The organism is Catenuloplanes niger, assembly GCF_031458255.1.
GTDB classification, from domain to species: domain Bacteria; phylum Actinomycetota; class Actinomycetes; order Mycobacteriales; family Micromonosporaceae; genus Catenuloplanes; species Catenuloplanes niger.
This window is the reverse complement of sequence record NZ_JAVDYC010000001.1, coordinates 1,892,245-1,949,915: the sequence shown is the minus strand read 5'-3', so window position 1 is coordinate 1,949,915 and position 57,671 is coordinate 1,892,245. Positions and strand designations below refer to the sequence as shown.

51 protein-coding genes (1 of these 51 running past the window's edge) are annotated in these 57,671 nt (G+C 72.0%); 40 read left to right on the top strand and 11 right to left on the bottom strand.

What is annotated here, in order from left to right; all coding sequences use genetic code 11:
* Positions 1 to 184 precede the first annotated feature (184 nt).
* Both J2S44_RS08455 and J2S44_RS08450 read right to left on the bottom strand, forming a co-directional pair.
* Complete coding sequence (locus tag J2S44_RS08455; RefSeq protein ID WP_310429528.1) at positions 185 to 1,225, bottom strand: TetR/AcrR family transcriptional regulator; 1,041 nt, start codon at positions 1,223 to 1,225, stop codon at positions 185 to 187.
* 375 nt (positions 1,226 to 1,600) lie between these two features.
* Entirely contained in the window at positions 1,601 to 2,191 is a 591-nt protein-coding gene (locus tag J2S44_RS08450; RefSeq protein ID WP_310410471.1) for a TetR/AcrR family transcriptional regulator, read from the bottom strand.
* A 107-nt stretch (positions 2,192 to 2,298) separates the two neighbouring features.
* Here J2S44_RS08450 and J2S44_RS08445 point away from each other — a divergent pair, with 107 nt between their 5' ends.
* From J2S44_RS08445 to J2S44_RS08370, 16 genes are all read left to right on the top strand, one after another.
* On the top strand, positions 2,299 to 2,742 hold the full coding sequence (locus tag J2S44_RS08445) for a MarR family winged helix-turn-helix transcriptional regulator (RefSeq protein WP_310410469.1): 444 nt from the start codon (positions 2,299 to 2,301) through the stop codon (positions 2,740 to 2,742).
* Positions 2,743 to 2,762: 20 nt separating this feature from the next.
* Positions 2,763 to 4,361, top strand: coding sequence for an MDR family MFS transporter (locus tag J2S44_RS08440; RefSeq protein WP_374727964.1), 1,599 nt, complete (start codon positions 2,763 to 2,765; stop codon positions 4,359 to 4,361).
* 141 nt (positions 4,362 to 4,502) lie between these two features.
* On the top strand, positions 4,503 to 4,847 hold the full coding sequence (locus J2S44_RS08435) for a lycopene cyclase family protein (protein WP_374727814.1): 345 nt from the start codon (positions 4,503 to 4,505) through the stop codon (positions 4,845 to 4,847).
* Positions 4,829 to 5,974 carry an N-methyl-L-tryptophan oxidase gene (gene solA / locus J2S44_RS08430; RefSeq protein ID WP_310410467.1) on the top strand — a complete coding sequence of 382 codons (1,146 nt, stop codon included), beginning with the start codon at positions 4,829 to 4,831 and terminating at the stop codon, positions 5,972 to 5,974. The genes J2S44_RS08435 and solA overlap by 19 nt, the downstream gene beginning before the upstream one ends.
* Before the next feature lie 157 nt (positions 5,975 to 6,131).
* Positions 6,132 to 8,684 (top strand): sensor histidine kinase, encoded by a 2,553-nt coding sequence (locus J2S44_RS08425; RefSeq protein ID WP_310410465.1) that lies wholly within the window; start codon positions 6,132 to 6,134, stop codon positions 8,682 to 8,684.
* Positions 8,681 to 9,106, top strand: coding sequence for a roadblock/LC7 domain-containing protein (locus J2S44_RS08420; protein WP_310410463.1), 426 nt, complete (start codon positions 8,681 to 8,683; stop codon positions 9,104 to 9,106). Before J2S44_RS08425 ends, J2S44_RS08420 begins: the two co-directional genes overlap by 4 nt.
* Positions 9,103 to 9,570, top strand: a complete 468-nt coding sequence (locus J2S44_RS08415) for a DUF742 domain-containing protein (protein ID WP_374727813.1) — start codon at positions 9,103 to 9,105, stop codon at positions 9,568 to 9,570. Before J2S44_RS08420 ends, J2S44_RS08415 begins: the two co-directional genes overlap by 4 nt.
* A complete protein-coding gene (locus J2S44_RS08410) occupies positions 9,554 to 10,147 on the top strand; it encodes a GTP-binding protein (RefSeq protein WP_310410461.1) in 594 nt (197 codons plus the stop codon). The genes J2S44_RS08415 and J2S44_RS08410 overlap by 17 nt, the downstream gene beginning before the upstream one ends.
* Positions 10,148 to 10,295: 148 nt before the next feature.
* The gene (locus J2S44_RS08405) at positions 10,296 to 10,865 is read left to right on the top strand and encodes a redoxin family protein (RefSeq protein WP_310410460.1); all 570 of its coding nucleotides are present in this window, start codon (positions 10,296 to 10,298) and stop codon (positions 10,863 to 10,865) included.
* A gap of 3 nt (positions 10,866 to 10,868) precedes the next feature.
* Positions 10,869 to 11,699 carry a cytochrome c biogenesis CcdA family protein gene (locus J2S44_RS08400; RefSeq protein ID WP_310410459.1) on the top strand — a complete coding sequence of 277 codons (831 nt, stop codon included), beginning with the start codon at positions 10,869 to 10,871 and terminating at the stop codon, positions 11,697 to 11,699.
* Between the two features lie 60 nt (positions 11,700 to 11,759).
* On the top strand, positions 11,760 to 12,758 hold the full coding sequence (locus J2S44_RS08395; RefSeq protein ID WP_310410457.1) for a terpene synthase family protein: 999 nt from the start codon (positions 11,760 to 11,762) through the stop codon (positions 12,756 to 12,758).
* A 272-nt stretch (positions 12,759 to 13,030) separates the two neighbouring features.
* On the top strand, positions 13,031 to 14,245 hold the full coding sequence (locus J2S44_RS08390; RefSeq protein ID WP_310429523.1) for an EAL and HDOD domain-containing protein: 1,215 nt from the start codon (positions 13,031 to 13,033) through the stop codon (positions 14,243 to 14,245).
* Between the two features lie 687 nt (positions 14,246 to 14,932).
* Complete coding sequence (locus tag J2S44_RS08385) at positions 14,933 to 15,550, top strand: ABC transporter ATP-binding protein (RefSeq protein WP_310410455.1); 618 nt, start codon at positions 14,933 to 14,935, stop codon at positions 15,548 to 15,550.
* Positions 15,547 to 16,953: a DUF6297 family protein gene (locus tag J2S44_RS08380; protein WP_310410453.1), complete on the top strand. Its 1,407-nt coding sequence runs from the start codon at positions 15,547 to 15,549 to the stop codon at positions 16,951 to 16,953. The genes J2S44_RS08385 and J2S44_RS08380 overlap by 4 nt, the downstream gene beginning before the upstream one ends.
* Positions 16,954 to 17,071: 118 nt before the next feature.
* The gene (locus J2S44_RS08375) at positions 17,072 to 18,631 is read left to right on the top strand and encodes an ATP-binding cassette domain-containing protein (protein ID WP_310410451.1); all 1,560 of its coding nucleotides are present in this window, start codon (positions 17,072 to 17,074) and stop codon (positions 18,629 to 18,631) included.
* Positions 18,628 to 19,284, top strand: a complete 657-nt coding sequence (locus J2S44_RS08370) for a hypothetical protein (protein ID WP_310410449.1) — start codon at positions 18,628 to 18,630, stop codon at positions 19,282 to 19,284. The genes J2S44_RS08375 and J2S44_RS08370 overlap by 4 nt, the downstream gene beginning before the upstream one ends.
* A gap of 10 nt (positions 19,285 to 19,294) precedes the next feature.
* On the opposite strand, the gene J2S44_RS08365 is transcribed toward J2S44_RS08370, so the two are convergent.
* Positions 19,295 to 20,467, bottom strand: coding sequence for a homogentisate 1,2-dioxygenase (locus J2S44_RS08365; protein ID WP_310410447.1), 1,173 nt, complete (start codon positions 20,465 to 20,467; stop codon positions 19,295 to 19,297).
* Positions 20,468 to 20,579: 112 nt separating this feature from the next.
* Here J2S44_RS08365 and J2S44_RS08360 point away from each other — a divergent pair, with 112 nt between their 5' ends.
* The 3 genes from J2S44_RS08360 to J2S44_RS08350 are packed head-to-tail and all read left to right on the top strand — an operon-like array spanning position 20,580 to position 23,107.
* Positions 20,580 to 21,581: an ABC transporter substrate-binding protein gene (locus J2S44_RS08360; protein ID WP_310410445.1), complete on the top strand. Its 1,002-nt coding sequence runs from the start codon at positions 20,580 to 20,582 to the stop codon at positions 21,579 to 21,581.
* A gap of 3 nt (positions 21,582 to 21,584) precedes the next feature.
* A complete protein-coding gene (locus J2S44_RS08355) occupies positions 21,585 to 22,361 on the top strand; it encodes a class I SAM-dependent methyltransferase (protein WP_310410443.1) in 777 nt (258 codons plus the stop codon).
* On the top strand, positions 22,358 to 23,107 hold the full coding sequence (locus tag J2S44_RS08350; protein WP_310410440.1) for an ABC transporter permease: 750 nt from the start codon (positions 22,358 to 22,360) through the stop codon (positions 23,105 to 23,107). Before J2S44_RS08355 ends, J2S44_RS08350 begins: the two co-directional genes overlap by 4 nt.
* Before the next feature lie 37 nt (positions 23,108 to 23,144).
* Here J2S44_RS08350 and J2S44_RS08345 read toward each other — a convergent pair whose 3' ends face one another.
* Positions 23,145 to 25,856: an AAA domain-containing protein gene (locus J2S44_RS08345; protein ID WP_310410438.1), complete on the bottom strand. Its 2,712-nt coding sequence runs from the start codon at positions 25,854 to 25,856 to the stop codon at positions 23,145 to 23,147.
* Positions 25,857 to 26,169: 313 nt separating this feature from the next.
* Here J2S44_RS08345 and J2S44_RS08340 point away from each other — a divergent pair, with 313 nt between their 5' ends.
* From J2S44_RS08340 to J2S44_RS08325, 5 genes are all read left to right on the top strand, one after another.
* Positions 26,170 to 26,316, top strand: coding sequence for a hypothetical protein (locus J2S44_RS08340; RefSeq protein ID WP_310410437.1), 147 nt, complete (start codon positions 26,170 to 26,172; stop codon positions 26,314 to 26,316).
* Positions 26,317 to 26,426: 110 nt separating this feature from the next.
* Positions 26,427 to 28,058: a GMC oxidoreductase gene (locus J2S44_RS08335; protein WP_310410435.1), complete on the top strand. Its 1,632-nt coding sequence runs from the start codon at positions 26,427 to 26,429 to the stop codon at positions 28,056 to 28,058.
* Positions 28,059 to 28,088: 30 nt separating this feature from the next.
* Positions 28,089 to 28,346, top strand: coding sequence for a helix-turn-helix domain-containing protein (locus tag J2S44_RS42860; protein WP_374727812.1), 258 nt, complete (start codon positions 28,089 to 28,091; stop codon positions 28,344 to 28,346).
* Between the two features lie 74 nt (positions 28,347 to 28,420).
* The gene (locus J2S44_RS08330; protein WP_310410433.1) at positions 28,421 to 28,702 is read left to right on the top strand and encodes a type II toxin-antitoxin system Phd/YefM family antitoxin; all 282 of its coding nucleotides are present in this window, start codon (positions 28,421 to 28,423) and stop codon (positions 28,700 to 28,702) included.
* Entirely contained in the window at positions 28,695 to 29,099 is a 405-nt protein-coding gene (locus J2S44_RS08325; protein WP_310410431.1) for a PIN domain-containing protein, read from the top strand. Before J2S44_RS08330 ends, J2S44_RS08325 begins: the two co-directional genes overlap by 8 nt.
* Positions 29,100 to 29,110: 11 nt before the next feature.
* Here J2S44_RS08325 and J2S44_RS08320 read toward each other — a convergent pair whose 3' ends face one another.
* On the bottom strand, positions 29,111 to 29,767 hold the full coding sequence (locus J2S44_RS08320) for an MBL fold metallo-hydrolase (protein WP_310410429.1): 657 nt from the start codon (positions 29,765 to 29,767) through the stop codon (positions 29,111 to 29,113).
* An 85-nt stretch (positions 29,768 to 29,852) separates the two neighbouring features.
* Between J2S44_RS08320 and J2S44_RS08315 the strand changes: the two genes are divergently transcribed.
* From J2S44_RS08315 to J2S44_RS08260, 12 genes are all read left to right on the top strand, one after another.
* A complete protein-coding gene (locus J2S44_RS08315) occupies positions 29,853 to 31,661 on the top strand; it encodes a hypothetical protein (protein ID WP_310410427.1) in 1,809 nt (602 codons plus the stop codon).
* 204 nt (positions 31,662 to 31,865) lie between these two features.
* Positions 31,866 to 34,841, top strand: a complete 2,976-nt coding sequence (uvrA, locus tag J2S44_RS08310) for an excinuclease ABC subunit UvrA (protein ID WP_310410425.1) — start codon at positions 31,866 to 31,868, stop codon at positions 34,839 to 34,841.
* A 198-nt stretch (positions 34,842 to 35,039) separates the two neighbouring features.
* Complete coding sequence (locus J2S44_RS08305; RefSeq protein ID WP_310410423.1) at positions 35,040 to 35,546, top strand: Rieske (2Fe-2S) protein; 507 nt, start codon at positions 35,040 to 35,042, stop codon at positions 35,544 to 35,546.
* Positions 35,547 to 35,626: 80 nt separating this feature from the next.
* Positions 35,627 to 37,882: an excinuclease ABC subunit UvrC gene (gene uvrC / locus J2S44_RS08300; protein WP_310410421.1), complete on the top strand. Its 2,256-nt coding sequence runs from the start codon at positions 35,627 to 35,629 to the stop codon at positions 37,880 to 37,882.
* A 229-nt stretch (positions 37,883 to 38,111) separates the two neighbouring features.
* Positions 38,112 to 38,969 carry an RNase adapter RapZ gene (gene rapZ / locus J2S44_RS08295; RefSeq protein WP_310429521.1) on the top strand — a complete coding sequence of 286 codons (858 nt, stop codon included), beginning with the start codon at positions 38,112 to 38,114 and terminating at the stop codon, positions 38,967 to 38,969.
* Positions 38,966 to 39,976, top strand: a complete 1,011-nt coding sequence (locus J2S44_RS08290) for a gluconeogenesis factor YvcK family protein (protein ID WP_310410419.1) — start codon at positions 38,966 to 38,968, stop codon at positions 39,974 to 39,976. Before rapZ ends, J2S44_RS08290 begins: the two co-directional genes overlap by 4 nt.
* Positions 39,977 to 40,121: 145 nt before the next feature.
* A complete protein-coding gene (gene whiA, locus J2S44_RS08285) occupies positions 40,122 to 41,102 on the top strand; it encodes a DNA-binding protein WhiA (protein ID WP_306827023.1) in 981 nt (326 codons plus the stop codon).
* A gap of 340 nt (positions 41,103 to 41,442) precedes the next feature.
* Positions 41,443 to 42,450, top strand: coding sequence for a type I glyceraldehyde-3-phosphate dehydrogenase (gap, locus tag J2S44_RS08280; RefSeq protein WP_310410417.1), 1,008 nt, complete (start codon positions 41,443 to 41,445; stop codon positions 42,448 to 42,450).
* Between the two features lie 12 nt (positions 42,451 to 42,462).
* Positions 42,463 to 43,659, top strand: a complete 1,197-nt coding sequence (locus tag J2S44_RS08275; RefSeq protein ID WP_310410415.1) for a phosphoglycerate kinase — start codon at positions 42,463 to 42,465, stop codon at positions 43,657 to 43,659.
* Positions 43,659 to 44,450, top strand: coding sequence for a triose-phosphate isomerase (gene tpiA / locus J2S44_RS08270; protein WP_310410413.1), 792 nt, complete (start codon positions 43,659 to 43,661; stop codon positions 44,448 to 44,450). The genes J2S44_RS08275 and tpiA overlap by 1 nt, the downstream gene beginning before the upstream one ends.
* Before the next feature lie 118 nt (positions 44,451 to 44,568).
* Entirely contained in the window at positions 44,569 to 44,826 is a 258-nt protein-coding gene (gene secG / locus J2S44_RS08265; protein WP_306839178.1) for a preprotein translocase subunit SecG, read from the top strand.
* A gap of 113 nt (positions 44,827 to 44,939) precedes the next feature.
* Positions 44,940 to 45,284, top strand: a complete 345-nt coding sequence (locus tag J2S44_RS08260; RefSeq protein WP_310410411.1) for an RNA polymerase-binding protein RbpA — start codon at positions 44,940 to 44,942, stop codon at positions 45,282 to 45,284.
* Positions 45,285 to 45,402: 118 nt separating this feature from the next.
* Here the strand turns inward: J2S44_RS08260 and J2S44_RS08255 are convergent, their stop codons facing one another.
* Positions 45,403 to 45,828, bottom strand: coding sequence for a nuclear transport factor 2 family protein (locus tag J2S44_RS08255; protein WP_310410410.1), 426 nt, complete (start codon positions 45,826 to 45,828; stop codon positions 45,403 to 45,405).
* Between the two features lie 141 nt (positions 45,829 to 45,969).
* Entirely contained in the window at positions 45,970 to 46,497 is a 528-nt protein-coding gene (locus J2S44_RS08250; protein ID WP_310410408.1) for a hypothetical protein, read from the bottom strand.
* Positions 46,498 to 46,802: 305 nt separating this feature from the next.
* On the opposite strand from J2S44_RS08250, the gene J2S44_RS08245 reads away from it, so the two are divergent.
* From J2S44_RS08245 to J2S44_RS08230, 4 genes are read left to right on the top strand one after another with little or no spacing between them, the layout of a single operon-like run.
* Positions 46,803 to 48,980: a hypothetical protein gene (locus J2S44_RS08245; protein ID WP_310410406.1), complete on the top strand. Its 2,178-nt coding sequence runs from the start codon at positions 46,803 to 46,805 to the stop codon at positions 48,978 to 48,980.
* Complete coding sequence (locus J2S44_RS08240) at positions 48,980 to 50,014, top strand: endonuclease domain-containing protein (protein ID WP_310429519.1); 1,035 nt, start codon at positions 48,980 to 48,982, stop codon at positions 50,012 to 50,014. Before J2S44_RS08245 ends, J2S44_RS08240 begins: the two co-directional genes overlap by 1 nt.
* A gap of 2 nt (positions 50,015 to 50,016) precedes the next feature.
* A complete protein-coding gene (locus tag J2S44_RS08235) occupies positions 50,017 to 50,664 on the top strand; it encodes a hypothetical protein (protein WP_310410404.1) in 648 nt (215 codons plus the stop codon).
* Positions 50,664 to 54,056 (top strand): ATP-binding protein, encoded by a 3,393-nt coding sequence (locus J2S44_RS08230; protein ID WP_310410403.1) that lies wholly within the window; start codon positions 50,664 to 50,666, stop codon positions 54,054 to 54,056. Before J2S44_RS08235 ends, J2S44_RS08230 begins: the two co-directional genes overlap by 1 nt.
* Here J2S44_RS08230 and J2S44_RS08225 read toward each other — a convergent pair.
* The 4 genes from J2S44_RS08225 to zwf form a co-directional block, all read right to left on the bottom strand.
* Entirely contained in the window at positions 54,022 to 54,681 is a 660-nt protein-coding gene (locus tag J2S44_RS08225; protein WP_310410401.1) for a M50 family metallopeptidase, read from the bottom strand. The genes J2S44_RS08230 and J2S44_RS08225 overlap by 35 nt on opposite strands.
* Before the next feature lie 150 nt (positions 54,682 to 54,831).
* A complete protein-coding gene (gene pgl / locus J2S44_RS08220) occupies positions 54,832 to 55,551 on the bottom strand; it encodes a 6-phosphogluconolactonase (RefSeq protein ID WP_310410399.1) in 720 nt (239 codons plus the stop codon).
* A gap of 75 nt (positions 55,552 to 55,626) precedes the next feature.
* Positions 55,627 to 56,595, bottom strand: coding sequence for a glucose-6-phosphate dehydrogenase assembly protein OpcA (locus J2S44_RS08215; RefSeq protein ID WP_310410398.1), 969 nt, complete (start codon positions 56,593 to 56,595; stop codon positions 55,627 to 55,629).
* On the bottom strand, positions 56,592 to 57,671 hold the 3' portion of the coding sequence (gene zwf / locus J2S44_RS08210) for a glucose-6-phosphate dehydrogenase (RefSeq protein ID WP_310410395.1). 438 nt of this gene lie beyond the right edge of the window; the window shows 1,080 of its 1,518 coding nt (coding positions 439–1,518); the start codon falls outside the window, past its right edge; it ends in the stop codon at positions 56,592 to 56,594. Before zwf ends, J2S44_RS08215 begins: the two co-directional genes overlap by 4 nt.

Sequence of the window (57,671 nt, the reverse complement as noted above, 5' to 3'; positions counted from 1 at the left end):
CGCAGCCCGCAGCCCGCAGCCCGCAGCCCAAGGCCCGCGAGCCCGCAAGGCGGCAAGGCCTGAAGGCGGCAAGGCGGCAAGTCAGTCAGCCGGTTCCTCGTCAGCCGGCCAGCCGGTCACCGTCGAAGTGCCACCAGCCGCCCGATCATCACCGACTCGCTCGGCAACCCCGTTCGCCCATCTCTCAGCTCGAAGACGCCACGGCGTGGCAGGCGCCGTATCCCGCCGCGCGCGCCGTGACCCGGCCATCCGTGAGCCGTACCGCCGCCTCCGTGTCGTCGTCGGATGCCGGGAATCCCGCCGCCGACGCGACGGCCCCGGTCTCGTCGTGCACGACGTGCAGTGGCGGCAGTCCCGCCACCGGCACCGTGGCCCGCAGGCAGGCGGCCAGGTCGGCGACGCAGAGGCGGGCGAGTGGGCCGAGTTCGCCCGGGTCGCCGGTGACGAGTACGAGCGTGACCGGCCGGTCTCCCGCGGCGCGCAGGGCTTCCTCGACGGCGGCGAGGCGGTGCAGGCCCAGGATCGCGACGATGCCGTCCGTCTGCCACGGTGCCGGCGTGCCGCGGAGCGCGTCGATCGCGGCCGGGGCCGGCCATGGTTCGTCGGTGTGGACCGCCGGTGCGGTGAGCGGCAGGTGCGGGGGTGGCCAGCCGTCGCCGAGGTCGAGCCGGGCGAGGTGGGCGATCGAGGCGGTGATCGCGAACGGGTCGGTGAAGATCGGCGCCGCGGTGCTCAGCTGGGTTGCGCCGTAGAGCGTGGTGAGCGCGACCTCCGCGGTGCGCACCATGCGGTCGCGGGCGTCCTCCAGCGGTTCCAGCGTCATCCCGAGGGTGATCGCGGCCAGGTTGGTGAGCTGGGCGAACGGCTCGTGCAGTGACCTGGCGACGACGATCTCGGGCAGCAGTTCCGCGTCCAGCCGGGGCGCGTCGGTGCTCAGCGGGAGCCGCCCGGTCCAGGCGCGGGCGAACGCGGCGAGCGCGTCCGCGGCCGTGCCGGGCACGTCGGTGGCCTGCGGGAGCGTGGACGAGGTCGCGTCCTGCGCGAGCACCGTGAAGTAGAGCGCGCGCTTGCTGGGGAAGTTGGAGTAGACCGCGCCGCGGGTCAGTTCGGCCCGCTCCGCGATGTCGTCGATCTTGGCCTCGCGGAATCCGCGGGCCAGGAACTCCGCGCGTGCGGCGGTGATCACCTTGCGGCGGTTGTGCTCCTGCATCTCCGCCCGGGTCATCCGCGCCACAGCGGCAGATCTTAGCGCCTGTACCGACGTGCGGGCCGGAGCGAGGCGCGCAAGCCCGCATGCCGGTGCTGCGCGTGCGACGCGCGACGTGCCGCCGGGCGGCACCCGGGCCACGCCGCGGCCCGGCCCTCCACGCCGCGGCCCGGCCGTCCGGCTCGCGGCCCGGCCGTCCGGCTCGCGGCCCGGCCGTCCACGCCGCGGCCCGGCCGTCCACGCCGCGGCCCGGCCGTCCACGCCGCGGCCCGGCCGTCCACGCCGCGGCCCGGCCGTCCACGCCGCGGCCCGGCCGTCCACGCCGCGGCCCGGCCGTCCACGCCGCGGCCCCGCCGCCCGGTCGCAGTCCGGTCGTCCGGGTCGACGCGGGGCCTAGTCGGGGAACGCGGGCCGGATGACCAGCAGTGCCGCGTCGATCAGGTCGGGTAGTGGTGTGGCGCCGTTCTCCTCGATCCACTGGGTGGTGGCGACGCGGACCGCGGCCATGCTGGTCGCGGCGAGCACGCGGGCCGGGAGGCCGGGTGCGGCGCCGCGCGCGGTGAACTCGGCGGCCAGCTCCTGTTCCGCCTCGGCGTAGATCGCGGCCTGCCGGCCGGCCAGCGTGGGTTGTTTGCGCAGCAGGCGCAGCTGGGCCGTGACGCCGGGGCTGCGGGAGCCGAACGTGTCGCGCAGCGTCACCATGGTCTCGCGGAGCGCGACCCAGGGTGCCTCGCCGGCCGGCCGGGCCCGGATCGTGTCCAGGAACGTGCCCATCCGGATCTGGTCGCCGTGGAGCAGGGCCTCCTCCTTGCCGGCGAAGTAGTTCGAGAACGTGCGACGGGAGACCTCGGCGGCGTCCGCGATCGCCTCGACCGTCACCCCGGCCAGGCCGTCGCGGAGCACCAGCCGCAGCGCCGCCTCGTGCAGTGCGAGCCGGGTGGCGGCCTTCTTGCGCTCCCGGAGTCCGAGCGCCTGCGAATTCATGGGCAGAAGGGTACGGCCCGTGTGATCCGTTTCCCAATGGGCAATCTTGCACAGTGGGCAAGTTCGGAGGATGCTTGCATGTGCCAACCACATGAGGGGCGTCCGAGATGGCTACCGAACTGATCCGCCGGCTGCAGGAACAGCAGCGGGTGCTGCGCCTGGCCAAGCAGGTCCGGCCCGCCGACGGCGTACCGCCGGGGCTGGTCGGTCTGCTCGCGGAACTGGACCGGCTCAGCGGCCAGGAGTGCCACGTGAAGGAACTCGCGGCGCACACCTACCTCGACCCGTCCACGGTCAGCCGCGCGGTCGCGCACCTGGTCACGCTCGGCCTCGTCGCGCGCACGCCGGACCCCGAGGACCGCCGCGCCAGCGTGCTGAGCGTGACGCCGAAGGGGCGCGCCGCCATCGCGGAGACGCAGGACTGGTACCGCACCGTCGCCGCGGCGGCGCTGGGCGGCTGGACCCCCGTGGAACTCGACGACTTCGCCCGCATGCTCGCCCGCTTCTCGCGGGACATGACCACGTACCTGTCCGAGGAGGACGCGCGATGAGCACCCAAGCACCCGGTGCGATGAGCACCCGAGACCCCGGTGCGCCGAGCACCCAGCCCGCGGCGCCGATGAGTCACCGCCAGATCCTGGAGGCGCTCAGCGGTCTGCTGCTGGCGCTCTTCGTGTCGATGCTGAGCGCGACGATCGTCTCCAACGCGCTGCCGCAGATCATCGGCTCGCTGAACGGCTCGCAGACGCAGTACACCTGGGTGGTCACGGCCACGCTGCTCACCTCCACGGTGACCACGCCGATCTGGGGCAAGCTCGCGGACCTGGTCAGCAAGAAGACGCTGATCCAGGTATCCATCGTGATCTTCCTGCTCGGCTCGTTCGTGAGCGGTTTCGCGCAGGACACGCCGCAGCTGATCGCGGCCCGCGCGTTCATGGGCATCGGCGTCGGCGGCCTGCAGGCGCTGGTCCAGGTGGCGATCGCCGCGATGATCCCGCCGCGTGAGCGCGGCCGGTACAACGGCTACCTCGGTGGCGTGATGGCGCTGGCCACGGTGGCCGGGCCGCTGATCGGCGGCGTGATCGTGGACACCGACTGGCTCGGCTGGCGCTGGTGCTTCTTCATCGGCATCCCGTTCGCGCTGATCTCGCTGTTCCTGCTGCAGGCGACGCTGAAGCTGCCGGTGGTCAAGCGGGACGACGTGAAGATCGACTACCTGGGCGCGTCGCTGATCGCGGCCGGGGTGAGCGTCATCCTGATCTGGATCTCGTTCGTCGACGACTCGTTCGCCTGGCTGTCCTGGCAGACCGGCGCGATGGTCGGCGGCGGCCTGCTGCTGCTCGCGGCCGCGGTCTGGGTCGAGTCGCGGGTGACGGAGCCGATCGTACCGCTGAACATCGTGCGGCAGCGGACGCCGGCGCTCTCCATCCTGGCCAGCCTCGCGGTCGGCATGGCGATGTTCGGCGGCGCGGTCTTCCTCGGCCAGTACTTCCAGATCGGCCGTGGCTACAGCCCGACCGAGGCCGGCCTGCTGACCATCCCGATGATGGCCGGCGTGCTGATCTCCTCGATCGTCGCGGGCCGGATGATCACGAAGAGCGGCAACGTCAAGCCCTACATCCTCACCGGTACGGTCGTGCTGGTCCTCGGCTTCCTGGCGCTCTCCACGATCGACCACGAGACGTCGCTCTACCTGGTCGGCGGCGCGATGCTGCTGGTCGGCGTGGGCGTCGGCCTCTCCATGCAGAACCTGATCCTGGCCGTGCAGAACGACGTGCCGCTGAAGGACATCGGCGCGGCCAGCGCCACGGTCACGTTCTTCCGCTCGCTCGGCGGCACGATCGGCGTCTCCGTGCTCGGCGCGGTGCTGGCCCGCCGGGTCAACGACTCGATCACCCGGGACCTGACCGCGGCCGGCATCCCGGCCGGTGGCGGCGACTCCGGCACCAGCGCGCTGAACCTGGCCGCGCTGCCCGAGGCGGTGCAGGACATCGTGCGCGCCGCGTACGGCGACGCGACCGGTCACATCTTCCTGATCTCGGCCGCGATCGGCGTGATCGGCATCCTGGCCGCGATCTTCCTCAGGCCGACCAAGCTCCGCTCCAGCCTGGATCTGGGCGAGAAGCTCGAGGTCCCGGCGAGCGCCCCGGTCGTCGAGGCCGGCCGCTGATCCTCGTCCGCCACGGCCCCGCGACCACTCCGGTCGCGGGGCCGCCGCGTTTCCGGGCGGTAACGGTCGCCGATCCGGGTTGACGTCCCCGGCCGTACGCCCCGAAGCTGTGGCGACACCCGTGACGAATCGAGGTGTTCCGTGGCCGGTGCCGCCGACTCCGACATCCACGACGTCGTCATCGTGGGCGGCGGCACGGCCGGTCCGGTGCTCGCCGGCCGGCTCAGCGAGGACCCGGACGTGCGGGTGTGCCTGGTCGAGGGCGGCCCGAGCGACGTCGGTGACGAGCGCGTCCTCCGCCCGCGGAACCGGCTCGGCCTGCTGGAGTCGGAGTTCGACTACGACTACGGCACGGTTCCGCAGCCGCGCGGCAACTCGCACATCCGGTACGCCGCGGGAAGGTGCTCGGCGGGCGCTCCTTCGCTCGACGCCCGGGGGTCCGGGACCGAATGGATGGGAGGACACGCATGCCGGCCTACGACGTGATCGTGCTGGGTCTGGGGGGAATGGGGAGTTCCGCGGCGTATCACCTGGCCGCGCGCGGGCAGCGGGTGCTCGGGCTGGAGCGGTTCGGCCCGGCGCACGACCAGGGGTCCAGCCACGGCGGCTCCCGGATCACCCGGCAGTCGTACTTCGAGGACCCGGCGTACGTACCGCTGCTGCTCAGGGCCTATGACCTGTGGGACCGGCTGGCGGTGGACTCCGGCGCGGACGTGATGACGCTGTGCGGCGGCCTGATGATCGGCCCGGCGGACAGCCGGACCGTGGCCGGGTCCCGGCGGAGCGCGGAACGGTGGGGTCTGCCGCACGAGATGCTGGACGCGGCCGAGCTGCGCCGCCGGTTCCCGACGACGGACCCCGGACCGGACGACGTGGCGCTGTTCGAGGCCAAGGCCGGGCTGGTCCGCCCGGAGGTCACCGTCGCCGCGCACCTGGACCTGGCCGCGCGGGCCGGCGCGGAGCTGCGGTTCGGCGAGCCCGCCACCCGGTGGGAGGCGAGCGCGGCCGGCGTGCGGGTGACCACGGACACCGGCAGCTACACGGCCGGGCACCTGGTGGTCGCGCCGGGCGCGTGGGCGCCGCGCATGCTGGCCGGCCTGGGCGTACCGCTGGTGGTGGAGCGGCAGGTGCAGTACTGGTTCGCACCACGGGCGCCGATCGCGGACTTCGCGCCGGACCGGCACCCGATCTGGATCTGGGAGGACGCGGACGGCACCCAGATCTACGGCTTCCCGGCGCTGGACGGGCCGGACGGCGGCGTGAAGGTCGCGTTCTTCCGCCGGGGCGTGGTGTGCACGCCGGAGACGATCGACCGGGACGTGCACCCGGCGGAGATCGACGCGGTCGGCGCGCATCTCGGCCGGGTGCTGCCGGGCGCGTCCGGGCGTTTCCTGCGCGCCCGGACCTGTATGTACACGAACACGCCGGACGAGCACTTCGTGATCGCCGCGCACCCGGAGCACCCGACCGTCACGGTCGCGTGCGGGTTCTCCGGCCACGGCTTCAAGTTCGTGCCGGTCGTCGGCGAGATCCTGGCCGACCTGGCGACCACCGGCCGGACGGTGCACCCGATCGCCCTCTTCGCCCCGGATCGAACTTTCGGCGGTCGCTGAGCGCGCCAATCGGTGGTTTGCGTTCCCGGGGAGCTAATCGCCTAAGAGATGCGCGATTCCGGTCGAACTGCAACCCAGGCCACCTAGACCGCCACAGCTGATGCGGCCCGGTCTTGTACCGGGAGGGGCCGATATTCGCATCTGCTATTGGAGGTCGGTGTTGAGTTCAGCCGTGCACCGCAGCAAGACGCGGCTGAGCGGGATCTTCAGGCCTGGTCGCGGATCGGGCGTCACCACGTCGGGGCAGAAGAAGCCTCGGCAGGGCCGCCCGATCCGCCAGCGCCTGGCCGCACTACTGGCGGTCCCGCTCGCCGCTGTACTTGCTCTTCTGAGCCTTGTCGTCCTGGTCCTGGTCGTGGCGTTCAACAACGCCCGGGCCACCACCCACGACATCACGCTGGCGCTCAGCGTGCAACGTCTGGTGCAGGCATTGCAGGACGAGCGTGGCGCCACCGCCGGTCTGCTCACCGGCAACGAGGTGGTCGCCGCCCGGCTGGGCACGGCCCGTGAGGCCGTCGACCAGCAGCGCCAGGCCGTCTCCCGCCTGATCACCGAGGACAACGACGCGGGCAACCAGCTCGACGAGCGGACCCAGTCCACGCTCGCCTCGCTGGACGCCCTGGAGAACTTCCGTGGCCAGGTCGACGGGAAGTCCGTCAGCCTGAACAGCACGGTCGTGTTCTTCACGGACCGGATCACCGCGTTCAACACCATCGACTTCGAGCTGGACCTGCTCGACGACACGGGTCTGCGCCGCATGGTGACCGTGCTGGAGTCGCTGAGCGCGGTCAAGGAGGGCGCCGCCCTCGAGAGCGTCCGCCTGAACGAGGTGTTCCTGCGCGGTTCGTTCGAGGTCGACGGCGTGAACCAGTACGTCTCCTACGCGGGCCTCATCGCGGAGCAGGACGCGGCGTTCACGCGCTTCGCCGGCGCCGCCACCCAGGGGCAGCGCGACGAGTTCGCCCGCGTGCTGGACACCGGCTCGGCCCGTACCGTGGAGCGCTTCCGGGAGATCGCGGACGAGTCCGCCGACGGCCGGGAGATCTTCGCGGACACCGGGCTCTACTCGAACGCGATGATCCAGTACCTGAACGGCGTCACCGGTCTCCAGGAGGCCGTCGCCGGGCAGATCAAGGACCGCGCGTCCCAGCTGCAGACGGACGCGCTCAACGCGATCCTGATCCTGGTCGCCATCGTGGCCGCCTCCATCGCGGCCGCGGTCGTGCTGCTCTTCTACGCGTCCCGGTCGATCACCCGGCCGCTGGCGGCGCTGTCCGCCGAGGCCGACCACATCGCCGAGGTCCGGCTGCCGCAGGCGGTGGCCCTCGCGCAGGAGCTGTCACCGGACGAGGAGCGGCCGAAGCTGGCACCGGTCCGGCTGGCCCGCGGCGCGTCCGCGGAGATGCGGGCCGTGGCCGACGCGTTCGACCACATCCAGGCCACCGCGTACGCGCTCGCCACCGAGCAGGCGCTGCTGCGGAAGTCGACCACCGAGTCGCTGGCCAACCTCGGCCGCCGCAACCAGAACCTGCTTCGCCGCCAGCTGGGCTTCATCACCACGCTGGAGCGGGAGGAGACGGACCCGTCCGCGCTCGCCAACCTGTTCGAGCTGGACCACCTGGCCACCCGTATGCGACGGAACGCGGAGAGCCTCCTGGTGCTCGTGGGCTCGTCGAGCCCGCGGCAGTGGTCGGCCCCGCTGCCGATCGCGGACGTGATCCGGGCCGCGGTCTCCGAGGTCGAGGAGTACCGGCGGGTGTCGTTCCGCCGGATCGACGAGGCCAACATCACCGGTGCCGTGGTCAGCGGCGTGGCGCACCTGCTCGCCGAGCTGATCGAGAACGGCCTGACGTTCTCCCCGCCGGACTCGGACGTGGAGATCCAGGGCCGCCGCGTCGGCGACCAGTACCTGATCGCGATCGTCGACCAGGGCGTCGGCATGAACGACACGGAGATCGAGGCCGCGAACGCGCGTCTCCGCGGTGAGGGCGACTTCATCACGGCGCCGGCCCGCTACCTCGGCCACTACGTGGTCGGTCAGCTGGCCCGGGACATGGGTGCGGAGGTGAAGCTGGCGTCCTCGCCGGTCACCGGCGTCACCGCCCGCGTGCTGCTGCCCGCGTCGGTGATGGCGACCTCGGCCGCGCCGGCCGTGGTCCGGGACGGGGAGATCGTGGACGAGCGCCCGGCGATGCCGGTCATCCCGCCCACCCCGTTCACCCCGGTGATGGCGCCCGCGGCACCCCCGGCCCCACCGGCGCCGCCGGCCCAGGAGGTCAGTCGGCCGCTGGTCAGCTCCGGTGCGCCGACCCAGGTGCCGGAGGCGCCGTACCTGGCGATCGGCGGCCGGGTCAAGCCGAGCGTGGTCGAGTACCTGACGGTGCCGCCGTCGCCCGAGGTGGTGGCCGCGGAGGCCGCCGCGGAGGCGGTCGCGGAGCAGGCCTCGCCGCGTCCCCGGACGATCGAGACCGGGGAGGTCGAGCGCACCCGCAACGGGCTGCGCAAGCGGGCCCCGCGGACCAGCCGGCCCGAGGCCGAGGCCGCACCGGCACCGGCTCCGAGCGCGCCCGAGACCCGGGCCGCGGTGGTCGACTCCTCGCCGACCGAGGTGCGTAACCGTCTCACGGCGTTGCGGGCGGGCATGCAGCGCGCGCACACCGATGTTCGACCCAACCCGTACGGCACCGAAGACGGAGGCACCAGCGCATGAGCGTCGACACCCAGACCGACCGGCACCAGTTCAACTGGCTGCTCGGCAACTTCGTGCACCAGACCGACGGGGTGAAGGACGCCGTCGCGGTCTCCTCCGACGGGCTGCTCATCGCCGCCTCGGACGGGCTGAACCGCACCGAGGCCGATCACCTGGCGGCGATCGTCTCCAGCATGGCCAGCCTGGCCCGCAGTGCCTCGAAGAAGTACGAGTTCGAGGGCCTGAAGCTGATCATGATCGAGATGAAGCGGGGCTTCCTGCTGGTCTCCGTCATCACCGGCGGCAGCGTGCTCGGCGTGGTCGCCACCGGCGACAGCGACCTCGGCCTGATCGGGTACGAGATCTCCACGCTGACCGAGCGGTTCGGCCCGCTGCTCACGCCGGCGCTGATCGCGGAATCCCGACGTCACCTGGGCCTGTGAGCGACGACCCCGAGTCCGGACTGCGGATGCCGGATCCGCGGATGTTCCCGAAGTGGCAGCCGGAGGTGCGGCCGCAGCGGGACCGGACAGACGATCACGTCGGTGGGCACCGTGCCCCGAGCGGGTCCTCCTCCGAGGGGGAGGACCCGGTCGTCCGGCCGTTCCTGGTCACCGGCGGCCGGACCCGGCCACTGGCGGACAACATTCGCATCGAGACGCTCTTCTTCGCACAGCCGGCGGCGCTCTCCGCGCCGCTGCGCTTCGAAGCGGAGCGGATCGTGCAGCTCTGCCAGGCGCCGATGTCCCTCGCGGACCTCGCCGCCGCGCTGCGCACGCCACTCGGCGTGACGCGGGTGCTGGTCGGAGACCTGATAGCCGAGAAGTACCTACAGGTCTCCGAACAGACGAACGAGCTTTCCATCGAACTGATCGAGAGGATTCGGGATCGTGTACGCGCCCTCTAGCCGCCCAGCACCGATTTCGGTGAAAATCGTGGTGAGCGGTGGGTTCGGCGTCGGAAAGACCACTTTCGTGAGTGCGATTTCCGAGATCGAGCCTCTGGTCACCGAAGCCGAGATGACCGAACGGTCCATCGGCATCGACGACACGTCGCAGGTAGCCGCCAAGACCACCACCACGGTGGCACTGGACTTCGGCCGCATCACCCTCGACGAGTCCCTGGTCCTGTACCTGTTCGGCACGCCCGGACAGGACCGGTTCGCGTTCCTCTGGGACGACCTGGTCGACGGCGCGCTCGGCGCCGTGGTGCTGGTCGACACGCGCCGGATCGAGGACTGTTTCCCCGCGTTGGACTACTTCGAGGAACACAACATCCCGTTCCTGCTCGGGGTGAACGTGTTCGACTCGGTCAACCGGTTCGACCTCCAGGAGGTCCGGGAGGCGCTCGGCGTCGCGGACTACGTGCCGGTCGTCGAGTGCGACGCCCGGAACCGCGAGTCGGTCAAGAGCATCCTGGTGTCGCTGATCGAGCAGGTCCTCGCGGCCCGGCTCGGCCACGGCCGGGCGATGGCAACCCGCTAGAACGAAGTCCGTCCCGCAGGGGCCGGCGTGCGAAAGCGCGCCGGCCCCTGAACCGTTGCGCCGGTGCCTGCCGTACCTCATGGTCGAACGGGGTTTCGGACGACCATCTGGGGGCGGCATGCGGGCACGGCGGTTGACGGCGTCGGTCATGGGAGCGGCGCTGCTCGCGCTGAGCGCGTGCGTGTCACCACCGGAGTCCTGGGTCGAGGCCGCGCCGCCGGCCGCGTCGTCCGGGCCGCCCGCCGCGTCGTCCGGGGCGCCGGCGACCGCCTCGTCCCCGCCGGCACCCCGCCCCGAGCCCACCGGTCCGGTTCCCGAGCTGCTCACGTTCACCGGCACCACGCTGGACGGCAAGACCTTCGACGGTACGTCGCTGGCGCACCGGCCGGCCGTGCTGTGGTTCTGGGCGCCGTGGTGCGCGACCTGTGCCAGCCAGGGCTGGACCGTCGCGAAGGAGGCGCCGCGCTACGCGGACCGGGTGCCGATCGTCGGCGTCGCCGGGCTCAGCACGGACACCGCGGCGATGAACAAGTTCGTCGCCGACTACGGGATCGGTGGCGTGCCGCAGATCAACGACGGTGCCGGCGAGCTGTGGACCCGGTTCGAGGTCACCCGGCAGTCCTACTACGTGATGCTCGACGCGAGCGGCACGGTCGTGCACAAGGGCTGGCTCGACGACCAGGACCTGGTCGCCTGGCTCGACCGGCTGGCGGCCTGACCCGTGCTGCTCTACGCGCTCACCGCGGGCATGCTGGCCGCGCTCAACCCGTGCGGCTTCGCGATGCTGCCCGCGTACCTGTCCGTGCTGGTCGCCGGGGACACGCCCGGCGGGCGCTGGGGCGCGGTGGGCCGCGCGCTCACCTCCGCGCTCGCGATGACCGCCGGCTTCGTGGCCGTCTTCGGCACGCTCGGCTTCGCGCTCGCGCCCGCGATGAGCTGGCTGCAGCCCCGGCTGCCGTGGCTCACGCTCGCGTCCGGGATCGTGCTGGCCGTGCTCGGCGTGCTGCTCGCGGCCGGCCGCCGGCTCCCCGCGCTGCCGCTGGTCCGCCGCGCGCCCGCGCTCACCCGGTCGGTGCCGTCCATGGCGCTGTTCGGGGTCGCGTACGCGCTCGCGTCCGTCAGCTGCACGATCGCGCCGTTCCTGGCGATCGTCGGCGCGTCGGCGAGCGGCGACCCGGTCACGCTGTTCGGCGCGTACGCGGCCGGGATGGGCCTGGTGGTCGGCGTGACCGCGCTCTCGGTCGCGCTGGTCCGCACGTCGCTGCTGTCCCGGGTGCGCCGGGTGAGCGTGCTCGCGCCGCGGGCCGGCGGCGTGCTGCTCGCGGCCGCCGGGCTCTACGTCACCTACTACGGCTGGTACGAACTGCGCGTGCTGCACGACGCCCGGTGGGCCGGCGCGGACCCGGTGGTGGAGGCCGCGCTCGGCGTGCAGGAGACGCTGGCGACCGGCGTGGAGCGCTTCGGTGTGGTTCCGCTCACAGTGCTCTTCGGCGTGCTGCTGGTGCTCCTGCTGGTGGTGGGGCTGTTCCGCCGGACCCGGGTGGACGCTTAGCCAGGTGAACTCGGCGCCCCTGTGGTAGGACGAAGGAAATCGATATTTCCGGGAGTTCCCGTGCCACAGGGCGTCGCCTTCGACATTCCGTACCCGGCGGCCGTGGTCGCGGCCGCGGAGATCGACAAGGCCGCCGACGCCACCCTCGACTGGGCGCGCGACCTCGGCCTGGTCCGTGACGCCGCGGCCGCGGACCGGATCACCGGCTGGCGGCTGACCGAGCTCGCCGCCCGCTTCCATCCGGCCGCGCGCGGCGACGACCTGCTGCTCGCGGCGAACCTGCAGTGCTTCCTGTTCCTCTTCGACGACCAGTTCGACGCCGCGCCCGGCGGCCCGCGCGCGGCCGCGGTCGCCGCCGCCCGGGAACTGCTGGCGCTGCTGCACGAACCGCCCGGCACCCGCCCGCGCCACGACGTGCCGGCCACCCGGGCCTGGGCGGACGTGTGGGCGCGCAGCTGCGCCGGGATGACCGCGGCGTGGCGGTCGCGGGCCGCGCAGGACTGGGCCGGATATCTGGCCGGCGTGCTGGTCGAGGCGCAGCCGCCGGTGCTCGCGCCGCCCACCACGGTCGCGGAGCACCTGAGCCTGCGGCGGCCGACCGTCGGCGCCTACCCGGTGCTCGACCTGGCCGAGCGGGTGCAGGGCTGCGAACTGCCGGACGTCGCGTTCCACACGCCGCTGCTGCACCGGCTGCGCACCATCACCGCGGACGTGGCCGGGCTCTGCAACGACGTGGCCTCGGTGGAGAAGGAGGAGCGCCGCGGCACCCGGCGCAACGCGGTGCTGGTGCTGGAGGACTCGGCCGGCCTGCCGCGCGCGGCGGCGGTCGCGGAGACGGTGGCGCTGGTGCACGCGCTGATCGCGGAGCTGGACGGCCTGGAACACCTGATCCCGGACGCGGCCGCCGCGATCGGGCTGCACGCGGCCGAGCGCGCCACGGTCGACCGTTACGTCCGGCTGGCGCTGCACACGCTGATCCGCGGCAACTACGACTGGCAGCGTCACACGGCCCGCTACCACCCGGCCGCCCCGCCGGCGGTGCCCGACGGACTCGGCTGAGCCGGGCGCCACCCGTCCCACCACCGGGGCCGGCGAACGCGCGGGGCACCCCGGCCGCGACCACGATCCGGGCCACCGCGGCCCGGCGGGCCGCTCCCGGCTCGTGGTGACCGGCGACGCGACGTGCAGGGAGGCCGCCCGCGGCCGACCGGTGCCCGCGGGAGCATGCGGAACCCGGCCACGCCGGAAGCGGGAACATCGGTAGTAACGGTCCTCACTCCGAAATCCCTCAGGAGCGACCGGGCCGCACCGATCGTCGGCGCGTGAACCCTATGCCGTCGATCACCCAGCGCGTGCACGTCGGCCGTCAGCCGATCTTCGATTCGCGCGGCACGGTCGTGGCGTACGAGCTGCTGTTCCGAGGCAGCATGGAGGCGGTGCACGCGGCCGCGCGCGACGCCTACGCCACCAGTCAGGTGATCCTCAACGTGTTCACCGAGTTCGGCATCGCGGAGGTGGCCGGCGACCGGCTCTGCTTCATCAACCTGACCCGCGAGTTCATCATCGGCAAGGTGCCGCTGCCGTTCGGGCCGGAGAACGTGGTCCTGGAGATCCTGGAGACCGTCGATCCGGACGACGAGGTGGTGGCCGGCGTGGCCGCGCTGGTCGAGGCCGGCTACAAGATCGCGCTGGACGACTACGTGCACGGCTCCGGGCACGAGCGGCTGCTGCCGCTCGCCAGCTACCTGAAGCTCGACATGCTGGACAGCGACGTCGACCGGTTCGACGAGGTGGCGGCGGTCTGCCGGGAGTACCCGGGCATCCAGATCGTGGCGGAGCGCCTGGAGACCGCGGACCACATCGCGCTGGCCGACCGGTACGGATTCGAGCTGCGCCAGGGGTACGCGCTGAGCCGCCCGCGGGTGATGACCGCGACCAGCCTCTCCCCGTCCCGGCTGGTCCGGCTGCAACTGGTGCCCGCGATCGGCGCCGCCGACATGGACCGGGTGATCAGCACGATCGTCAGCGACCCGGCACTGGCGCTGCGCGTGCTGCGGGCCAGCAACTCCGCGGCCGCCGGCGCCGCGTACAAGGTCTCGTCGGTACGCCAGGCCGTGGTGCTGCTCGGCCTCACCCAGATCCGCCAGTGGGCGATGATCATGGCGCTCGGCGACGCGGTCGAGGCCACCGACGAGCAGCTCACCACCGCGCTGCTGCGCGCCCGCTTCTGCGAGAGCCTGGCCGAGGGCATGCACGCCTCGCCGGACGCCGCGTTCACCGCCGGTCTGATCAGCGGCGTCGCCGAGGTGCTCAGCCTCACCCCGGCCATGCTCGCCGACCGCCTCCCGCTCGCCGACGACGTGGCCGGCGCACTCATCGACGGCACCGGCGCGCTCGGTGACGTGCTGCGCACCGTCGACGCCTTCTCCCGCGGCGACCTGGAGTCGGTCGCCCCCGCCGCGCACGGCACCGACCTGGTCCGCGCCTATGTGGACGGCTGGCGCTGGTCCGCCCGCATGGTCGCGGCCACGAAGGTCCCCGCCTGAGGTCCGGCCCGTTCCCAGAATCAGGGGCAACACCCGGATTTCCCGCTTCCGGCGTGGTGCGGCCCGCATGCTCCCGCGGGCCAACCTCGCCGCCCGGCAAGACTCCGCCGGCGCTCCGCTTGCCGGGCGGCACCGGAGCCGGTGCCGCCCGGTGCCGGAGAGAACCACGCGACCATCGCGGCGCCACCGGATCCGCGACGCGGCACGAGATCCGCGCGGGTAGGCGCGGCCGTGGGCACCAACCGGATTCGCGGCGCGGCGCGGGGTGCGCGTGGGATGCGCGGCCTGCGGCGCCGAGGGATTCGCGGCGCGGCGCGAGGTGCGCGTGGGGATGTGCGGCCTGCGGCGCCGAGGGATTCGGGGCGCGGCGCGAGGTGCGCGTCGGGGTGCGGCCCGCGGCCGGTGGATTCGGCACGGTCGCGGACCGCGAGTTCGCCGGGATCGCCGCGCGGGTGGGAGGTGCGGCGCGACGTGCGGAGCCGTCAGTGGGACGGGGTCGGCTCGGCCACGGCGGGACCGGCAGGGAGGAGCGCCGGCGACGACCGGTGCCCGCGGGAGCATGCGGGCGGCACCACGCCGGGAGCGGGAAGATCGGTTCTTCGGGTTGGTCGTGGGCTTCGCCCGGTGTGCCGACATGGTGCGCGGATGCGTGCGGGCGTGGGTGTGCGGGCATGACAGGGTGGCGCCATGGAGGCGCTGGACGTGCGGGGGCTGCGGCGCAGCTTCGGGGATCTGCTGGTGCTCGACGACGTGAGCTTCACGGTCGCGGCCGGGCAGGCCGGGGTGGTGACCGGGCCGAACGGGTCGGGTAAGACGACGCTGCTGCGGTGCGTGGTGGGCGCGGAGCGGCCGGACGACGGCGAGGTGCGGTCCGCGGGGCGGCGGCTGGACGAGGCGGACCCGTGGACCCGCTCGATCATGGCGGCGGCGCTGGACGACATCGACTTCTTCGCGGACCTGTCCGTGGTGGAACACCTGGAGCTGCTCGCGGCCGCGCACGGCGGCGGCGGTGACCCGGTCGGCGAGGTGCTGACCGAGCTGGGCCTGGACCGGGCCCGCGACCAGCTGCCCGCCACGCTCTCCAGTGGACAGCGCCGGCGGCTCGCGCTGGCCTCGTGCTTCGTGCGGCCCCGGCGGCTGCTGATCCTGGACGAGCCGGAACAGCGGCTGGACGTGCGCGGCCGGGCCTGGCTGGCCGAGCGGCTGCTGCGGGAGAAGGCGGCCGGCGTGGCGGTGCTGCTGGCGTCGCACGACGAGGACCTGATCGCGGCGGTCGCGGACGTGCGGATCGAGATCGGGGCGTGACGGCGGTCGGCGTCCGGCAGGTCCGGTCGCGGCTGCGGCGGCTGCGCCGGCGGCACCACGGCACGTCGTTCGACGACTTCCTCACGGATCTCTACCTGCTGGCCCTGCTCGCCGCGCTGTACGGGTGGGCGTTCGTGGACATGAGCCGGGACTTCCTGGGGTCGGCGCTGGTCCGCGCCGGCGATCCGGCGGAGCAGCGGTGGCTGGTGGCCGCCGCGGTGCTGACCGCGGCCGGGTTCGGCTGGGCCGGGCTGCGCGTGCTCGGGCCGGTCTTCGTCGGGCCGGCGCTGCAGTCCTGGGTGGCGAGCGCGCCGATCGACCGGCGGAGACTGCTGCTGCCGCGCTTCGCCGGGTTGCTGACCGGCGCGTCCGCGGTGGTGGCGCTGCTCGGGTTCCTGTTCGGCGTGCTGTCCCGGATCGCGGCCGACGCACCCGCGCTGGAGGCCGGGATCGTGGACGCGACGCTGCTCGGCGCCGCGATCGGGTTGCTGGCCGGCGCCGCCGCGGTGGTGGCGCAGGGCGCGCGGCGGGCGCGGTGGGCGGTGGAACTGCCCGGCCGGGTGCTGATCGGCGCGGGCGCGCTGGTGGCCGGCACGGTGGTCGTCCTGCACTTCGGCCCGGGTACGCCGATGCCGCGCCCGGACGGGACCGTGCCGCTCGCCGTCCCCGCGCTGGTGTTCGTGGCCGCGGCGACGGCCGTGGTGTTCGCGGTCCGGGCGTTGCGCCGGCTGGACCGGGCCACCACCACGACCGGCGCGCAGTTCGCCAGCCGGGCCGCCGCGGCCGCGGTGATGCTGGACCCGACGCTGATCGCGGACCTGCTGGAGGCGCGCCGCTGGCGTGCGCTCGGCCGGGTGCGCAGCCGCCGGTTCCGGAGCGGTCCGCGCTGGTGGGCGCTGACCCAAGCAGAGCTGCGCCGGGCCGTCCGGCGGCGGGGTGCGCTGCTCGGCTGGGCCGCGCTGGTGCTGGTGCAGTACGCGGTCGCGCTCGCGGTGCCGGGCCTGGCCGGTCCGGCACAGGTGCTCACCGCGTTCCTGGCCGGTGACCGGCTGGCCGGCGGGCTGCGCGCGATCACCCGGTCGCCGGGCCTGCGCCGCGCGCTCGGCGGCGGTGACACCGGCCTGAAGCTGGCGCACCTGGCCGGGCCGGCGCTCGCCGCCGCGCTGTTCCTCCTGGTCACCGCGCCGGTCGCGGGCGGGCGACCGGCCTGGGCGGACGCGGTGCTGCTGCTCGGCGTGGGTGCCGCGGTCTACCGGTCCGGCACCCGGCCGGCGCTGGTCTACGACGGGCCGGTGGTGGAGACGCCGTTCGGGCTGATCCCGGTGGATCTGCTCCGGCAGCTCTGGCGTGGCTGGGACGTGGTGGCGCTGCTCATCGTGGTGGATCTGATCGCGACGAGATGATCACGTAGAGTGATCGCCTTCCCGTGGGTGACGGTGGGCCGGCGTACCCCCGCGAACGGCCTCCGGTTTGTATGCTGGGCCGGGGCGACGGGCGGATGCCTGCGAATATGGAGGTGTCATGGCTGGCCTCGTCGAGCTGCGCGGCGTCGGCAAGCGATACGACCGGTCACGCACCGTGCTGGACGACATCGACCTGGTGATCTACCCGGGCGAGGTCGTCGGCGTGGTCGGCGGCAACGGTTCCGGTAAGTCGACGCTGCTGCGCATCGTCGCCGGCCTCTCGCCGGTCTCGTCCGGCGCGGTGATCGCCCGGCCGCGGGTGGTCGGTTACGTGCCCGAGCGGTTTCCCACCCAGGCGCGTGTCTCGGCGCGCTCCTACCTGAAGCACATCGGCCGGATCCGCGGCCTGAACACTCGCGCCGCGGTGGCCCGGGCGGACGAGCTGCTCAGCCGCCTGGCGCTGGTCGGCGGCGCGAACGCGGAGCTGCGCCGGCTGTCCAAGGGCAACGCGCAGAAGGTCGCGGTCGCGCAGGCGCTGATGGTCCCGCCGCAGCTGCTGGTGCTGGACGAGCCGTGGTCCGGCCTGGACGCGGCCGCGCACGAGGTGCTGGCCGAGCTGATCGCGGAGACCGCGCGCGAGGGCGGCGCGGTGGTGTTCACCGACCACCGGGAGGCGGTCGTCTCGGCCAGCGCGTCGGTGATCTACCGGATCGCCGGCGGGCGGCTCTCCACGGCGCCGCCCGGCGAGACGCTCGCGTTCGTGGAGCTGGTCGACGCCGCGCTGGACGCGCCCGAGCCGGACTGGTGGCGGCTCCCCGGCGTGCTGGAGGCCCGCCGCGACGACGCGGTGGTGACGCTGGAGATCGTCGCGAAGTACGCGGACGAGCTGATCTTCCAGGCCCTCGGCAACGGCTGGTCGGTGCAGTCGGTGCGCCGCTCGGCGCCGGTGCCGGTGGTGGCGGGGGAGCGGACGCGCGCGAGCCGGACCGAGATCGACGAGGTCGACGCGTTCGGCGCGCCGGGTACGTCCGGCCCGGCGGACGCGCGGGACGTGGCGGACCCGCGGGACGTGGCGGACCCCCGGGACGTGGCGGACCCCCGGGACGTGGCGGACGCGCGGGACCTGGCCGACCGGTGGGACATGTCTGGCTCGCGGGACATGTCTGGCTCGCGGGACATGGCGGCCGGGCGAGACGTGGCTGACCCGCGGGAAGTGGCTGACCCGCGGGACCTGGCTGACCCGCGGGACGTGGCTGACCCGCGGGACTTCGCGGACCGGCGGGCCGTGGCAGACCGGCGGGACGACGCACGGGACGTGGCGGACGGGCGGGACGCGTCTGAGCCGGGCGCGGTGGACGGCTCGGGTGCTGCGGATGGCCGGTCCGGCCGGGACCGGGATGATGAGCGTGACAGTGACGGCGGGCGTGACGTCGACGCCCCGCGGGATCGCGGTGCCGGGCGGGACGATCACGGTGCCCGGCGGGACGATCACGGTGCCCGGCGGGACGATCACGGTGCCCGGCAGGACGCCGGTGGCCGGGCGGACGGTGACGGCGGGTCCGGTGGCGAGCCGCCGGTAGCCGGCCGGCCGGCGCCCGCGCCGCGGAAGCCGCAGCCCCGGCCGCGCCCCAAGCTCACGCTGGTGAAGGACACCGACGTCGCGGAGCAGGCCCGATGATCGCGCTGGCCCGCTACTCGCTCTCCATGCTGGTGCGCAGCCAGGCGTACATCGCGCCGATCCTGCTCTTCGGCGCCGCGATCATGGTGCTCACCACCGGCGACGCGGGGCCGCTGGCGGAGACGTACTCGGCCTGCGCGCTCGTGCTCTTTCTCTGCATGACCTGGCTGACCGTCGTGCTGATCAACACGGAGGACCGCACCCAGCGCGCGATGACCGCGACCGCGGCCGGCGGCGAGACCCGGGTGCTGGCCGGGAACGTGCTGGCCGCCACGTTCGTCGCGGTGCTGCTGATGCTGGTCGGCCTGATCTATCCGCTCTACGCCGGCCGGCACCCGATCACCGGCGCCGGCCTGGCGGTCGGCGTGCTCGCGCAGCTGACCGCCGCCTTCGCCGGCATCGCGGTCGGCCTGCTCTGTTCGCGGCTGCTGATCCGGCGCACCGGCGTGGCCGTGCTGGCCGCGGTCGGTGCGGTGGGCGCGATGGTGCTGCTGCGCGTGGTGCCGCCGGTCGCGCCGATGCTGGTGCTGCTCGGCAGCGAGGCCGCGCCGGAGACCATGCTGACGCCGCTCTCCGGCCTCGGCGCGGTCTCGGTGCTGATGGTCGCCGCGGCCGCCGCGACCGTCTACTACGTGGGCCGCCGCCAGGAGTGAGCGCGCCGCCCTACCGGGCCCAGCTCCACGGGTAGGCCGGGTCCTCGGCGGCGGTGGCGGCCTCGCCCAGCTCCAGCGGGCGGAACGTGTCGACCATGACGGCCAGCTCGTCGACCTCGGTCACGCCGATCGAGCGCTCGTACGCGCCGGGCTGCGGGCCGTGCGGGTGGCCGCCCGGGTGCAGCGAGATCGAGCCCTGGCCGATGCCGGAGCCCTTGCGCGCCTCGTAGTTCCCGCCGCAGTAGAACATGACCTCGTCGCTGTCCACGTTGGAGTGGTAGTACGGCACCGGGATGGCCAGCGGGTGGTAGTCGACCTTCCGCGGCACGAAGTTGCAGATCACGAACCCGGCGCCCTCGAACACCTGGTGCACCGGCGGCGGCTGGTGCACGCGCCCGGTGATCGGTTCGAAGTCGTGCACGCTGAACGTGTACGGGTAGAGGCAGCCGTCCCAGCCGACCACGTCGAACGGGTGCCGGGGGTAGACGTAGCGGGTGCCGGTCACGCCCGTGCTGCCGCGGTGCTTGACCAGCACCGGAACGTCCGTGCCGGTGGCCGTCAGCGGCACGGCCGGACCGTGCAGGTCCCGCTCACAGAACGGCGCGTGCTCCAGGAACTGCCCGTACCGGGACAGGTACCGCTTGGCCGGCGCGATGTGGCTGTTCGCCTCGATCACGTACGCGCGCAGGGGTTCCGGGCCCCGGGGCACCCAGCGGTGGGTGGTGGCGCGCGGCAGGATCACGTAGTCGCCGGCGGTCGCGGTCAGCGCGCCGAACACGGTCTCCACCAGCGCGTCCCCGGACTCGACGTAGACGCACTCGTCGCCGATGGCGTTGCGGTAGAGCGGCGACGGGGTGCTCGCCACCGCGTACGAGATGCGCACGTCGCCGTTGCCGAGCACCAGGCGCCGCCCGGTGACGACGTCGGCCTCCGCGAAGTCCAGCGAGTGCAGCTTGAGGTGCCGGGGGAGCAGCGGGTGGTTCGGGGTGGTGCCGAGGCCGGGCGGCTGCCACGGTGCCGCGTCGACGATCGCGGACGGGATCTCGCGGTGGTAGAGCAGCGACGAGTCGGCGGAGAAGCCCTCCTCGCCCATCAGCTCCTCGTAGTAGAGGCCGCCGTCCGGGCGCCGGTGCTGGGTGTGCCGTTTCGGCGGAACCTCGCCGACGGAACGATAGAACGCCATTGTTCCCACCTCCGACATATCTCTATCAGATCTAGGACGGTTCGTCGCGGGTGGACTTAGCCATCGTTAGGCTTGGATGTCTTGATCAGCCTGACCTCACGGGGAGGCCCTGATGGGCCGGTCACGCATCGTGTCGATCCTGCTCGTCGCCGTCCTGCTCGCGGCCGGGTGCCAGAATCCCGGCGCGGACGAGGACGACGGCTCGTTACGCCGGATCGTCTACCTCACGGCGTTCGGCGCGACCGGGCGGGACGCGTTCGCCTGGGTGGCCCAGGAGAAGGGCTACTTCCGGGACGCCGGACTGGACGTCGAGATCCGGCTCGGTGCCGCGCTCTCGGACAACATGCGGACGCTCGCGGCCGGGCGGGCCGACTTCATGAACAGCGACCTGATCGGCGGCGTGATCTCGGCCGGTCAGGGCACGTTCACCGGCTTCCGGGTGTTCGCCGCGATCCACCAGCAGTCGCTGGTCTCGATCGTCACGCCGGCCGACGGGCCGATCAAGAAGCCCGCGGACCTGGCCGGCAAGCGTCTCGGCGCCGCGACCGCGTCCGTCAACCAGGTGCTGTTCCCGGCGTACGCGAAGGCCACCGGCCTCGACCCGGCCGGCGTCACCTGGGTCAACGCGGCACCGGCCCAGGTGCCGGCGCTACTCGCGTCCGGCCGGGTGGACGCGCTGTGCACGTTCCTGATCGGCCGTCCCGGCATCGAGGCGGCCGCCGGGAAACAGATGACCGTGCTGCCGTTCAGCGACGCGTTGCCGGACACGTTCGGCAACGCGCTGACCACCTCCGCGTCGCTGGCGGAGAGCGATCCCGACCTGGTCCGGCGCTTCCGGGACGCGGCACTGCGCGGGCTCGCCGACACGCTCGCCGATCCGCGCGCGGCCGCGGAACTGTTGCACGAGCGCAATCCCGCCTCGACCGTGGCGGCGGCCGAGGGGGAGATCACGCTGATGGCGCCGCTGACCACGCCGACCGGCGGCGGCCCGCTCGGCAGCATCGACCGGGACCGGCTGACGCGCGCGATCGCGATGCTCACCGACGCCGGGCTCTTCGCACCGGGGCTCACCGCGGACGAGGTCGTCGCGTTCCCGCTCACCCCGGGGAGCTGAGGCATGCTGCGGTACGCGTTCGACAACGACGACCCGGCCGCGGCGGACCGGCACCGCTACCTGGCCGAGATGTTCGACGACGTCACCACCGCCCGGCTGGCCGGGCTGGGTGACCTGGCCGGGCGGCGCTGCCTCGAGCTGGGCGCGGGCGGCGGCAGCGTCGCGGGCTGGCTGGCCCGGCAGGGCGCGCGGGTGCTCGCCACCGACCTGAACGTCCGGCATCTGCCGGGCGGCGCCGGTTACGACGTGCTCCGGCACGACCTGGTGACCGAGCCGCTGCCGGCCGGCGAGTGGGACCTGATCCACGCCCGGCTCCTGCTGCTGCACCTGCCGGAGCGGGCGGCGATCCTTCCCCGGCTGGCCGGCGCGCTGGCCCCCGGCGGCGTGCTGCTGCTGGAGGAGTTCGCCACCACGTTCCGCAACGCGGTGCTGGCCGCGCCGTCGCCCGCCGACGCGGCCGCGTTCGAGACCTACCTCGACGTGTTCATCGGCCGGGTGCTCCCGGCGCGCGGCAACGACCCGGCCTGGGCGCTGCGCGTGCACGCGGCGATGCTGGACGCCGGGCTGACCGGCGTGCAGACCGAGGTGCACGCCCGCTCCTGGCCCGGCGGCACGGCCGGTGCGCTGCTCAACGCCGCTAACATCGCGCAGCAGCGGGACGGGCTGCGCGCGGCCGGTCTCCGCGACGACCTGCTGGACCGGGTGACCGCGCTGATGTCCGATCCGCGGATGGTGGTGCGCGCGCCGTTGCTCTACTCGACCGCGGGCCGGCGCCCGTGACCCGCGTGCTGTCGCCGCTGGCCGCGGCCGTGACCGTGCTCGGATTCTGGTGGTGGGCGGTCGAGGCGTTCCGGGTGCGCCCGTTCTTCCTGCCGTCGCCGCCGGACATCCTCGACGCGTACCTGCGGGAGCCGCACTACCTGCTCACCGAGTTGGGCCGGACGCTGTCGGTGACCACGGCCGGGTTCGTGATCGCGGCGGTGGCCGGCATCGCGCTCGCGATCCTGCTCACCACGTGGCGCCCGGTCGAGCACGCGGTGCTGCCGTTGCTGGTCGCGCTGAACGCGGTGCCGAAGGCCGCGGTCGCCCCGCTGCTCGTGGTCTGGCTCGGGTTCGGCGCGTCCCCCAAGATCGTGCTGGTCGTGCTGATCTCGTTCTTCCCGATCGCGCTGGCGTCCGCGGCCGGGCTCACGGCCACGCCGGTGGAGCTGACCGAGCTGTCCCGCTCGCTGGACGCGTCCCGCTGGCAGACGTACGCGAAGGTCCGGCTGCCGTGGGCGCTGCCGCAGATCTTCGTGGGCCTGAAGGTCGCGGTCTCGCTCGCGGTGATCGGCGCGGTGGTCGCGGAGATCGCCAACCCGGACCAGGGGCTCGGCGCGGTGATCGTGCTGTCCAGCGCGTCCGCGGACACGCCGATGGCGTTCGCCGCGATCGTGCTGCTCGCGCTGACCAGCGTGTCGCTCTTCTACACGATCGTGCTGGCCGAGCGCCTGATGCTGCCGTGGGCCCGGGACATCACCGGCTGACCCCCGCCGGGTGGTGCGGACGAGACCGCTGCCCCGGTCACGGGTGTCGTGCGGCGGGCGTGGCGAGGTCGAGGGCGGCGCGGGCGGCGTCACCGTCCCAGCGGGTCGGGAACGCGTCGTGCAGCCGCCAGCCCGCGCGCCGCAGCGTGCGTTGCCGTTCGATGTGCGCCGCCGGGCCGTCCGGGTGCACCCGGCAGATCAGGCCGGCCTCGTCCGCGCACAGGTCCACGCTCCACCGGCCGACCGGGTAGTCCGCCCGCACCGGCACGCCGGACTCGGCCAGCTCGCGGCCGAGTCGCGCGGCCCAGCCCTTTGCCGCGTCCGGCGGTGCGTGCGCCGGGCGGGGCGGTTCCGCGGCGTACCGCAGGAAGTCGCCGATCAGCCCGGACGCGTTCCGCTGCGCGGTCACCACGACCAGTCGGCGACGGGCCCGCGTGATCAGCACGTTGAACAGGTTCGGGTCCGCGGCGAACCGGTGCCGGGACGCCGGGTCCGCGTCGGAGAGCGCGAGCGAGGCCACCACGACCTCCGCCTCCGCGCCCTGGAACGCGTGCACCGTACCGACGCGCAGTCCCATCGCCTCGATCTCGTCGACGCCGAACGCGGCCAGCAGCGCGGCCTCCAGCGCGTCCGCGTGCGCGCGGAACGGCGTGATCACTCCGACGCTGGTCTCCCCGGCGAGCGCGCGGACCTCCGCGACCACGGCCTCGATCTCGGTCTCCGGCGTGACCGCGCGGACCTCGACCGCGTCCGTGCCCTCGGTGCGCGGATGGCGGGTGACCAGCGCGATCCGGTCGTCGTAGAAGCGCCGCGCGGAGAACTCGATCAGGTGCGGCACGGACCGGTAGTGCTCGTCCAGCACGGTCACCGCGGTCGCGCCGGCGGCCAGGTCGAACGCGCTGATCCGGCGCAGGTCCAGCCGGTCCGCGTACCCGCCGAGGCCGTGGGCGGCCAGTGTCACGGCCACGTCCGCGTCGCCGACGAACGAGACGAACCGCAGCTGGCGCGGGTCGCCGACGACCAGCGCGGCGCGGGCGCGGGCCAGCACCGGCGCGGCCCGCAGCTGGTCGATGTGCGCGGCCTCGTCCAGGATCACCAGATCGAACAGCGCCGGTACGGCCGGCAGCAGGTCCTCCGCGTCCGTGACCGTCCCGACCCACAGCGGCAGCGCCCGGACCAGCGCCGTCGCGTCCAGCGCGGCCAGCGCCTCGCGGCGGCGGGCGCGTCCGGCCCGCAGCGCGGCGGCCAGCGCGGACGCGCTCCGGCGGGCGGCGGCGTCCCAGCGGGCCGCGCTGGTCGCGTCGTGCCGCATCCGGGTGCCGGTCGCGGCCGCGAGCGCGTCGTCCGCGCGGGCCAGCGCGTCCCAGCGGCCGGCCAGGTCGGTGCCGCCGGACGCGGCCAGCTCCGCCGCGGCGCGCACGCTCGCGGCGGCCCGCAACGCCGTACCCACGCGGTCGTGGTCCTCGTGCAGTTCGCGCAGCCGAGCCGCCGCGCGGCGGCGACGCCAGGCCCGCCACCAGCCGGGTGCCTCGCCGGTCGCCTCGTCGTGCAGCCGCCGGGCACGGTCGAGATCAAAACCGGGGGCGAAGACCGCGGGTACGTCGGCGCGCAGCGCGGGCAGCAGCGGAAGCCACTCCTCCAGCCGCTCGGCCAGCGCCTCCCGGGTCAGCGCCGCGGTGATCTCCCGCTCGGTGCGCGCCACGGTCTCGGCGGCCTCGGCGGCGTGGCGCGCGTCCTCGGCCAGGCGGCTCCGCGGGACGCCCTCGCCCAGGCCGGCGGTGAGTTTCGTGGCGATCTCCTCGCGCCGCTCCGCGTCGCCGAACAGCACCGGGACCGGGCCGGGATAGCGGTCCAGCAGCCCGCCCAGCACCTCGGCCGCGTGCCGTGACTGGGTGGCGATCAGGACCGAGCCGCCGCGGTCCACGGTGTCCAGCGCGGCCGCGACCACCGCGTGCGACTTGCCGTTGCCCGGCGGCCCGGACACGACGACCACGCGCTCCCGGCGGCTGCGGGCGACCACGGTCCGCTGCGCCGCGTTCAGCGGAAGGGGCGAGAGCACACGCTCGCCGACGTCCTCCGCGTCCGTGTCGCGGCCGGTGCCGCCGTCCGTGCCGCGGTAGACGGCGTCGAGCGCGGTGTGCTCCAGGCCGGTGCGGTTGGACCAGGTCAGCAGCGTGTCACGGGGGCCGGTCGAGGCCACGTCCCGGGCGACGTAGAGCGCGGCCACCGCGTACGCCACCAGGTGCTCCGCGGGCGCCTTGCGCACCGGCGGCTCCAGCACGTCGCGCACCGGCAGCTCCGCGGCCCACGCCAGCGACGAGATCCACGCCTTGGTGCCGGGCGCGGTCAGCCACCCCGGGCCGCCGAGCCCGGACGCCTCCTCGAACCGCGCCGCCAGTCCCCGGTCCGCCAGCAGCGGCGTGATCTCCAGGTCCCCGGCCGGCAGCAGCCGCCCGCGCAGTCCGCGCTCGACCCGTACCGGCTGGGACACCAGCGGCACCCGCACCCGCCGCCGCACCCCGCCGATCTCCGTGCTGCCCAGCACCCAGCCCAGGCCGCGCCGCAGCACCCGCTCCTCCCGGTGCAGCGCGTCCAGCCCGGCGAACCGGTCACCGACCCGCCCCGCCGGCGCCCGCTCCGGCTCCTCCAGCCAGGCGAACGGCTGCCCCGCCCGGCTCACGTCCAGCACCAGCTCCGACCTGGCCGGTGCCAGGTCGGCAAGCGCCACAAGGATCTTCCGCGGGTCCATCGCGCGCCACTCTACTTGCGCCCGTCGCCGCGAACGGCCACCGCTCGATGATCTCCATGTGGCCGGGAAGCGCATCCGCCGGCGACCGCGGCGCCGGGAGCCGGGACGATCCGGTCAGGACGAACTGTCCCGGCCGGGTATCGAGATCGGTCCTCAGATCGATCGGCCTCAACGGGCCGGGGCCGGTGTGCGACGGCAGTGGCCGGGGCGGCAACCCCGGCCACTGCCGCATCGTCGTCGTGCGGTGCGTCAGGAGAGAGCCCTGGGCTCTCCGTAGAGGAAGTCGTCCAGGACGACCAGGTCGGTGCCGGAGGTGTCGTTGGTCCAGGCGCCGAGGGCGGCGTTGCCGGTGGTGATGCGGACCTCGACGGTCGACCTGCTCCGCTCCCAGGTCGGCGCGTCCGCGGCCCCGGAGACCCGTGCCCTCCGTGACCGCCTCCGCCACGCACTCGCGGCGTGACGTCGGCCCGTTCGACCGCGTTCGCCGTCCGGGACCCGGTCCGTTGATCGACATGCGTCGAGATGCCGACGGGTTCAGAATGCGTGCAGCCGACCCGCTGAGGAGCTGCCGTGGCCGTCGAACTGACCCGCCGGAACGTGCTGGCGCTGGGCGCCGCCGCGATGCTGCCGTCCATTCCCGCCGGTCCGGCCGGGCCGCGACGGGAACACCACCGGGTGGTCATCGTCGGGTCCGGGTACGGCGGGGCGATCGCGGCGTACCGGCTGGCCGAGGCCGGGGTCCGGAGCCTGGTGCTGGAGCGGGGGCGGCGCTGGCCGGTGCTGCCGGGCGGTGACACGTTCCCGCCGTTCCTCGCGCCCGACCGCCGCTCGTCCTGGTTCACGCCCACGCCGGTCTATCCCGGCATGCCACCGGTGGTCTACCGGCCGTACGCCGGTCTCTTCGAGCGTGTCCGCGGCGACGGCATGGACGTGATCACCGGGGCCGGCGTGGGCGGGTTGTCGCTGGTCGACGGCGTCATGCTGCAGCCGGACGGCGACGTCTTCAGCCGGGTGATGCCGTCCGGCGTCGACTACCAGGAGCTGGCCGACGTGCACTACCCACGGGTCCGGGCGCGGATCGGCGCGCAGCGGATCCCGGACGACGTGCTCGCCAACCGGCGGTACGCGCCCACCCGGCTCTTCCTCGACCAGGCCGCCCGGGCCGGCCTACCCACGGCCCGCCTGGACGAGGCCTGCGACTGGTCCGTGGTGCGCGACGAACTGGCCGGTACCGCGGTACCCGCGGCCTCGATCGGCGAGTACCTGACCGGCATCAACAGCGGCGCCCGTACCTCCGTGGACCGCAACTATCTCGCCTGGGCCGAGGCGTCCGGTCTGGCCGAGGTGCGGCCGCTGCACGTGGTCACGGACATCGCGGCCGCCGCCCAGGGCCGCTACGAGATCCGTGCCCGGCAGATCACCGAGGACGGCGTACCCGTGGCTGATCTGGTCCTGACCGCCGACGCGCTGATCCTGGCCGCCGGCTCGATGGGCACCACCCGGCTGCTGGTCCGGGCCCGGGAGACCGGCGCGCTGCCGCGCCTGACCGACGAGATCGGTCGGCACTGGGGCAACAACGGCCTGCGCCTCTACCTGCGTGCGCTGATCCCGTCGCCGACCGGGCCGTACCAGGGCGGTCCGACCAGCGTCGCGATCACCCGCTGGGCCGACCCGGCGCGGGCGGTCACCGTCGAGTTCGGCCCCGCGCCGTTCCCGGTCGAGACGCACGCGATGCCGCTGCCCGGCATCGGCCTCTGCGAGCCGGCCGGTCACTTCCGGTACGACCCGCTCACCGACGACACCCGCCTGACCTGGCCGTCCACCGCCGATGCCGCGGCGCAGGCCGCGATCCGCGACACCCTGCAAACCCTGGTCGCCGGTACGCCCACCCCCGGTCCCCACCCGCCGGCGACCGGCATCCCGGTGCTCGACGGCCTGCTGTCCGCCGCCGCGGCCGCGCCCTACGGCCTGCTCGACATGAACGCGCTGGAGCCCTACACGTTCCACCCGCTGGGCGGCGCCGTCCTGGACCGCGCCTGCGACCTCTTCGGCCGGGTCCACGACCACCCCGGCCTCTACGTCCTCGACGCCTCCCTCATCCCCGGCTCCACCGCCGCCTGCAACCCCGCCCTCACCGTCGCCGCCCTGGTCGAACGCTGCCTCGACACCCTGATCCCCACCGACGCCGGCACCGTCTTCTGAACAACCCGCCGGCGGCCGCCTTCTGGTGAGGTGTCCGATCCCGCGCGGCGAGCACCGCGCTCTGCGGGTTCCGCGCCCCACGACGATGAAGGCTCGCTTCCGCCGGTGTTGTCGGCTCGTCAGACCGCTGACTACCTGGGTGTCGATGTCGCGGAGGTCATAGCCGGACTTCAGGAGGGGGAACTACCGGGCAATCGGCTCGGCGCTCGCTGGCTCATCAGAAAGATCGCACTCGATGCCTGGCTCGACAGCGGCTCCCGTCGCGTCGCCGAGCCCACCGGCCGATAACCGGTCGACGAGGGCTTCCGGCATCAGCCGTTCGAGACGTAGCGCGCTGTGCTACGGCTCGCTACGGTGAAGGCATGAAGGTCATCAGCCAGCGGGAGTTCCGGAACAACTCTGCCGCGGTCATGGACGCGGTGGAGGCCGGCGAGACCTACCACATCACCCGGAACGGGGTGGAGATCGCCGAAGTCCGCCCCTTGGCCCGCCGCCGGCGTCTCACGGCGGAGGAACTGGTCGAGCGGCACAAGCGGCTTCCCAAGGTCGATCACGCCCGGATGCGACGGGAGGCCGACGAGTTCTTCGGCACCGAGGACCGGATCGGCGATCAGGATGATCCCTGGGAGCGGCACCGTGGTTGAGCGGTACGAGTACGGCGTGCTGGACACGTGCGCCTATATCGACATCGACGCCGTCGATCCGGCGATCCTGCCCCGGATCCCCGAGCTGACCGCCGTCACCCTGGCGGAGCTGCATCAGGGCGTCGGGATGGCCAAGGACGCCGCCACCCGGGCCGCGCGCATGGAGATGCTGGGCGCGGCGATCGACTCGTTCGAGCCGCTGCCGTTCGACGGGGCGGCCGCCGCGCGTTTCGGCACGCTCGTGGGCCTGACCGTCGAGGCGAGGCGCGACCCGAGACCTCGCCGCATCGACCTGATGATCGCCGCGATCGCGTCGGCGCGCGACCTGCCGCTCTACACCCGCAACGCCGGAGACTTCGTCGGCCTGGAGGCCATGGTCAAGGTCATCAGCGTGTGAGCCCGAAGCGGTTACCAGCCGCGGGTGCGCCATTCGGGGAGGGACGGGCGTTCGTGGCCGAGGGTGGAGTCGTCGCCGTGGCCGGGGTAGAACCAGGTGGAGTCGGGGAGGCGGGCGAAGAGCTTGGTCTCGACGTCGGTGATCAGGGAGTCGAAGGCGGCCCGGTCGCCGCGGGTGTTGCCGACGCCGCCGGGGAAGAGCGAGTCGCCGGTCCACAGGTGCGGCGTACCGCCGGGGTCCTGGTAGAGCAGCGCGATCGAGCCCGGCGTGTGGCCGACCAGGTGGATCACCTCGAGCGCGACCTCGCCGACCGTGATGGTGTCGCCGTCCTCCACCGTACGGGTGACGACCGGCAGGTCCGGGGCATCGTCCCGGTGCGCGACGGACGCGGCTCCGGTGGCGGCGACCACCTCGGCCAGCGCGCCCCAGTGATCGCCGTGCGCGTGCGTGGTCACCACGGTCTCCAGCCCGGCCTCGCCGGCCAGCCCGAGCAGCACGGCGGCGTCGTTCGCGGCATCGATCAGCAGCTGGGCGCCGGTGGCGGTGCAGCGCAGCAGGTAGGCGTTGTTGTCGAAGGCGCCGCCGACGGACTGCTTCGTGATGGTCAGCGCGGGCAGTTCGCGCACGGCCGGGGCGGACCCCGGTGAGACATGACCGGTGTACGTCACGAGCGACCCCGTCCCCATCGATGATCGAATCAGGTCCCAGCGTAGCGACCGGGACGCGGGACGCGGGTTCTGGCATGATGCGCGGGTGCGAGTCCTGGACAGTGCGCCCGAGGAAGCGACGCCGAAGCCCGACGGCCGGCCCGGATCCCACCGTCGTTGGGACGTGATAGCCGGCGTGGTCTATGCGGCGCTGTCGGTGCTGGTCACCTCGCGCCTGTGGGCGGACCCGGGTGGCCGGGTGCTGGCGGCGAACGAGGACGACCACGGCTTCTTCCTGTTCGTGCTCGCGCACGCGGAGCGGGCCGTCTTCCACGGGGAGGGGCTGTTCTACACGGACCGGCTGAACTTCCCGGACGGCATCAACATGATGGCGAACACGTCGATCCTGGCGCTGGGCATCCCGGTCTCGCCGATCACGCACTGGTTCGGCCCGGGCGTGTCGATGGCGCTGCTGATCACGATCGGGCTGGGCGGCACGGCCGCGGCCTGGTACTGGGTGCTCGGCCGGCACTTCGTCGGTCACCGGAGCGCGGCGTTCGTGGCCGGGCTGTGGGGCGGGTTCGCGCCGACGATGATCTCCCACGCGAACGGGCACATCAACTTCACCGTGTTGATCCTGGTGCCGTTCCTGTTCTGGCGCGTCGCCATGCTGCGCGAGCCGGCGGGAGCCGTCCGGAACGGCGTCGTCCTCGGCCTGCTGATCACCGCCCAGGTCTTCGTCAACGAGGAGATCCTGCTGTTCGTGGCGCTGGCCTGCGCGATCTTCACGGTCTGCTGGGTGCTGATGCACCGGGACCGGATCAGGACGGTCTGGAAGCCCGGGCTGACCGGTCTCGCGGTGGCGGCCGGCACCTCGGGCGTGCTGCTCGCGTACCCGCTGTTCCAGCAGTTCCTCGGCCGCCAGCACTACCGGGGCCTGCCGTTCACGCCGGACGTCTACGTCACCGACCTCGCGTCGTACGTGTTCTACGCCCGCCAGTCGATCGCCGGCCACACCGCGCTGGCCGAGTCGCTGAGCGTCAGCGCGACCGAGGACAACAGCTTCTTCGGCCTGCCGCTGGTGGTGTTGCTGGTGGTGTGCGCGGTGCTGACCTGGCGGCAGCGGGCGATGCGCGCGGTCGTGATCACCGGGCTGGTCTTCGTGATCATCGCCGCCGGGCCGACGCTGGTGGTCGGCGGCGTGGACACCGAGGTGCCGATGCCGCTGTTCTTCGTCAGCCACCTGCCGCTGATCAACCTGATCACCACCACGCGGTTCACCATGGTCGTGGTCTGGGCGTGCGCGTTCCTGCTGGCCGTCGCGACCGACCGGGTGCTGCGCGCGCGGGACGAGGAGCCGGATCCGGCCACGGCACGGCGGCGTGTCCTCCTCTGGTGGGTGACGATCACGGTGGCGCTGCTCCCGGTCGCGCCGAAGCCGCTGATCACCGCGCCGGCCACGCCGATGCCGGAGCTGATCACGTCCGGCCAGTGGCGCGAGTTCGTGCCGGACGGCCGCTCGCTGGTCCCGGTGCCGCTGCCCGAGGTGACGGTGGGCCGCGAGGGCATGCGGATGGCCGCGTTCGCCGCGCTGGACGCCCCGGTGCCGCGCGGTTACTTCATGGGCCCGACGAACGGTGAGATCGACCCCACCGGCACCTGGAACGCGCCGGCCCGCCGCACCTCCGACATCCTGTTCGAGATCGTCCGGTCCGGCCGGGCGCCGGTGGTGACCCCGGCCGACCGGGCCGCCGCGCGGGACGACCTGAAATACTGGAGGGCCGGCGCACTGGTGCTGGGGGAGCGGCACGCGCAGGCGGAGATCCTGAAACGTACGGTCTCCGACCTTCTGGGCCGGGAGCCGCGGCTGGTCGGTGGTGCCTGGGTGTGGGAGGTCTCGGACCTTCCCGTCTGAGCGCTCGGCGAAAAATGTCGTACCCCCCGATTACAGTCGCCTGCGGCGCCTGTCTGCGGTCTGACCTGCTGTTAGTACCCCGATCGGGGAAGCGGGAGTTCAACCGGGGTAAGGGGCGTTGGAACATCCCGGGCTCATCCAGGGCCCGATGTGACACAGACCACAACAGGTATGGCATTCTTTGAGCTGGGAAGTGGGCGGGCAGTGACCGACCGACTGATCATTCGTGGCGCGCGTGAGCACAACCTCCGCGACGTCTCCCTTGATCTGCCACGCGACGCGATGATCGTCTTCACCGGCCTCTCCGGGTCGGGCAAGTCCAGCCTCGCGTTCGACACGATCTTCGCCGAGGGCCAGCGGCGGTACGTGGAGTCGCTCTCCTCGTACGCGCGGCAGTTCCTCGGCCAGATGGACAAGCCGGACGTCGACTTCATCGAGGGCCTCTCGCCCGCGGTGTCGATCGACCAGAAGTCGACGTCGCGGAACCCGCGCTCGACCGTCGGCACCATCACCGAGGTGTACGACTACCTGCGCCTGCTCTTCGCCCGCGCGGGTGTGCCGCACTGCCCGGTCTGCGGCGAGCTGATCTCCAAGCAGTCCCCGCAGCAGATCGTCGACCGGATCCTCGCGATGAAGGAGGGCACCCGGTTCATGGTGCTCTCCCCGGTGGTCCGCGGCCGCAAGGGTGAGTACGTCGACCTCTTCGCCGAGCTGCAGACGAAGGGCTACGCGCGCGCCCGGGTCGACGGCGTGGTCCACCCGCTGACCGACCCGCCGAAGCTGAAGAAGCAGGAGAAGCACACGATCGAGGTGGTCATCGACCGCCTCAGCGTGAAGGCGAGCGGCAAGCAGCGGCTCACCGACTCGGTCGAGGCCGCGCTCGGGCTCTCCGGCGGCCTGGTCATCTTCGAGTTCGTCGACCAGCCGGAGGACGACCCGGACCGCGAGCGGCTCTTCTCCGAGCACCTGGCCTGCCCCAACGAGCACCCGCTGGCGATCGAGGACCTGGAGCCCCGGGTCTTCTCGTTCAACGCGCCGTACGGTGCCTGCCCGGAGTGCACCGGCCTCGGCACCAAGAAGGAGATCGACCCCGAGCTGGTCATCCCGGACACCGAGCGCACGCTGCGCGACGGTGCGGTGCAGCCGTGGTCCGGCGGCCAGACCCAGGAGTACTTCCTGCGGCTGCTGGAGGCGCTCGGCGAGCAGGAGCACTTCACGCTGGACACGCCGTGGCGCAAGCTGTCCTCCCGCGCGCAGAAGACGATTCTGTTCGGCTCCGAGGACCAGGTGCACGTCAAGTACCGGAACCGGTACGGCCGCGACCGGTCGTACTACACCGGCTTCGAGGGCGTCATGCAGTGGATCGAGCGGCGCCACGCGGACACCGAGTCGGACTGGTCCCGGGAGAAGTACGAGGGCTACATGCGCGACGTGCCGTGCGGCACGTGCAAGGGCGCCCGCCTCAAGCCCGAGGTGCTGGCCGTCACGCTGAACGACAAGTCGATCGCGGAGGTCTGCAACCTCTCGATCGGCGAGTGCGCGGACTTCCTCGGCGAGATGGAGCTCAACGACCGGCAGAAGATGATCGCCGAGCGGGTGCTCAAGGAGATCAACGCCCGGCTGCGGTTCCTGGTCGACGTGGGCCTGGACTACCTGTCGCTGGACCGGCCGGCCGGCACGCTCTCCGGCGGCGAGGCGCAGCGCATCCGGCTGGCCACGCAGATCGGCTCCGGCCTGGTCGGCGTGCTCTACGTGCTGGACGAGCCGTCCATCGGCCTGCACCAGCGGGACAACCACCGGCTGATCGAGACGCTGCTCCGGCTGAAGAACCTGGGCAACACGCTGATCGTGGTCGAGCACGACGAGGACACGATCCGGCAGGCCGACTGGGTGGTCGACATCGGCCCGGGTGCCGGCGAGCACGGCGGCCGGGTGGTGCACTCCGGGCCGTACGCCGGGCTGCTGAAGAACAAGGAGTCCGCGACCGGGGCATACCTCTCCGGCCGGAAGAGCATCCCGACGCCGATGGTGCGCCGCCCGCGCACGCCGGACCGGGAGCTGGTCGTCCAGGGCGCCCGGGAGAACAACCTGCGCGGCGTGACCGTGCCGTTCCCGCTCGGGCAGCTGATCTCCGTCACCGGGGTCAGCGGCTCCGGCAAGTCCAGCCTGGTCAACGACATCCTCTACAAGGTGCTGGCCAACCAGATCAACGGCGCGAAGATGGTGCCCGGCCGGCACTCCCGGGTGACCGGGCTCGACCAGATCGACAAGGTGGTCGGCGTGGACCAGTCGCCGATCGGCCGCACCCCGCGGTCGAACCCGGCGACGTACACCGGCGTCTTCGACAACATCCGCAAGCTGTTCGCGGAGACCACCGAGGCGAAGGTGCGCGGCTACGGCCCGGGCCGGTTCTCGTTCAACGTCAAGGGCGGCCGCTGCGAGAACTGCGCGGGCGACGGCACCATCAAGATCGAGATGAACTTCCTGCCGGACGTCTACGTCCCCTGCGAGGTGTGCAAGGGCGCGCGGTACAACCGGGAGACGCTCGAGGTGCACTACAAGGGCAAGACGATCTCCGAGGTGCTGGAGATGCCGATCGAGGAGGCCGCGACCTTCTTCGAGCCGATCACCTCCATCCACCGGCACATGAAGACGCTGGTCGAGGTGGGCCTCGGCTACGTCCGGCTGGGCCAGCCCGCGCCGACGCTCTCCGGTGGTGAGGCGCAGCGCGTCAAGCTCGCCTCCGAGCTGCAGAAACGCTCCAACGGCCGCAGTGTGTACGTGCTGGACGAGCCGACCACCGGCCTGCACTTCGAGGACATCCGCAAGCTGCTGCTGGTCCTCCAGGGCCTGGTCGACAAGGGCAACACGGTGATCGTGATCGAGCACAACCTCGACGTGATCAAGTCGTCCGACTGGCTGATCGACATGGGGCCGGAGGGTGGCCACCGCGGCGGCACCGTGCTCGCCATGGGCACGCCGGAGGAGCTGGCCGAGGTGCCGGGCAGCCACACCGGCCGCTTCCTGCGCCCGATGCTCGGCCTGGAGGGCGAGCCGGCCGGCGCGAAGGACGCGGTCGCCCGCGCGGCGAAGGCGAACGGAGAAAAGGTCAACTCGGTGAAACCGGTCGCCGCCACGAAGGCTCGTTCCAGTCGAGCCAAGGTCACGGCGAGCCGATAGCGGTCGACCCTCTGTCAGCAAACCGTGCCCGGGTTCTTCTGTTACGCACAGGTGTGTTCTCTACCGTGAGTAACGGACGTGGGGTGGTCCGGCCGGTTCTCGTCGAACCGGCCGGGCCCGCCACCCGTGTCTATGGACGTGGACGCGCACGGCGGCACAGCGGCCGGCGCACCGCGGGCTAACAGGAGGGGTTACAGCATGAAGAACGAGCAGGTGCTCGAGGCCGGGACCGCGTCGCGCCGGATGCTGCTGGTCGGCGCCGGATCCGTGGGTGCGGTCGCCGCGCTCGCGGCGTGCGGCACCGAGTCCGACTCGCCGAGCACGAGCTCGGGGCCGGGGTCCGACCCGACCACGGGTGCTCCCTCGACGACCGGTGCCCAGAGCGCCGCACCGTCGGCCGGTGGCGGCGACACCGCGGCGAACGCGATCGCCAAGACGACGGACGTCCCGGTCGGCAGCGGCGTGATCCTCGCGGAGCAGCAGGTCGTCATCACGCAGCCGGCCGCGGGCACGTTCAAGTGCTTCAGCAACGTCTGCACGCACCAGGGCTGCCCGGTGAGCAGCGTGGACGGTGGCTCGATCGTCTGCAAGTGCCACAACAGCCTGTTCTCCATCGAGGACGGCTCGCCCACCTCCGGCCCGGCACGCCAGCCGCTGGACGAGAAGCAGATCACCGTCGACGGCGAGTCGATCACGCTCGCCTGAGTCCCGCCCACCGGTGGCCGGGCGCCCGCACGCCCGGCCGCCGGAGGAGGGTTGTCACACCCCCGGATTAGGCTGGGTGAGTGCCCGATCCGTCGACCTATCGCCCCGCGCCCGGGACCATCCCCGAGTCCCCCGGTGTCTACCGGTTCCGTGACCCGACCGGCCGGGTGATCTACGTCGGCAAGGCGAAGAGCCTGCGCAGCCGGCTCAATTCGTACTTCGCCGACACGTTCACGCTGCACCCCCGCACCCAGCAGATGGTCACCACGGCCGGCTCGGTGGACTGGGTGACCGTCGGCAGCGAGGTCGAGGCGCTCCAGCTGGAGTTCACCTGGATCAAGCAGTTCGACCCGCGCTTCAACGTGAAGTACCGGGACGACAAGTCCTACCCGTTCCTCGCGGTCACGCTGGACGAGGACTATCCGCGCCTGCAGGTGATGCGCGGCGCCAAGCGCAAGGGCGTGCGCTACTTCGGGCCGTACTCGCACGCCTGGGCCATCCGCGAGACGCTCGACCTGCTGCTCCGCGTCTTCCCGGCGCGCACCTGCTCGGCCGGCGTGTTCAAGCGCGCGGCCCAGGTCGGCCGCCCCTGCCTGCTCGGCTACATCGGCAAGTGCTCCGCGCCGTGCACCGGCCAGGTCACCATGGACCAGCACCGGGACATCGTGCTCGACTTCTGCGACTTCATGGCCGGCAAGACCGACACCATGGTCAAGAAGCTGGAGCGCGAGATGATGGCCGCGTCCGACGAGCTCAACTTCGAGCTCGCCGCCCGCCTGCGGGACGACATCGCGGCGCTGCGCCGCGCGCTGGAGAAGCAGGCCGTGGTGCTCGGCGACGGCACCGACGCGGACGTGGTGGCGTTCGCCGACGACCCGCTCGAGGCCGCGGTCCAGGTCTTCCACGTGCGCGACGGCCGGATCCGCGGTCAGCGCGGCTGGGTGGTGGAGAAGAACGAGGAGCTGTCCCTCGGCGACCTCGTGCACCACTTCTGCACCCAGGTCTACGGCGCCGAGCAGGGCGAGGCGGACGTGCCTCGCGAGCTGCTCGTCCCCGCGCTGCCGGACGACGCGGACGCGCTGGCCGACTGGCTCTCCGACCACCGGGGCAGCCGGGTGCAGATCCGCGTCCCGCAGCGCGGCGACAAGAAGACGCTGATGGAGACGGTGGCGCGAAACGCGGCCGAGTCGCTGACCCGGCACAAGCTGAAGCGCTCCGGCGACCTGACCACGCGCAGCAAGGCGCTGGAGGAGATCGCGGACGCGCTCGGCACGGACACCGCGCCGCTGCGCATCGAGTGCTTCGACGTGTCCCAGATCCAGGGCACCGACGTGGTCGCCAGCATGGTGGTGTTCGAGGACGGGCTGCCCCGAAAGGGGGAGTACCGGCGGTTCATCGTGCGCGGCGACCGGCACGGCGGCGGCATGGACGACCTCTCCGCGATGTCCGAGGTGATGCGCCGCCGGTTCGCCCGGCTCAAGTCGGAGAACACCCAGGCCGAAGCCCAGGCCGACGCGGTACGGACAGCGGACGGCTGGTCCGGCGCGGGTGACCGGGACCCGGCCGCGGCCGGCCAGGGTGTGGCCCGGGGCGGTCCGGGCTCGGCCCCGGGTGGTCAGGGTCTCGCCGCCGGTGGCCCGGACGACGCCGCAGGCGATCAGCCGGTGGCCAACGACGAGGTCACCGCGGCCGGCGAGCTGGCGCCCGCGGAGGAGCTGACCGCGCGCGGCGAGCCGGTCCCGGCCGAGCTGCCCGGCATCGACCCGACGACCGGCCGGCCGCGGCGCTTCGCGTACCCGCCGAACCTGATCGTGGTCGACGGCGGTGCGCCGCAGGTCGCGGCCGTGGCCGCGGTGATGGCCGAGATGGGCGTCACCGACGTGGCACTGTGCGGCCTGGCCAAGCGGCTGGAGGAGGTGTGGCTGCCGGACGACGAGTTCCCGGTCATCCTGCCGCGCAACTCCGAGGCGCTCTACCTGCTGCAGCGCGTCCGCGACGAGGCACACCGGTTCGCCATCACGTTCCACCGGCAGCGCCGTTCCAAGCGGATGACGGTCTCCGCGCTGGACGACGTGCCCGGCCTGGGCGAGGTGCGCCGCAAGGCGCTGCTGCGCCAGTTCGGCTCCGTGAAGAAGCTCGCGGCCGCCTCACCGGCCGAGATCGCCGAGGTCCCGGGCATCGGGCCGCGCACGGCCGAGGCCATCATCGCCGCCCTGACGGGTGAAAAGCCGGCCGCGCCCGCGGGCCCGGAGACGACCGATATGCCGGGGAACAGCGCATCCACCGGGGATGTTGAGGCCGAAGCGGGCGTACACCCGGCGGCGCGCGAACTCTAGGATTGGCGCCCGACAGACTTTCGACCTTGAGGGGGCCGTCGTGACCGAGCGGCGCGACGACGAGCGACCGGAAGAGACAGTGAGCGTTTTTCCACCTGGCGCACCCGGGCCGTCCACTGCCGCCACGCCGCCCGGCCGCACCGGCCAGGCGGACGGCGGCTCATTGACCGACCGGCTCGACCGGCACGGCGAGCACCGACCGGAGGGCGACTCGTCGTCCCGCGAGGAGATCAGTCTCGTCGTGGTCACCGGCGTCTCCGGCGGCGGCCGCAGCACGGTGGCCCGGGCGCTGGAGAACGTCGGCTTCTACGTCGTCGACAACCTGCCGCAGGCGCTCATGGTCGAGATGGCCGAGCTGGCGTTCGCCGCCGGCGGCGGCGCGACCCGGCAGACCGCGATGGTGCTGGACGTGCGCAGCCGGGCGTTCTCCACCGACCTGGCCGGCGCGATCCAGGCGCTGCGCGACAAGGGCTTCCACCCGCGCGTGGTGTTCGTGGACGCGGACGACGAGGTGCTGATCCGGCGCTTCGAGAGCGTCCGCCGCTCGCACCCGTTGCAGGGCGAGGGCCGGCTGGAGGAGGGCATCGCGGCCGAGCGGAAGCTGCTCGAGGAGGCCCGCGACCAGGCCGACGTCATCATCGACACCAGCCACCTCAACGTCAACCAGCTGCGCCGCCGGGTCGAGGAGCTGTTCGGCGGCGAGGACGCGCGCCGGCTGCGGGTGACCGTGCTGTCCTTCGGCTTCAAGTACGGGCTGCCGCCGGACGCGGACTTCGTGCTCGACGCCCGGTTCCTGCCGAACCCGTACTGGGTGCCGGAGCTGCGCGAGTTCACCGGACGGGACGAGTCGGTCAGTTCGTACGTGCTCGGCCAGGACGGCGCGCTGGACTTCGTCGGGTCGTACGCGTCGCTGATCGCGGCGACCGCGTCCGGCTTCGAGCGCGAGGGCAAGCGCTACCTGACCGTGGCGATCGGCTGCACCGGCGGCAAGCACCGCAGCGTCGCCATCACCGAGGAGCTCGCCACCCGGCTCCGCGAGGCGCGCCTCGCCGCCACCGCCCACCACCGCGACCTGGGGCGCGAGTGAGCGTTCTGCCACCGGCCGGGCGGGCCGACAGCGGCTCGCCGGCCGTCAAGGTCGTCGCGTTCGGCGGCGGTCACGGTCTCGGGGCGTCGCTGCGGGCGCTCCGGCGGATCCGGCCGGAGCTGCACCTCGAGCTGACCGCGGTCGTCACCGTGGGTGACAACGGCGGGTCCAGCGGGCGGCTGCGTGCGGAGCGCGGCATCCTCCCGCCCGGCGATCTGCGCCAGGCGCTCGCCGCGCTCGCCGCGGAGGACGAGACGTCGGCCCGCACCGCCGCGCTGCTCCAGCACCGGTTCACCGCGGCCGGCTTCGGCGACGAGGACCCGCTCACCGGCCACGCGGTCGGCAACCTGCTGCTCTGCGGCCTGATGGAACTGTTCGGCGACCCGGTCGCGGCGCTCGACCACGCGGCCGGACTGGTCCGCGCGCAGGGCCGGGTGCTGCCGATGTCCACGCACGGCGTGCAGCTGGAGGCGGACGTGCGCGGCGTCGACCCGGACCGGCCGGACGAGATCAGCACCGTGCACGGCCAGCACGAGGTCGCGGTCACCCGCGGCACCGTGCAGCAGGTCCGGCTGTTGCCCAAGGACCCGCCGGCCTGCCCGGAGGCGCTCGCGGCCGTGGCCGAGGCGGACTGGCTGATCTTCGGGCCGGGCAGCTGGTACACCAGCGTCATCCCGCACCTGCTGGTGCCGGAGCTGGCCGCGGCGATCCTGGCCAGCCCGGCCCGGCGGCTGGTGCTGCTCAACCTCGCGGCGGAGAAGGAGACGCTCGGGCTCTCCGTCGCCGACCACCTGGCCGCGCTCGCCTGGTACCTGCCGGGACTGACCGCGGACGTGGTCCTCGCGGATCCCGCGGCGGTCGGTGACCCCGAACCGGTCGCGGGTGCGGCAGAATCGCTGGGTGCCCGGCTGGTGCTGGCTCCCGTCGCGGTGCCGGACGGCAGCCCGCGGCATGATCCGGTCACACTCGGCACCGCGCTGGTGCCGGTGCTGGAAGTCGATCGTTAAGCCATGGGCGAGGCGAGCAGAGACATTGAGCTTTTTTCGACCTGGCGCACCGGGCCGTCGAGCGGCGTCCTGCCGTCCGGCCACCCGGGCCAGGTTGACAACGGCTCACACAACTCAAGGATTGCGTGCACGAGGTGACGACGATATGGCGATGACTGCGGCCGTCAAGGACGAGCTGAGCCGCGTGGAAGTGGCGAAGCCGTGCTGCCGGCGGGCCGAGATGACCGCGCTCCTGCGCTTCTCGGGCGGGTTGCACATCGTGTCCGGCCGGGTGGTCGTGGAGGCCGAGCTCGACACCGGCGTCGCGGCGCGGCGCCTCCGGCGGGAGATCGCCGAGGTGTACGGCTACTCCAGCGAGACCCACGTGCTCGCCTCCGGTGGCCTGCGCAAGGGCAGCCACTTCATCGTCCGGGTGGTCAAGGACGGCGAGGCGCTGGCCCGCCAGACCGGGCTGCTCGACGTGCGCGGCTGGCCGGTGCGCGGACTCCCGCATCACGTGATCTCCGGGAACGCGTGCTGCGCGGTCGCGGCCTGGCGCGGCGCGTTCATGGCGCACGGCTCGCTCACCGAGCCGGGGCGTTCCTGCGCGCTGGAGATCACCTGCCCCGGCCCGGAGTCGGCGCTGGCGCTGGTCGGCGCGGCCCGGCGGATCGGGATAACCGCCAAGCAGCGTGAGGTGCGCGGCGTGGACCGGGTGGTGGTCAAGGACGGTGACGCGATCGCCGCGCTGCTCACCCGGATCGGTGCGCACTCCAGCGTGCTGTCCTGGGAGGAGCGCCGGGTCCGCCGCGAGGTCCGGGCGACGGCGAACCGGCTGGCGAACTTCGACGACGCGAACCTGCGCCGGTCCGCCCGGGCCGCGGTCGCGGCCGCCGCCCGGGTCACCCGTGCGTTGGAGATTCTCTCCGAGGACGCGCCCAACCACCTGACCTCCGCCGGGCACCTGCGGTTGCAGCACCGGCAGGCGTCGCTGGAGGAACTGGGCGCGCTGGCTGACCCGCCGCTGACCAAGGACGCGATCGCCGGGCGGATCCGCCGGCTGCTCGCGCTCGCCGACAAACGGGCGCGTGACCTGGGGATACCGGACACCGAAGCGGCCGTGACGCCGGAGATGCTCGCCTGCTGACCGGCTGCACGCGAGGGTACGGTCGCCGACCGTACCCTCGCTGCTTTGTGATCTTCGAAAGGCGCCGGAAGGGGCCGAAGTGCCCTGGTAGACCTCGGTGCAACCGGACACGATGGGATCCTTAGCCCCGCCGCAACGGCGCTGCAACAACTCCGATAGTGTTCGCAGCGTACGGCGACGGGGCCGGCAACCGGTTCACCCCTCGTCGTGGTTCGGGTCTCTTGCGCAACCGCGGCAGGGCTGATCGGTACGACCAATTGGCGGCCGGCTGCGGAAAACGGTCGGCATGTGAGTCCGCCGAGTAAACCCACGGCGGGCCAGATCGCGAGGAGACGGACCTGTGACCATCCGGGTTGGTATCAACGGCTTCGGCCGGATCGGCCGTAACTTCTTCCGGGCGGTGCTCGCGTCCGGTGCCGACGTGCAGATCGTCGGTGTGAACGACCTGACCGACAACAAGTCGCTCGCCCACCTGCTGAAGTACGACAGCATCCTGGGCCGCCTGGGCCACGAGGTCAAGGCGACCGACACCGAGATCACCGTCGGTGGCAACACGTTCCGCGCGTCCGCCGAGCGTGACCCGAGCAAGCTCGCGTGGGACGCCGTCGGCGCCGACATCGTGATCGAGTCGACCGGCTTCTTCACGGACGCCACCAAGGCCAAGGCGCACGTCGAGGCCGGCGCCAAGAAGGTCATCATCTCCGCTCCGGCGAAGAACGAGGACGTCACGGTCGTCATGGGCGTGAACCACGACAAGTACGACCCGGCGTCGCACACCGTGATCTCGAACGCGTCCTGCACCACGAACTGCCTCGCGCCGATGGCCAAGGCGATCAACGACGCGATCGGCATCGAGCACGGCCTGATGACCACGATCCACGCGTACACCCAGGACCAGAACCTGCAGGACGGTCCGCACAGCGACCTCCGCCGGGCCCGCGCCGCCGCGCTGAACCTGGTCCCGACCTCGACCGGTGCCGCCAAGGCGATCGGCCTGGTCATGCCGGAGCTCAAGGGCAAGCTGGACGGCTTCGCGGTCCGCGTGCCGATCCCGACCGGCTCCGCCACCGACCTGACGTTCGTCGCCTCGCGCGAGACCACGGTCGAGGAGGTCAACGCCGCCGTCAAGGCCGCCGCCGAGGGCGCGCTCAAGGGCTACCTGACCTACTCCGAGGACCCGATCGTCTCGTCGGACATCGTCACCGACCCGGCGTCCTGCATCTTCGACGCGCCGCTGACCAAGGTCATCGGTGGCACGCAGGTCAAGGTCGTCGGCTGGTACGACAACGAGTGGGGCTACTCCAACCGCCTCGTCGACCTGGTCAAGTACGTCGGCGCCTCCCTGTAAGGGACTCATTCTGTGAAGACTCTCGACGACCTGCTCGGCGAGGGTGTCTCGGGTCGGCGCGTGCTCGTGCGCGCCGACCTGAACGTCCCGTTCGAGAAGGACTCTGACCCCCGCGTCATCACCGACGACGGCCGGATCCGCGCGGTCCTCCCGACGCTGGTGGCGCTCCGTGACGCGGGCGCCCGCGTCATCGTCATGTCCCACCTCGGCCGCCCGAAGGGTGCGCCGGACCCGGCGTTCACCCTGGAGCCGGTCGCCGAGCGGCTTCGCGAGCTGCTCGGGTCCGCCGTGGTCTACGCGGAGGACACGGTCGGCCCCGGCGCCGAGACCGCGGTCGCCGCGCTGGAGGACGGCCACGTCCTCCTGCTCGAGAACCTGCGCTTCAACGCGGGCGAGACCAGCAAGGACGCCGCGGAGCGCGAGGCCTTCGCGGCCAAGCTCGCCGCGTTCGCGGACGTCTACGTGGGCGACGGCTTCGGTGCGGTGCACCGCAAGCACGCCAGCGTCTACGACGTGCCGGCCCTGCTTCCGCACTACGCCGGTGGCCTGGTCGGCCGCGAGGTCGAGGTGCTGAAGAAGGTCAGCTCCCCGGAGAAGCCGTACGTGGTGGTGCTCGGCGGCTCGAAGGTCAGCGACAAGCTGGCCGTGATCGAGGCGCTGCTGCCCCAGGTGGACCGGCTGCTCATCGGCGGCGGCATGTGCTTCACGTTCCTCAAGGCCCAGGGCCACGAGGTCGGGAAGTCGCTGCTCCAGGAGGAGATGCTGGACACCTGCCGCGACCTGCTCGCGCGCGGTGGCGACCGGATCGTGCTGCCGGTCGACGTGGTCGCGGCCTCGGAGTTCTCGGCGTCCGCCGCGCACGACGTCGTTCCCGCGGACGGGATTCCCGCCGACCGCCTGGGCCTCGACATCGGACCGGCGTCGGTCCAGCTCTTCGCCGAGGCCATCGCCGGTGCCCGGACCGTCTTCTGGAACGGCCCGATGGGCGTCTTCGAGCTGGCGCCGTTCGCGGCCGGCACCCGGGGCGTCGCCGAGGCGATCACCAAGGTCGACGGCTTCACCGTGGTCGGCGGCGGCGACTCGGCCGCGGCCGTGCGCACGCTCGGCCTGGACGAGGCCGCGTTCGGCCACATCTCCACCGGTGGCGGTGCCTCGCTGGAGTACCTCGAGGGCAAGACCCTTCCCGGTATCGAGGCTTTGGAGAAGTAATGGCGACCTCGTCGCGCCGGCCGCTGATGGCCGGCAACTGGAAGATGAACCTCAACCACTTCGAGGCGAACCTTCTCGTCCAGAAGCTGGCCGCGGGCCTCACCGAGAAGCAGCTGACCGACGTGGAGACCGTGGTGCTCCCGCCGTTCACCGACATCCGCACGGTGCAGACCGCGGTCGACGGTGACAAGCTGCTGATCGGCTACGGCGCGCAGGACATCTCGGCGCACAAGTCGGGTGCCTACACCGGCGAGATCTCGGGCGCGATGCTCGCGAAGCTCGGCTGCACCTACGTGGTGGTCGGGCACTCCGAGCGCCGCGAGTACCACAACGAGTCGGACGCCCTGGTCAACGCGAAGGCCAAGGCCGCGCTGGCGAACGAGCTCACGCCGATCTTCTGCCTCGGCGAGGGCCTGGACGTCCGCGAGGCCGGTGGGCACATCGCCCACTGCGCCGACCAGCTCGAGGCCGGTCTCGACGGCTTCACCGCCGCCGAGGTCGAGAAGATCGTCATCGCGTACGAGCCGGTCTGGGCGATCGGCACCGGCAAGACCGCCACGCCGGAGGACGCGCAGGAGGTGTGCGGCGACATCCGCGCCCGCCTGGCGAAGAAGTACGGGCAGGAGACCGCGGACAAGGTCCGCGTGCTCTACGGCGGCTCCGTCAAGGGCAACAACGTCGCCCAGATCATGGCGCAGCCGGACGTGGACGGTGCGCTGGTCGGCGGCGCCAGCATCGACGCCGAGCAGTTCGTGCAGATCGTGCGTTTCCCGGAGCACGTCGCGCGCTGACGCTCGTTGAAACGAAGGGGGCCCGGCTGGGCCCCCTTCCGCGTGCCCCGCGTGACTGTGACTTCGACCGCCCGCTATCCTTGGCGACGGCCCTGCCCAAGAGAGGAACGACCCGATCATGCCGATGTGGTTCGCCTACACGTTGATCGTGTTGCTGATCATCACGAGTGCCATCCTGACCATGCTCATCCTGCTTCACCGGGGCAAGGGCGGCGGCATGTCGAGCATGTTCGGCGGCGGCGTCACCTCCAGCCTGGCCGGATCGTCCGTGGCCGAGAAGAACCTCGACCGCTACACCGTTCTGGTCGGAATCGTGTGGTTCGCCTGCATCGTCGGGCTCGGTTTCTGGCTGAAACTCGCCGTCGACGGTGCCTGAGCGGCACCCGTAGTCGTACACTCTGCGCTTGGTCCCCGTCCTCGGGGCCAAGCGCAGAGTTTTTGTTTGCTTCCCGCCGCTTCCACCGATCCCCCAACGGACAGGAGCGAATCGTGCCGAACGGCAGCGCTATCCGGGGCACCCGCGTGGGCTCCAGCCCCATGCGCCCCACCGAGAGAAGCGAACCGGCCCCGCGCGTCCCCGTCACCTACTGGTGCGGCAACGGCCACACGACCGAGCTGCTGCTCGCGGCCGAGGCCCCGGCGCCGGAGGCCTGGGACTGCCCGCGCTGCGGCCAGCCCGCCGGCCGCGACCGCGAGAACCCACCCGGTCCGGCGCGCCCGGAGCCGTACAAGACACATCTGGCCTATGTGAAGGAACGCCGGTCCCCTGAGGACGGCGAGGCCATCCTCGCGGAGGCGCTGGCGGCGGTGCGGGCGCGGCGCGGCGAGCGGTAACAGCTGTTCCGAAGCCGATCCGCCCGCTTCCGGCGTGCCCTTCGGCTCGGCGGTCCCGTCACGGATCCGGGGCCCGCACCGCGATGCCGCGGTGCGGGCCCCGGCCGCGTCGTGACCGCTACGCGCCCAGGTGCTGGCGCAGCATGTCGCCCCAGCCGGGCTGGATCATGCTCTTGAAGCGCCACTCGCCGTGCTCCTTGGCCATGACGTCGACGTAGCGGGTCCGGCTGATCTCGCCGTCGATCGTCATCGTGGAGTCCGTCGTGACCACGGCCAGATCGGCGTCGAGGAACACCGGGCTGCGGCGGTTGTCGAAGTCGACCGTGGCCGAGCCCGCGCCGGCCATGCTCATCGCCGCGACGAACGTCGCCCGGTCCCACACCTGCCCCACGCACTCACCGGCGGAGTCGTCCGTCATCACCATCAGCGGGAAGAGCGCCATGTCGGCCATGGCCTCGATGTCGTTGTCGCGCGCGTGCGAGTCGTACCGGGCGAACCAGTCGAGCAGGGCGCCGACCTCGTCGTGCGTGGGTGTGTACGTCATACCGTACATTGTACGGGCCGGGTGGGCGGCCCGGGTGATCAACCAGTCGCGGGAGGGCGGCCGGCCGGCTGCGGCCCCGGCCGGCCGACGCGAGCTGGTTGATCACCCAGGTCCTGGGGGTGCCGAGACAGGTCTGTGGCGTCAGTCGACGAAGGGGTGGACGAACCAGTCGAGGTCGATTTCGACCCGGGCTCCGGCTCTGGCCTCGGCCTCGGCTCCGGCCTCGGTCGAGGTGCCGTCGGCGCCGCGCACACCGCCGGCGCCGGTCGCGGGGAGGCCGGCGGTCGCGCCGATGGTGCCGCCGGCGACGGTGGTGACCGTGCCGTCCACCGCGACGGCCGTCGCGGTGCCCGTTGCGGTGGCCGCTGTGCTACCGGCTGCGACGGCCGTCGCGGTGCCGGCTGCGGTGGCTGGGATTGGGCTGATCGCGCTGGCTGGAGCGGTGGGGGTGGCTGTGGCCGGCGCGGTGCCGGTGGCGACGGCCGGCGCGGTGCCGAACACGATGGTTGGCGCGGTGCCGGTCGCGATGGTGGTGTCGGGAGCGGAGCGTGGACGCGGCGGTCGGGGCAGCTGGTTGCGGCGGGTGCCGCTGGTGGTACCCCGGTAAGCACCGAAGCCGCCGCGCAGGCGGGCCGGTGCGACAACGGTGGACTGGCTGCTGACGTGCATCGCGTCTCTCCCTCGGGCTCCCGGCCGGTGGCTCCGGCCGCGGCTGCATGATCAGCATGTCCCTTGGGTACTGCCGCACATCAGGGTCCGAAGTCCTCGGTGCCAGGACCTTCGGCTGCTGATCGCTTTTATGAGAATCCCACCAACAGCATGTGGACGATCAGCTCTCGCGCCTGTTCACCCGGAACGGATTGGCCGATCGGCGCGCCAGACACGTCCGATCGGACCCCACCCTGCGCCGCATATGGTCTTTCGGTGTCACAGCCTTCTAGGCTGTCCCGGAATCCCGGCCCGCGACCGAGGGGTTGAGCCCGCTGTCCTCCGCCAATGCTGATCTTCCCGAGATCCGCACCTGGTCGGATTTCGCCGTCTGGCTGAGCCTCATTCATCAGGGCACCGGAATGAACTTCACCGATCTCGAAGAGGTGGAGGCCAGCCGGCGGCGGCCTGGTGATCGCGAGCTCCGGCGTGTTGCCGTCAGCGATGCATTGAGCGGCCGACGCCCGATCCGGAAGGTCCTGCTGGAACGGCTGCTGGAGGCCTGGCCGATTCGCGACGAGGTGCGTGCCAGGGTGCGCGAGGTCTGGCGGCGTCTGGACGCCGAGCCCGGTGTCGGGCCGGAGAACGCCGTGCGGTGCCGGGAAGCCTCCCCCCGGGCGCTCGGCATCCATGCGTCGATCCGAGCCGGTGAATCGGCGAGCGAGTTACCGGCCTATGTTGTCCGGGACTTCGATGACGAGCTGCGCGGGCACATCGCGAAGGGCGTGGACGAGGGTTGCTTCGTACTGATGGTCGGTGGCTCCTCGACCGGAAAGACCCGTTCGTTGTACGAAGCGATTCTCGCCGTCGTGCCGGATTGGTGGCTTCTGCATCCCGCCGACACACGTGATGTCATTCGGGCCTGCGACGTGCCCACCGAGAAGACCGTTCTCTGGCTCGACGAGCTGCAGAACTTCCTCGGTGCCGATCCGCCGCTGACCCGGGCTGTTCTGGAAGGCATGCTTAAGGCGGGCATGATCGTCGTCGGAACACTGTGGTCGGAGGAATACCTCCCTCGTACCGCGATACGCCGGCCAGCCGGTGTCGACAAGTACATGCATGACCGGCAGTTGCTCTCCAATGCCATCGTGATCGATGTTCACGCAACCCTGTCCGAACGGGAGCGCGAGACGGCCGGGGCGCTGGCGGCGACGGACAGCCGAATCCGGGAAGCCCTGGAGACGGGTGGCAATGCCGGGCTGCCGCAGACGCTCGCGGGCGCTCCAGCCCTGGTCCAGTGGTGGCAGCACGCGCCGAATCCGTATGCCCGGGCCGTGATGACCGCAGCAGCTGATGCACGCCGGCTCGGCGTGGGATCACCGCTACCGGAGGCTCTGCTTCGCGATGCTATTGAGGGTTACCTCGGTCATAGCGACCGAGCTACGCCGCCCGAATCCTGGCTCGGGGAGGCGCTGCCGCACGCCACGACGAGGCTCAAGGGTGGGGTGACCGCGCTTGCGCCATTCGCGCGACGAGCCGGTGCACTCGACGGATACATGATCGCCGACTTCCTCGCTCAGCACATCCGCCGGGTGAAGCGCACCAGTTGCCCGCCGGCCAGCCTGTGGAATGCGCTTCTGCGCCACGTGACAAATCCGGATGATCTGCGCCGGCTCGCGGTGAGTGCCCAGTCGCGCATGCGTTACCGCTATGCGGAGGCCGCGTTACGCCGACTCCCGGAACGCAACGACCTGGCCACCCTTGATCTGGCCGGGCTGCTGACCCGACAGGACCGGATCGATGAGGCCATCGACGTACTGGCACGGCGGATGGCGGTCAGCCCGGCACCCACGCTCCGCGACCGGCACGCCGAGCTGTGGGAGCTCAAACGCCGTGCTGACGACCTGCGGCCCCGCATCCCGGTCCAGCCCAGCGCTGCCACCGCGCTGGATGAGCTGCTCAACGACGCGGGCCGTACTGCGAGACTGCGGGAACGCGCCGACACCGGTGACGCTCTTGCCGCCGAACAGCTGGTCGATCTGCTCGTCGACCGTGGCCACCTGGACGAGCTGCGTGACCGTGCCGCGCGAGGTCATCGATATGCCGCGGAACAGCTCGCCGACCTGCTCGCCATGCACGGTCGAGCGGCGGAGCTGAAGCTCCGGGCGGAGGCGGGTGACGAGGACGCCATGCGTCGCTACAACAAGCTCGTCTCGGATATTCCGTCCGGTGATCAGGACGACGCAGCCGCCCGCCAGGCCAACGCACTGAGGGCCCGGGTCGACGCGGGCGACGACGATGCTGCCCGCGAGCTTACCGAGCTGCTATTCGACCTCGGCGCGGTCGATGCGCTACTGGCCGAGGTGAACGCGGGTACGCCCGGTGCGATTGACCGCTATCTCGCCTTGTTGACTGTACGTGAGGAGACAGATCGCGAGACGTTGCACCTGCTGCGGGTCTTCGGCATCAACCCGGACGGTACGGACGCGGAGGACCTGTCGTGATGCTCACCGATCTCCCTCTCGACCGGCCGGTGCAACTACGTGGCGAGGTCGACTCGGACCGGCTCGCTCTGCTCGTCGCGCGTGGCGAACCGGATCTGCCAGCCGCCTTCGGTCATCAGTTCCGACCCGCACGCCGGATCGGCGACTTCGTCGGCAGGGTGCTGATGGATCTGGAGCGGGCGGCGCACGAGCTGTTTCCTGCGTGGCTACCTGGAGCGGAACACATCGATTCGCCGGGCGGCACCGGGATCGCCGCCGCCCGTGCGCTCGCGATGGAGCACGCCACCGGTAGTTGTCACTTCGGATTGTTTCTCGCGGACCTGGCAGCTGCGGCGCTGTCCGGGATGCCGAGGCGATCCCGCTTCACGGTCGAGGTCCGGGCGCGCGGGCTGGCTCAGGTGGTCGCGGACGGGCTGGGGCGTCGGCGACTGGTGTTGTTGATGGGGCTTCCGGCCGGGTTGAGCGTGGAGCAGGAGCGCACGGTCGTGGCCGGAGCCGAGTGGCTCGCGGACCGGGCCGGGACCGGAGTGTGGTTGTGCGGTGCGCCGCTGAGAACCGTTGACCACCTGCCCGTGGTTCACCTGCCCATGGGGGTGGCAGAGTCCGCGGACCTCGCCGTGGCGGCATCGGCGGCCGTGCCGGTCATATCTGGAGTCGGCGGTGATGCCACGGTTTCCGGCCGGCCACATCCGCGTAGCGGGTGCGAGTCGGCGCTGGAGGCGGCGCTCGCACGGCAGCCCTGGGCGAGCGGTCGTGCCTGGAACCAGAATTACCAGTCACATGCACTGGCCGAGCCGGTACGGCTTGACCTGCTGTGGCGGGACGAGCGCTGCGTCGTTGAGATCGATGGGCCGGAACACTGTCGGCCGGACCGTTTCGAGGAAGATCGGCAGCGGGACGTACGGCTTCAGTTGGACGGTTTCGCGGTTCTGAGATTCACCAACGCGCGGGTTCAACACGATGTCGAGGCGGTCGTGCGCCAGATCGGCATTTTCATCAACCAACGGCGACACGACGTCCGGAGAGGGTTATAGCCATGGCCGAAAGCCTTACCGCGCTGGAGAGCGCACTTCTTATCCTGCTCATGTCGGAAAACCGTGAGATTCCGAATCCGGAGCTGGAGAAGGTGTACGGATTCAAGCTGGAGGCGAAGAGCCGGCAGAAGCTTAACCGGCTGGGCTACCTCGAGACCCAGGACGGTCGTCCTATGGTCCACGCGCTCGGCGACAAGGGCTGGGCGCTGATGGAAGGTGACCTGGCCTTCCCCCGGTCCACGCCGCGTGTGCTCGGTGCGGCGTTGTCCGCGTTCCATGCCGCGATGCGGGACCGTGTGCTGCCGAAGACCCAGTTCCAGACGTTCGGTGAGGCGCTCGCGCAGAGTTCGTTCGTTCCGGCGCAGCGTGCCGAGCCTGCCCCGGTGCCGACCGCCAACCTGAGTGGCCGAATCCGGGACGTGTACAAATCACTGGCCAGTGAGCCGGGTGCCTGGGTGAGCCTTGCCCGTCTCCGCCCGTACTTCGCGGACGTCCCGCGCGCCGATCTGGACGAGGCGCTTAAGCGACTCGCCCGCGAGGACGGGGTGCTGGCGCCGGAGGTTAACCAGAAGTCGCTGACGGCTACCGACATCGAGTCGGCGGTGCGCAGCGGCGGTCAGGACAATCACCTGCTGGCGATCGGGGTGTGATGACTGAGGAGGAGCAGGCTGCCCTGGCGGCGCTCAACTTCGACTGGGCGCGCGTACCGGACGACGTCTGGCGTCCATCGCGATTCCACGTGGACGGTCTGCACCCCACCGTGGTGCAAAACGTGGTGGAGGGCGTCGCTGAGGCCAATCGGAACGAGGAGAACAGCCCGGTCGGTGTAGTTCTGCAGGGGCTTCCCGGCTCTGGCAAGACCCACATGCTGGGCTGGGTCCGTCAGCACACGCAGCAGCTCGGCGGCTACTTTTTCCTCGTCAGCCTGCTTGACTCTAAGGGATTCTGGGGCAGCGTCCTCGCCTCGATGCTCGACGGGCTGGCGAGGCCGGTGGGCGCTCACGGGGAGACGCAACTGCAGTTGCTGCTTCGCAGGCTTTCCTCCAAGGTCGGTGCACCCCGGCTGGCCCGTCGCGCGTTCATGGGTGAGACCACCCTGACCCGGGAGACGTTGGACGCATTTATTCTGGGCTTGGCCAAGTACGACGGCTACGTGGCCCGGTTCAGTCAGGACACCGCTCGGGCGCTCGCGCTGAGCGCGTCGGACGACTTCGACCACCAGAACCTGGCAGACGGTTATTTCAACCTTGCGGACGGGTACTTCTCGCTGCTCGACGAGTCCGCCCTCGATGAGCGCGCGGCCTGGGGCATGCGTCCGATGCCCAAGACATCCGAGCTAATCGTGCAGGAGCTCTCCCGCTTGCTCGCGCTGACCGGCCCGGCTGTGATCGCGGTCGATCAGATCGACACCCTGGTCGCGCAATCGGCGGCGTCGAGCGATGCGGCTCGGACCGAGGGCCTCGGGGACGCTGCTGAAGCGGCCGCCCTGGAACAGATCGCCGGTGGACTGATGACATTGCGGGAACGCACCCGCCGGACGCTCACGGTGGTGTCCTGCCTCCCACCGACCTGGACGTTGATCAGGAGGCGGTCCACCGCTTCGGTGCATAGCCGATTCCGGATGTCAGCCGTCATCAACACGATTCGGGATCGGCGCCTGGGCCGGAAAATCATCGAGAAGCGGTTCGGCGTGCGGTTCCAGGAGATCGGTTTTCGACCGCCCTATCCGACCTGGCCGGTCAGCGAGAAAGCGTTGGAGGACGTCGGAGACTTCACGCCACGTCAACTGCTGATTGAGATTGACTCACATGTGCGGGCGTGTCTGCGCGCCGGCGAGGTACGCGAACTGACCCGCTTGGGCGACGCAGCGCCGAGAGGTGAGGTCCCGGTCGCGGACGTGCCAGCCGATGAGATGGACCGGCTCGACGCGCGATTTGTCGACTTCAAGCGGCTCGCCGACGTAACCGGGCCATTGACTGGTGCCAGGGAGGACGCGGAGATTCCGATCCTGCTCGCCGCCGGGCTCACGGCCTGGGTCCTAGAGCGGGGGGAGGCGGGCGAGCCGTTCAGCCTGGATCCTCCGCCCAGCTCACGCCCGCCCCTGCATGCCCGGCTCCGGCTTACGATCGACGCATCCCAGGAGGACCAGGTGCACTGGTGCTTCCGGGCGATCAGTGAGGAGCATCCCGCGTTGGCGACGTTGTCCCGGCTGCGCAAGGCCAGCAACGCGGCGGGCCTCGACGGGAAGGTGCCCAAACGCAAGTTGTTCATTCTGCGCAACGGTGAGATGACCGGGGGGCCGAAGACGCGCGAGGCGGTGTCCGCATTCGCCGCTAGCGGAGGCACCCGGCTGCCGCTGGACGCCGAGGACCTACGCATCCTGTTCGCGCTTCGCATGATGCTGCAGGACCAGTCCGCTGAGCTGCGCGCTTGGCTCATCGCGCGCCGTCCGACCCGGAGCGTGGCGGTCTTCGAGGCTGCGCTCGCGGACGCGGACGTCTGGCTGGGAGAACTCGACGCCGTCGTCAGCGCCGGCCCGGATGTGCAGGCGCTAAAGAAAGTCGAGACAGAACCGGCACTCCCGTCCGGAGTCCGTACGGGGCAGTTGGCCGCTGACCGCGCTGACGAGGCCCGGGTGCCGGCCGAGACTGGCCCGGCCGCCGAGTTGGTCATCGCGGCATCGGCGGATGGGCGGCGTGAGCCGGGTCCGTTGGCTGGCACCTCCAGCCTCTCTGCTCCGGCTGGCCGCCCGGCGCCGGCGGCTGGTCTCATCCCGCGGCAGGCGATCAACGACGCCGAAATACCGGCGTCGTTCGTGATCGGGCGTGGGCATGACTCGGGCGTGGCCGTTCCACTCCAGTTGGAGGCTCTGCGGAAGCACATGTCGATCTTCGCGGGATCGGGGTCTGGTAAGACGGTGCTGATTCGGCGCATCGTGGAAGAGTGTGCGCTACAGGGCGTGTCCTCGATCGTGCTGGACATCAACAACGACCTGGCGCGGCTCGGGGACGCGTGGCCGGAGGAGCCGGCCGCGTGGGAGGCAGGGGACGCCGCGAAGGCGGCGGACTACCTGGCACACACGGATGTGGTGGTCTGGACGCCGCGCCGGGACGGTGGGCGGCCGCTGGTCTTCCAGGCGTTGCCGGACTTCGCCGGTGTGCGGGACGATCCGGACGAGTTCAACGAGGCGGTCGAGTCCGCCGTGGCGTCGCTGGCGCCGCGGGCGTTGAGCGGTCGTGGCGCGAAGTCGAACCTGCAGCTCGCGGTGCTGCGCAAGGCGGTGGAGCACTACGGGCGGCAGGGCGGCAGCCGGCTCCAGGGGCTGATCGACACGCTCGCCGACTTCCCGGAGGACATCATCGAGCTGGACGACTCCGCGAAGATCGCGAACGGGCTGGCGCAGTCGCTGACCGCGGCGAAGTACAACGATCCGCTGTTCGGTGGCGCCGGCACCGCGATGGACCCGGGCATGCTGCTCACGCCGCCGCCCGGCAAGCGCGCCCGGGTGTCGGTGATCAGCATGGTCGGGCTGGGCAGCGACGAGATGCGGCAGAGCTTCGTCAACCAGCTGCAGATGGCGCTGTTCGCCTGGATCCGGCGTCACCCGGCCGGTGACCGCCCGCTCGGCGGCCTGCTCATCATGGACGAGGCCCAGAACCTCGCGCCGTCCACCGGCATGACGCCCTGCACGCGCAGCACGCTGGCGCTGGTCTCGCAGGCCCGCAAGTACGGCCTCGGCCTGATCTTCGCCACCCAGTCCCCGAAGGGCCTGCACAACCAGATCCCGGGCAACTCGGCGACGCAGCTCTACGGGCGGCTGAACAGCCCGATCCAGATGGACACGGCCCGCGAGATGGCCAAGGCGAAGGGCGGCGACGTCCCGGACATCGCCCGCCTCACCAGCGGCGAGTTCTACCTCGCGGCCGAGGGCTCGGCCCCCCGCAAGCTCCGCACCCCGCTCTGCCTCACCCACCACCCGGCGAGCCCGCTCTCCACCGAGGAGGTGGTCACCCGGGCGCGCGCCGGAACACCGGATCAATGAGGCCGAACAGGACACCGCCGCCGTAGATCAGCGCTGCCATGGAGGCGAGCCACCAGATCGCCCGCCAGAGACTCGTCGGGATCATGGTTGCCTTACGCAGGTCGGCCGCGTCCTTCCCGGCCACGCTGTAGAGGACCGTGTGGATGACGCTGCCGAGAAGCAGGAACCAGACCAGTGAGTACGCGGAGAGGGCGCGGACTCCGGCGGAGCCGTTGCGGGCGAGGACGAAGAGCAGCGTGCCGTAGATGGCGGTGATGACCAGGCCGAACGGGTTCTTCGTCTGGAAGAAGACGATCGCCAGGAGGATGAAGGCGGTCCACAGTACTGTTTCGGGACTCAGCCGGTGCGCCAGCATGGTGGCACCGAGCAAGCCGAACAGGGAAGGGCCGAGGAACCCGCCCAGCAGGGCGAAGAAGGACGCGTCACCTTCGACGACGATCTCGCTCCGGCCCGGCCGCATCTCGATGTGCTTGATCCGCCGGCCGCCGGCGGAGAACAGGAGCGCCTGACTGCCGTGATGCGCGGCGACGATGAGGAATCGCGTCACGGTCCAGAGGAGTGAGGCCGCCAAGCCGAGGATGAGCGAGCCGACGGCCAGCGTCAGAGACGGTTCGGCGCTGGTCATGCGCGCAGCGTAGGCGCGCCGAGCTGTGCTCGGACATCCACTGATCTATCGACCGATTCCGGCTGCGGCCACGAGATACGTCGGCCCGCGGAGCGCCACCGGTGGCCCGTCCGCGGACGTTCGCCAGGGGGAACGTCCGCGGACAGCGGGTCACAGGTCGGCGGCGGCGGCCTTGTCGATCAGCCAGAGGGTGCGGGACGTGCCTTGGACGCGGGCGCACGGCAGGTCGGAGCCGCCGGCCAGCGCGGCGGCGACCGGGGTGGCCTTGTCGGCGCCGGTGACGATCAGCCAGACCTCGTCGGCCGCGTTGATGGTGGGGAGCGTCAGCGTGATCCGGGTGGGTGGCGGCTTGGGGCTGTTGTGGACGCCGGCGGCGACGCCGGTCTCGGCCAGGCCGGGGTGGCCGGGGAACAGCGAGGCCACGTGGCCGTCCTCGCCGACGCCGAGCAGGACGACGTCGATGTGCGGGGTCGCGGCGGTCCACTCGGCGGCGTAGCGGGCGGCGGCGGCCGCGGCGTCGTCGCCGTCCGGGCCGTCGGACGGGGGCATCGGGTGGATGCGCTTCGGGTCGAGCGGCAGCGAGTCCAGCAGGGCCTCGCGGGCCTGGGTCTCGTTGCGGTCGGCGTGGCCGAGCGGGAGGAAGCGCTCGTCGCCCCACCACAGGTCGACGCGGGACCAGTCGATGGCGGTGGCGGCGGGGGACGACGCGATCGCGCGGTAGATCTTGGCGGCGCCGCGGCCGCCGGTGAGGACGACGTCGGCGGTGCCGCGGGCGGCCTGCGCGTCAATGATCTTGACGATCAGGCGGGCGGCGACGGCCTGGGTCTGGATGTCGGCGTCCGCGTGGACGATCACGGTCGGTTCTGTCATCGGAGAGACACCTTCACGAGGAGATGGAAGGGTCCGCCCGCGCGGCGACACGCGAGCGGACCCAGGGCGGAACGGTCAGTGCGCGAGCGCCGGGTCCTTCCAGACGTGCACGCGGTGCGCGGGGCGGCTCTCCAGGTGCGGCAGTCCGGCGAGCGCGCCGAGTGCCTCGGAGTAGACCTGGTCCGGGTCGAGGCGGCGCAGTTCCTCGGCGAGCTCGTCACCGACCGGGCGGCGGACCAGCGGCATCTCGCGGTCGGCCTGGCCGGTGCGGCTGAACAGCGCCGTGTTCTCGTCGCGGGTGACCTTGATGCAGTCGCCGTTGGCGCACTGCAGCTCGACCGAGCGCATGCGCGGGTGCTCGGTGGTCGGTTCGAGGACCGGCGTGATGCCGAGCCGGGCGGAGAGCCAGCCGCCCATCAGCGCGGCGGTCGGGTCCAGCTCCGGCGCGACGATGGTGGCGCCGACGACCTGCTCGGACGTGGTGTCGAACGCGCTGGCCACGAGCGTGCGCCAGAGCGTGATCCGGGTCCAGGTGAGGTCGGTGTCGCCGGGCGCGTAGTCCTTGGCGCGCTGCCTGAGCGCGGCGACCGGGTCGGGGGCCTGCGCGGAGTCGGTGATCCGCCGGTCCGCGACCACGCCGAGGAAGTCGTTCGCGATCTGCTCCGGTGGCTCGCTGTGCCACCAGGAGACCACCGGCACGTCCGGTGCCAGCAGCGGCATCACCACGGACTCGGCGTGCAGCGCGAGCCGGCCGTACATCCGCAGCACCGCGGCCTCGGCCGGGCCGAGCCGGCCGCCGACCACGATCTCCGCGTCCAGCCGGCTGCGCTGGCTCTCCACGTCGGACCGGACCACGATCAGCAGGCGGCACGGGTGCGCGGACGCCGCGATGGTGGCCGCCGCCTCCGCCTCCCGGACGCGCTTCTCGTCCACCACCGCGATCAGCGTGAGCGCGAGGCCGCTGGCCACGCCGCCGGCGCTGCGCCGTTCCGCGGCGAGCGCCTTGACGACCTCGTTGCCGGTCGTGTCCCACAGGCCGATCATGCTCGCCTCCAGCTCCGGCCCTCACGGGCCAGCAGTTCGTCGGCGGCGCGCGGTCCCCACTCGCCGGCCCGGTACGGCTCCGGCGTGGTGCCCGCCCACGCCTCCTCGAGCGGGTCGATCACCTTCCAGCTCTGCTCCACCTCGGCCGCGTCCGGGAACAGCGTCCGGTCGCCGACCAGCACGTCCAGGACCAGCCGCTCGTACGCCTCCGGGCTGGACTCGGTGAACGCCTCGCCGTACTGGAAGTCCATCGCGATGTCGCGGACCTCCATCGTGGTGCCCGGCACCTTGGAGCCGAACTTGAGCACCATGCCCTCGTCCGGCTGGACGCGCACCACCAGCTGGTTGTGGCCGAGCATCTCCACGTCGGCCGGGTCGAACGGCAGGTGCGGCGCCTTCTTGAAGACGATCGCGATCTCGGTGACCCGGCGCGGGAGCCGCTTGCCGCAGCGCACGTAGAACGGGACACCGGCCCAGCGGCGGTTCTGGATGGCGAGCTTGACCGCGACGTACGTCTCGGTCGTCGACTCGGCCGGGATGTTCTTCTCCTCCAGGTAGCCGACCGCGCGCTCGCCCGCGACCCAGCCCTGCAGGTACTGACCGCGTACCGTGTCGGCCTGGATGTCCTTGGGCACGCTGATCGCCTTGAGGACCTTCAGCTTCTCGGCCCGGATCTCGGACGGGTCGAAGCTGGTCGGCTCCTCCATCGCGAACATCGCCATCAGCTGGAGCAGGTGGTTCTGCAGCACGTCGCGGGCGGCGCCGGCGCCGTCGTAGAACCCGGCGCGGGTGCCGATGCCGACGTCCTCGGCCATGGTGATCTGCACGTGGTCGACGTACTTCGAGTTCCACACCGGCTCGAACAGCGAGTTCGCGAAGCGGAGCGCCAGGATGTTCTGGACGGTCTCCTTGCCGAGGTAGTGGTCGATGCGGAACACGTCGTCGGCGGTGAAGACGGAGTCGACCAGCCGGTTGAGCTCCTTGGCCGTCTCCAGGTCGTAGCCGAACGGCTTCTCCACCACCACCCGCCGCCAGCCGCCGGACCGGCCGTTGTCGGCCATGCCGGTGCGGGCCAG

Bases quoted from the DNA above. Each gene is read 5' to 3' on its own strand.
- J2S44_RS08455 (WP_310429528.1), bottom strand. From the start codon at position 1,225: ATGACCCGGGCGGAGATGCAGGAGCACAACCGCCGCAAGGTGATCACC.
- J2S44_RS08450 (WP_310410471.1), bottom strand. From the start codon at position 2,191: ATGAATTCGCAGGCGCTCGGACTCCGGGAGCGCAAGAAGGCCGCCACC.
- J2S44_RS08445 (WP_310410469.1), top strand. From the start codon at position 2,299: ATGGCTACCGAACTGATCCGCCGGCTGCAGGAACAGCAGCGGGTGCTG.
- J2S44_RS08440 (WP_374727964.1), top strand. From the start codon at position 2,763: ATGAGCACCCGAGACCCCGGTGCGCCGAGCACCCAGCCCGCGGCGCCG.
- solA (WP_310410467.1), top strand. From the start codon at position 4,829: ATGCCGGCCTACGACGTGATCGTGCTGGGTCTGGGGGGAATGGGGAGT.
- J2S44_RS08420 (WP_310410463.1), top strand. From the start codon at position 8,681: ATGAGCGTCGACACCCAGACCGACCGGCACCAGTTCAACTGGCTGCTC.
- J2S44_RS08405 (WP_310410460.1), top strand. From the start codon at position 10,296: ATGGGAGCGGCGCTGCTCGCGCTGAGCGCGTGCGTGTCACCACCGGAG.
- J2S44_RS08390 (WP_310429523.1), top strand. From the start codon at position 13,031: ATGCCGTCGATCACCCAGCGCGTGCACGTCGGCCGTCAGCCGATCTTC.
- J2S44_RS08385 (WP_310410455.1), top strand. From the start codon at position 14,933: ATGGAGGCGCTGGACGTGCGGGGGCTGCGGCGCAGCTTCGGGGATCTG.
- J2S44_RS08375 (WP_310410451.1), top strand. From the start codon at position 17,072: ATGGCTGGCCTCGTCGAGCTGCGCGGCGTCGGCAAGCGATACGACCGG.
- J2S44_RS08370 (WP_310410449.1), top strand. From the start codon at position 18,628: ATGATCGCGCTGGCCCGCTACTCGCTCTCCATGCTGGTGCGCAGCCAG.
- J2S44_RS08365 (WP_310410447.1), bottom strand. From the start codon at position 20,467: ATGGCGTTCTATCGTTCCGTCGGCGAGGTTCCGCCGAAACGGCACACC.
- J2S44_RS08360 (WP_310410445.1), top strand. From the start codon at position 20,580: ATGGGCCGGTCACGCATCGTGTCGATCCTGCTCGTCGCCGTCCTGCTC.
- J2S44_RS08355 (WP_310410443.1), top strand. From the start codon at position 21,585: ATGCTGCGGTACGCGTTCGACAACGACGACCCGGCCGCGGCGGACCGG.
- J2S44_RS08345 (WP_310410438.1), bottom strand. From the start codon at position 25,856: ATGGACCCGCGGAAGATCCTTGTGGCGCTTGCCGACCTGGCACCGGCC.
- J2S44_RS08330 (WP_310410433.1), top strand. From the start codon at position 28,421: ATGAAGGTCATCAGCCAGCGGGAGTTCCGGAACAACTCTGCCGCGGTC.
- J2S44_RS08305 (WP_310410423.1), top strand. From the start codon at position 35,040: ATGAAGAACGAGCAGGTGCTCGAGGCCGGGACCGCGTCGCGCCGGATG.
- whiA (WP_306827023.1), top strand. From the start codon at position 40,122: ATGGCGATGACTGCGGCCGTCAAGGACGAGCTGAGCCGCGTGGAAGTG.
- tpiA (WP_310410413.1), top strand. From the start codon at position 43,659: ATGGCGACCTCGTCGCGCCGGCCGCTGATGGCCGGCAACTGGAAGATG.
- secG (WP_306839178.1), top strand. From the start codon at position 44,569: ATGCCGATGTGGTTCGCCTACACGTTGATCGTGTTGCTGATCATCACG.
- J2S44_RS08255 (WP_310410410.1), bottom strand. From the start codon at position 45,828: ATGACGTACACACCCACGCACGACGAGGTCGGCGCCCTGCTCGACTGG.
- J2S44_RS08250 (WP_310410408.1), bottom strand. From the start codon at position 46,497: ATGCACGTCAGCAGCCAGTCCACCGTTGTCGCACCGGCCCGCCTGCGC.
- J2S44_RS08240 (WP_310429519.1), top strand. From the start codon at position 48,980: ATGCTCACCGATCTCCCTCTCGACCGGCCGGTGCAACTACGTGGCGAG.
- J2S44_RS08235 (WP_310410404.1), top strand. From the start codon at position 50,017: ATGGCCGAAAGCCTTACCGCGCTGGAGAGCGCACTTCTTATCCTGCTC.
- J2S44_RS08230 (WP_310410403.1), top strand. From the start codon at position 50,664: ATGACTGAGGAGGAGCAGGCTGCCCTGGCGGCGCTCAACTTCGACTGG.
- J2S44_RS08225 (WP_310410401.1), bottom strand. From the start codon at position 54,681: ATGACCAGCGCCGAACCGTCTCTGACGCTGGCCGTCGGCTCGCTCATC.
- pgl (WP_310410399.1), bottom strand. From the start codon at position 55,551: ATGACAGAACCGACCGTGATCGTCCACGCGGACGCCGACATCCAGACC.
- J2S44_RS08215 (WP_310410398.1), bottom strand. From the start codon at position 56,595: ATGATCGGCCTGTGGGACACGACCGGCAACGAGGTCGTCAAGGCGCTC.